Origin of the sequence: Streptomyces sp. NPDC006314 (assembly GCF_040613075.1) — a bacterium.
GTDB lineage: Bacteria > Actinomycetota > Actinomycetes > Streptomycetales > Streptomycetaceae > Streptomyces.
This window is the reverse complement of record NZ_JBEXRL010000015.1, coordinates 114,526-172,196: the sequence shown is the minus strand read 5'-3', so window position 1 is coordinate 172,196 and position 57,671 is coordinate 114,526. Positions and strand designations below refer to the sequence as shown.

Sequence of the window (57,671 nt, the reverse complement as noted above, 5' to 3'; positions counted from 1 at the left end):
GTCCGCCCGCTCGGTGGTCGGGTGCGGATCGCCGAACGCGCTCAGCCGCACCACCCGCGTGCTGTCCGGCCTCGCGGTCAGTTCCCCGTTGCCCGCGTAGTAGGCCAGTTCGTGCGAGCCGATCAGCCCGCTCTCACCGATCGTCCCGGTGATCCGGTACGGGATCCGCTCCCGCAGCAGCTTCGCCCCGTCCGAGGAGAGCAGTTCCCGCAGCGTGGGTGAGACGACCATCTCGCCGTTGGCCGGAAAGCGGTCGACGCCCGGCGGCAGCGGCGCTCGCGGGCCCTCGGGCCTGAGCAGGCGGCCCCGGATGTCCTTGGACCGCCACCTGGTGTCGGTCGCGCTGACCAGCACGGTGTTCTCGCCCTTCGGCGGCATGGCCACGCCGTAGGTGAGATCCTGACGGGCCTGCTCGCGCTGGTGCCGCACGGTCAGCACGTTCGGCAGCGAGGTCGTCAGCAGCAGCAGGGCCACGCCCAGGCCGACACCGGCCGCCGTCAGCAGCATCCGGACCCAGCCCTCGCGCCCGCCGGTGAAGGCGAACCGGACCCCCATGCCCAGATCCCGGGCCCATTGCCGCACGTTCATATGGCCCGCTCCATGTCCCGGGACTTGCCGTCGCGTACGACGATCTCCCGGTCGGAGTAGGCGGCCACCCGGGCCTCGTGCGTGACCAGCACGACGGCCGCGTTGGTGGAGCGGGCCGCGTCGGTCAGCAAGTCCATCACGCGCTCGCCGTTGAGGGAGTCCAGCGCGCCGGTCGGCTCGTCGGCGAACAGCACCCGCGGCCCGGTGACCAGCGCCCGCGCCACCGCGACGCGCTGCCCCTGGCCGCCGGAGACCTCGCCGGGCCGTTTGCCCTTGAGGTCGTCCACCTCCAGGCGCTCCATCCAGCCGAGCGCGGACCGCTCGGCCTCCTTGCGGGAGGTGCCGTTCAGCCTGAGCGGCAGGGCCACGTTCTCCACGCAGGTCAGCTCGGGGACGAGCTGGCCGAACTGGAAGACGAACCCGAACTCGCTGCGCCGCAGCGCGCTGCGCTCGGTGTCGCTCATGGTCGCCAGCTCGCGGCCGGCGTAGGTGATCGAGCCGGAGTCGGGCGGCACGATCCCGGCGAGACAGTGGAGCAGCGTCGACTTCCCGGAGCCGGAGGGGCCCATCACGGCCACGACCTCACCGGGGTGGATGGAGAACGCGGCGCCGTCGAGGGCGACCGTCGGGCCGTAGGCCTTGCGCAGGTTCTCGGCGGCGAGCAGGGAGCCGGGGGGAGGCGGGGTGCTGGTCATACGGCCACCGCCGCACGGAGCTTGTCGAGGCGCGCCGCGGTCAGTTCCAGCCAGCGCAGGTCGGCTTCCAGGTGGAACAGGGCGTGGTCGCAGATCAGCTGGTCGGCGAGATCGCCCTTGCGCTTGCGGTCGGTCAGGATCCGCATGCTGCGCAGGTGCTCGGCGCGCTGGGTGTCGAGGATGTCGGCCGCGTCCCGGTGGGTGAGGAGCGCGAGGACGACCTTGGTGTAGAGGGTCGACTGGAGGTACTCCTCCGGCTTCTCCGGGGTGGCGAGCCAGTGCTCGACGTCGGTGACGCCGGCGTCGGTGATGGCGTACCGCTTGCGCTCGGGCCCGCCGCCCGCCTCGATCCCGTCGACTTCCACGAGGCCGTGCTTCAGCAGCCGGGACATCGTGGAGTAGACCTGGCCGTAGTGCAGCGGCCGGTCGTGACCGAACTTCTCGTCGAAGGCCCGCTTGAGGTCGTAGCCGTGGCGCGGGCCGGACTCAAGGAGCCCTAGGAGGGTGTGACCGATGGACATGCGGAGCACTCTACATACGGTGTATACGCAGGATGTATACACCGAGTGTGCAAACCATGGCGGGGGGTACGGTCCCGCAGGTGGGAGCCGTTTGTCACGGTTCTGAGACAGGCGGTCGGCCCCTGCGGGGCAACGGCCCGGTCTCCTTCGGCAGGCGTCCGGCCTCGGCCAGCGCCTTGCGCAGCAGGAACTCGATCTGGGCGTTCGCCGACCGCAGCTCGTCCCCCGCCCACCGGGCGAGCGCCTCGTACACCGACGGGTCCAGCCGCAGCAGCACCTGCTTGCGCTGCTGCGGTCGGCGCTTCGGATTCTCCGAGGAGTCCGTCACTGGTAAAGGGTCCCGGTGTTGAGGACCGGCTGCGGGGCCCGGTCACCGCACAGCACCACCATCAGGTTCGACACCATCGCCGCCTTGCGCTCCTCGTCCAGCTCCACGATGTCCCGCTCGGAGATCCGGGCGAGCGCCGCCTCGACCATTCCGACGGCGCCGTCCACGATCTGCCGGCGGGCCGCGACGACCGCCCCCGCCTGCTGCCGCTGGAGCATCGCCGAGGCGATCTCGGGAGCGTACGCGAGATGGGTGAAGCGTGACTCGATGATCCGCACCCCGGCCGCCTCCACCCGTGCCTGCAGTTCGACGGCCAGCTTCTCGGTGATCTCCTCGGCGTTGCCGCGCAGCGACAGGCCGTCCTCCTCGTGCGCGTCGTACGGGTACTCGATGGCGATGTGCCGTACGGCCGTCTCGGTCTGCGTCGCGACGAACTCGGAGAAGTCGTCCACCTCGAACACCGCCTGGGCGGTGTCCTGGACCTTCCAGACCACGACCGCGGCCAGCTCGATCGGATTGCCATAGGCGTCGTTGACCTTCAGGACGGCCGTCTCGTGGTTGCGCACCCGGGTGGAGATCCGGGTCCGGGAGGTGAAGGGGTTCACCCAGCGCAGGCCGTCCTGCCGGATCGTGCCCCGGTAGCGCCCGAAGAGCTGGACGACCCGCGCCTCGCCGGGCGCCACCGTGTTCAGCCCGCGCATCGCGATGACGGCGGCGAGGAAGACGAGGACGCCGGCGGCTATGAGTCCGCCCTTGGCGCCGGCGGCGGAGACCGCCGAGGAGACGGCGAACAGTGCGGCGGCGGCACCGAGCCCGAACAGTCCGAGCAGCAGGGCGAGCCCGCCGCCGATGCTGTGCGCGGTGAACTCCCGTACCCGTGGGGCGGGCATCTCGGGCACGTCGGCGGTGGCGGCCGCCGCCTGGGCGGGCTCGTGTGCGGGCTCGTGTGCGGACATGGGTGGCCCCCCGTTCTCGGTGGCGCTCCACTCGAAGCGCCTAGCTTGCTTCTAGCTAAGTGATATCACTTTAGCGTGTCAAGCAACCTTACGGCGCTCATACCCGTCGGTTCCCTTGGGGTGGGTGCTGATTGTCACGTCCGTAAAAGAGCGGATCGGACGCCCTTTGTCATATAGACGGGTGTTAGCTTTCGGAGCTGACCCCGAGAGCGGAAGCGAGCGTAGGGACCCATGGGACGAGCGGAAGAGAGACGAGCGCGACAGCGCGGTGGCCACCGCGCGGCGCCCAAGGGCCGCCGCTCCACGCCCTCGGCCGGCACCGGGGCCGCCCCGGCCGGCGGCAAGCCCGCCAAGAGCCTCATACGCCGGATATTCACCTGGAAGAAGATCCTTGGGACCTTCTTCGGGGTGTGCCTGCTGGGCATCGCGGGCTTCATCGGCCTCTACCTGTACGTGGACATCCCCGAGGGCAACGCCGCCGCGCAGCAGCAGAGCAACGTCTACAAGTTCAGCGACGGGACGATCCTGGCCCGCAAGGGCGAGGTCAACCGGGAGATCGTCGATCTGGCCAACGTGCCCCGCAAGGTCCAGCTGACCTTCGTCGCCGCGGAGAACAAGAGCTTCTACCACGACGTCGGCGTCGACTTCAGAGGCACGGCCCGGGGCCTGCTCAACACGCTGTCCGGCAAGGGCAAGCAGGGTGGTTCGACGATCACCCAGCAGTACGTCAAGAACTACTACCTCAACCAGGACCAGACCGTCACGCGCAAGCTGAAGGAAATGGTCATCTCGCTGAAGGTGGACCGCGAGAAGTCCAAGGACGACATCCTCGCCGGCTACATCAACACCAGCTACTACGGCCGCAACGCCTACGGCATCCAGGCCGCCGCGCAGGCCTACTACCACGTCGACGCCGAGGACCTGAAGGTCGAGCAGGGCGCCTACCTCGCGGCCCTGCTCCAGGCGCCGAACCAGTACGACTGGGCGATCGCCACGCCCACCGGCAAGCGGCTGGTCAAGGAGCGCTGGAACTACGTCCTGGACAACATGGTCGAGGAGGGCTGGCTGCCCAAGGCCAAGCGGGACGCCATGACGTTCCCGATACCCAAGGAGCCCAAGGGCGCTCCCGGCCTCGGCGGGCAGAAGGGCTACCTCGTCGAGCTCGCCAACCAGCAGCTTGAGCAGCAGCTGATGGATGAGGAGGGATTGAGCCAGGGCCAGGCGGCGAGCGCGGTCATCGACAAGGGCTGGACCATCACCCTCAACATCGACCGGAAGAAGCAGGCCGCGCTGGAGCGTGCCGTCAAGACGCAGCTGACGAGCAGGCTCGACAAGAAGCGGCGCAAGGTCGACGGCGACGTCCAGGCCGGCGCCGTCTCCATCGATCCCAAGACGGGCAGGATCGTCGCGCTGTACGGCGGGCAGGACTACTACCAGCACTACTTCAGCAACGCCACGCGCGCCGACTACCAGCCCGCCTCGACGTTCAAGCCGGTCATCCTCGCCGCCGCGCTTGAGCAGAACGCCACCACGCAGGACGGCAAGCCGATCACCGCCGACACGGTCTACGACGGCACCAGCCGCCGCCAGGTCCTGGACCACGGCTCCAGGGTCGGCTTCGCCCCGCCGAACGAGGACAACCGGGACTACGACAAGATCACCGTTCAGAACGCGATGAACGCGTCCGTCAACTCCGTCTTCGCGCAGATGGGCGTGGACGTCGGCATGGACAAGGTCATGAGCACGGCGAACAAGCTCGGCATGGACACCAAGGGCATGCAGGCCGTGCCCGCGCAGACGCTGGGCTCGATGGGCGCCAGCCCGCTGGAGATGGCCGGGATGTACGCCACCCTCGCCAACCACGGCGACAGGGTCACGCCCACCATCATCAAGGCGGCGGAGAAGAAGGGCCGTACGGTGCGCTTCCCGGAGGCGGTCGGCGGCTCGGTGATCAGCCGGACGAGCGCGGACACGGTGACCTCCGTGCTCACCGGCGTGGTCGACGACGGTACGGCCCAGGAGTCGGTGGCCGGCAACCCGCTGCGCAACGGCCGGCAGGTGGCGGGCAAGACGGGTACGTCCGACTGCAACCGCTCGGCCTGGTTCACCGGTTACACGCCCGACCTGGTCACCTCCGTCGGCCTGTTCGGCGAGGCGGCCAAGGCCGGCGGCACCGGGTGTGAGGGCGAGCCGGTCAAGAAGGGTGCCCAAGTCCCGCTGAAGGGCGCGATGGGCGGCGGCCGCGTGAACGGCGGCGGACCCCCGGCGAAGATCTGGGCCGCGTACACCTTCGGTGTGACGAGCCGGGCCAAGTTCGACCTGAACACCACCCAGGGCGCGGCCGTCGAGCCGACCCCGACCCCGACGTGGTCCCCGTCGCCGTCGCAGACTCCGTCACAGACGCCGAGCAGCAAGCCGCCGACGACGTCCCAGTCGCCGTCGCAGACTCCGTCGCAGACGCCGTCCCAGACTCCCTCGCAGACGCCGTCCCAGACCCCGAGCCAGACGCCGAGCAGCGGACCGCCGACGGACCCCATCACGGAGGATCCGCTCGACCCCGACGAAGACTTCGGTCCGTAGGCGCGCACGAGAAAGGGCGCCCGGAGTCCTCCGGGCGCCCTTCGCCGTCACGCGGGCGGACCTCAGCCCCGGTTCAGCTCGAACCAGACCACCTTGCCGGTGCTCAGCCGGGTCGCGCCCCAGCGCCGGGTCAGCTTGTTGACCAGATACAGGCCGCGGCCGCCCTCGTCCGTGGCCCGTGCCTGCCTCAGGCGCGGCAGCTGCGGCACGTCGTCGCCGACCTCACAGCGCAGCACGTCCGTGCGCAGCAAACGCAGGGTCACCGGCCGGGACGCGTACCGTACGGCGTTCGTCACGACCTCACTGACCAGCAACTCCACCGAGTCCGTCAGGTCCTCCAGGTCCCAGCGGGCCAGCGCGCGCCGGGCCAGCCGGCGGGCCTGGCCGGGAGCGGAGTCCTCCGGCTCCAGCGTCCAGTACGCGACATCGCTCGGCGCGATCCCGTCGAAGCGGGCGGCGAGCAGCGCGATGTCGTCGTCCCGGTCACCCGGGCCGAGCATGTCCAGCACCTCGTCGCACAGCGCTTCCAGCGGCGGCGGATGGTCGGGGCCGGTCAGCTGCGCGGTCGCGGCGAGCCTCTCCCGCAGCTGCTCTATGCCGGTCCACACGTCCCGCAGCCGGGACTCCACCAGACCGTCCGTGTAGAGGAGCAGGGTGGCCCCGGCCGGCGCGTCCAGCTCGACCGCCTCGAAGTCGACCCCGCCGACCCCGATCGGCGCGCCCGGCGGCACCCGCAGCACCTCGGCCCGGCCGCCCAGGTGCAGCAGTACGGGCGGCGGATGGCCGGCGTTGGCGATGGTGATGCGGTGGGTGACCGGGTCGTAGACGGCGTACAGGCAGGTCGCCATGCGGTCGGTGCCCAGGCGCTGCGCCTGCTCGTCCAGGTGGTGGAGTACCTCCTGCGGCGGCAGGTCGAGCCCGGCCAGCGTCTGGGCCGTCGTACGCAGCTGGCCCATGATGGCCGCCGAGGTCATGGAGTGCCCCATGACGTCACCGACGACCAGCGCGACCCGGCTGCCGGGCAGCGGGATCGCGTCGTACCAGTCACCGCCGACCCGCGCGGTCTCCGCGGCCGGCAGATACCGGGAGGCCAGCCGCACCCCCGTCGGGCGGGGCAGGGTCTCGGGCAGCATGGTGCGCTGCAGCTCGTCGGCGATGTAGGCCTCCCGGCCGTACAGCACCGCCTTGTCGATACCGAGCGCGCTGTGCGTGGCCAGCTGCGCGGCCACCAGCAGATCGTCCGCCTCGAACGCCGGCCGCTCCGGGCGGCGCAGGAACAGGGCCGCGCCGATCACCCGGCGGCGGCCGCGCAGCGGCGCGAGGATCGCGTGCCGGTCCTCCGGTACGACCGCCTCGCCGCCCTCGCCGAGCAGCTCGGGCAGTGCGGCCCGGGCGGCGGGCGCGTCGGCGAACACCGGCCGCACCCCGCGCAGCACCTCGTTCAGCGCGCCGCCGGGCCGCACCTCGCACAGCTCGGTCGTCAGTGCGGACAGATCCGCCAGCGCGGTCGGCTCCGGCTCCGGCTCGAAGGCCGACGGCAGCAGCACCCCGTCGGTGTCCCGCTCCTCCGGTATGCGGTCGGTCCGGCGCAGCCGCAGCACCACCGGTCCGGTGGGCCGCTCGTCGCCGACCGGCAGCGGGTCGCGCAGATAGACCAGGATCGCGTCCGAGAAGGTCGGCACGGTGGCCCGGCACAGCCCCATCACGATCTCGTCCAGGTCGAGCCCGCGGGCGATGCGCCGGGTGGCCGCGCCGACGAACCGCAGCCGGTCGCCGTCGCGCCGCATCGGCATGGGCCGTCCCGGCGGCAGTCCCCGCCCGGTACGGCGCTCCGGACCGCCCGGCGCCCGCTCCTGCTCGGCACCGGGCTGCGGCGGGATGGCCTCCGGTGCCGGACGCGGGCGGTGCGCCCCGGGTTCGGCGGTGGCGGGCTGGGAGTGCTCGGGGCCGTTGACTGGGGGCTCCTTCCCCTTGCCGTCCTTTCCCTTGCCGCAGGGCGTGACCGTTGCCGGGCCGCCGGACGGCGTCCCGTCGGCCCGGGCCTGCACGGGTAAGGCCGGGCTGCCGGGCGGCTTCGGGGTATGCAGGAGCGCCCCGCGGGCCTCCGCGGGGTCCACGCCCGGCTGGGGGCGTTCGAAGGAGGTGGGCTGCTCCGTCACGCGTGTCGCATCCATCCGTCCGGGGCTACGCGCCGGGCGCGCAGTTGGTCCCGCAGAAATCCCGATACCCGCAATACGTGCCCCAGGAACGGGATTCCCGCGTGCTCAGAGGTTGTCGCCGTGCCACCGGCGGGGCCGTGGCGGCCGGCGGTGGTGTTGCCCTGGTACCCCTCGCTCACGTCCTGCCGCCCCTCGGTGACGATCGGTCAAGCCCAGCCCATGCGCCGGGAGTTGCATTTACGCGCCCTTGCGGAGGACGATCCTACGTTTCTTGCCGGGGGGCGCATCAAGGGTCTCATGAGGACACGTGCGCGGGCGTACGGTCCCAGTCATCGGGGAGTGACGGTACCGTCCAGGACGGATCCGGGCGCCAGTGCGGCCAGTCGTCCGAGAACGGCGGCCCCCAGGCCTCGATCACCGCCACCGCGTCCCGCCCGGCCGCACGCACCCGCTCGGCGGTCGCCTCGTCCATCAGCCCGTCCCGCTGGGCCTGCGCGAACTCGTCCTCGTCCCGCCAGTGCCAACTGCGGTCCGGGTGCACGGAAATGTCCAGGAAGTAGTCCACGGAGTCCACGCCGCCCGACCAGCGGGTCAGGGGCTGTTCGAGGTTGACGTACCAGTTCTTGAACCGCCAGCCCGGCTCCCAGAACAGCCACACCGACCAGGGCCGGCCGGGCTCGGCGAGCTTCAGCACACCCGTGCCGAACCACCGGTCCCGCTGGACCGTGCGCGGCTTGGTGTAGCGGGACCCCAGCGGCTCCAGGTGCACGGGTGTGCCGTCGGCCAGGACCGGGCGCACGCACTCGGTGCCGGGCGCCATCCACACCGCGAGCAGCTCCGCGTCGTCGCGTACCACGGTGACGGGCCGCGCGATGTGGACGTGCTCGCCGGCGTTCTCCCGGTAGCGCCACAGGATCCGCGTTCCGGGGGTCCAGTACGTGACAGGTCCCGCTTCCACTCGTGTCACCGCTCCGTCGTCCGCCATGGACAGATATTAGGTGCCGTAGGCATACGACGCTGCGGCGCCCGTCACGGTTGTACAGCGGTGGCCGGAAAGGTTCGCTCCTGGTTACGGACGCGTCATCCGCAGGACGTCCAGGGCCTCGTCGAGCTGCTCCAGCGTCAGGTCGCCGCGCTCGACGTACCCGCTCTCCAGGACGACCTCACGGATCGTCCTGCGCTCCGCGAGGGACTTCTTGGCGACCTTCGCGGCTTCCTCGTAACCGATGTACTTGTTGAGCGGGGTGACCACGGAGGGAGAGGACTCCGCGTACTCGCGGGTGCGTTCCCGGTCGGCGGTGATGCCGTCGATGGTCCGGTCGGCCAGCAGCCGCGAGACGTTGGCGAGCAGCCGGATGGATTCCAGCACGTTCTTGGCGATGACCGGGAGCATCACGTTCAGCTCGAAGTTCCCGGCGGCACCGGCGGTGGTGATGGTGGCGTCGTTGCCGATGACCTGTGCGGCGACCATCAGCACGGCCTCGGGGACGACCGGGTTGACCTTGCCCGGCATGATCGACGAGCCCGGCTGGAGGTCGGGCAGCCGGATCTCCGCGAGACCGGTGCGCGGCCCCGAGGACATCCAGCGCAGATCGTTGGCGATCTTCGTCAGGCCGACCGCGATGGTCCTGAGCTGCCCGCTGGTCTCCACGATCCCGTCCCGTGCGCCCTGCGCCTCGAAGTGGTCGCGGGCCTCGGTGAGCGGCAGCCCGGTGGCCCGGGCGACCTCCTCGATGACGGCGGCGGAGAACCCGGGCGGGGTGTTGATGCCGGTGCCGACCGCGGTGCCGCCGAGCGGCAGCTCGGCCAGCCGGGGCAGCGAGGCGCGCAGCCGTTCGACGCCGTAACGCACCTGGGCCGCGTACCCGCCGAACTCCTGCCCGAGCGTGACCGGCGTCGCGTCCATCAGATGCGTCCGCCCGGACTTCACCACGTCGGCGAACTCCACGGACTTGCGCTCCAGGGAGGCCGCGAGGTGCTCCAGGGCCGGGACCAGGTCATGGGTGACCGCCGCGGTGGCGGCGATGTGCATGGAGGACGGGAAGACGTCGTTGGACGACTGCGAGGCGTTGACGTGGTCGTTGGGGTGCACGTCCCGGCCGAGCCGCTCGGTGGCGAGGGTCGCGATGACCTCGTTGGCGTTCATGTTGGAGGAAGTGCCGGAGCCCGTCTGGAACACGTCCACCGGGAAGTGCTCGTCCCACTCTCCCGCGGCGACCTCACCGGCCGCCTCCTGGATCGCCTCAGCGACCTCCTCGTCGAGGACCCCGAGTTGGGCGTTCACCTTCGCCGCGGCCGCCTTGACGCGCGCCAGCGCCTCGATATGGGCCCGCTCGATCCGCTGCCCGGAGACGGGGAAGTTCTCGACGGCTCGCTGGGTCTGCGCCCGCCACTTCGCACGGGCCGGGACCCGGACCTCGCCCATGGAGTCGTGCTCGATCCGGTACTGCGGCTCTTCGGTCGTCATCGTCGTACCTCCGAAAACATGAGCACCTGTCGCGGCACACCTATTCCCAAACTGACTACCCGCCAGTACACACCGGTGGTAACACCTGCTTCGGGGAGGCGTCATGAAACGCGTCAGATCCAGGATCAGATGTACGGCCGTCGCTGTCGCGGCGGCCGCCACCGTGTTCGCGGGCCTCACGGCCCCCGCCGGCCACGCGGCCCCGGCCACCGCGGCCGCCACCCCCCTCCCGGACGGCCTGGAGCGCATCCGCGCCGCCGAGGCCACCGCCCTCTACGGCGACCCGGCCGAACGGCCCCTCGCCGACCGCAAGACCGCCCTGATCTCCCTGGGTGACAGCGAGATCTCCGGCGAGGGCGTCGGCACCTACGAACCCGGCACCAACGGCCCGGACAACTGGTGCCACCGCTCGCCCCAGGCGGCCATCCACCGCACCGGGATACCCGCGGACGTCACCTACAACGTCGCCTGTTCGGGTGCCTACACCGGCAACATCCGCATCGGCGGCAGCAAGCAGTACGCCGACGAACCCGTGCAGAGCGACAGCCTCGCAGTGAAGGCCCGCAACACCCGGATCACGATGATCGTGCTGGTCGTCGGCGCCAACGACGACCTGCAGTTCGGGCCCGTCATGACCGACTGCGTCACCCGCTGGCTCACCCTCCAGGGCGCCTGCGCGCCCGCGTACGACCCCGGCTGGCAGGCACGCGTCGACAGCCTGGTGCCGAAGGTGGAGGCCACCGTCGCCGACCTGAAGACGGTGATGCGCGACGCCGGATACGCGGACGGCGACTACACACTCGTCCTCATGGGCTACCCGAGCCCCATCGGCCCGGACATCCACGACAACCCCGGCTACCCCGGCAAGCTGCCCGGCGGCTGCACCGGCCACGACTCCGACGCGGCCTGGGGCCGCAACAGCGCCGTCCCCCGCTTCGAGCGGGGCGTGCGCCGGGCGGCCCGCGAGAGCGGCGCCTCCTACCTCGACGCCTCCCGCCTCTTCCACGGCCACGAGGTCTGCATGGAGGACACCTGGGCGCGCGGCCTGTACGTGGACGTCACCAACCCCTTCCCGCCCGACTCCAACTCGGTACGCCAGTCCTTCCATCCCAACGCCCGGGGCCACGGAGCCTTCGCGGCCTGCCTGACCCGGTTCTACGACTCCGGCTACCGCGAGGCCGGTTGCGCCGACCCGGCGAGCACCGGAACGCCCGAGCTGTACCCGGGAGCCTGGGACGACGCCTTCCGCCCGCTGGCCAACCAGGCCACGGGCACCTGCGCCGACGCCTCGGGCGGGTCGAGCGCGAACGGCACCGAGGTGATCGGCTGGGACTGCCACGGAGGCCGCAACCAGGGCTGGTGGTACGACACCGAACGGGGCTCGCTGCACGTGGAGCTGACCCACGACCGGTGCCTCGACGTGCCGGGTGGCTCGTTCACCGCCGGCACGGGCCTGATCCTGTGGAACTGCCACGGCGGCGAAAACCAGCGCTTCGTCCAGCAGTCCGGCACCCTCCGCCCGGCCGCCGCGACGAACCTGTGCCTGACGCTGGGCGCGGCCAGGGACCGGATCCGGTTGCGGAGCTGCGACGGGTCGGCGAACCAGCGCTTCGGGTGAAGACAGCCTCGGGTGACGACGGTTTCGGGTGACGAGAAGAGCCCCTGGCCATGGCCAGGGGCTCCGCACGGTACCGCTACCGGGTCAGCCGAGGCCGGGCCCGCGCACCGGGATGCTCGTGAACGTCGGCTGCGGAGCCGGGTCCTGGAAGAAGTCGTTGCCCTTGTCGTCGACGACGATGAACGCCGGGAAGTCCTCGACCTCGATCTTCCAGACGGCCTCCATGCCCAGTTCCTCGTACTCGAGGACCTCGACCTTCTTGATGCAGTCCTGGGCGAGGCGGGCGGCCGGGCCGCCGATGGAGCCGAGATAGAAGCCGCCGTGCGCGTCGCACGCGTCGGTGACCTGCTTGCTGCGGTTGCCCTTGGCGAGCATCACCTTCGAGCCGCCCGCCGCCTGGAACTGCTCCACGTAGGAGTCCATGCGGCCGGCCGTCGTCGGGCCGAAGGAGCCGGAGGCGTAGCCCTCGGGGGTCTTCGCGGGACCCGCGTAGTACACCGGGTGGTCCTTCAGGTACTGCGGCATCTCCTCGCCCGCGTCCAGCCGCTCCTTGATCTTGGCGTGCGCGATGTCGCGGGCCACGACCAGCGGGCCGGTCAGGGACAGGCGGGTCTTCACGGGGTACTTGGTCAGCTCTGCGAGGATGTCGTCCATCGGCTGGTTCAGGTCGATCCTGACGACGTCGCCGGCCTCGTCGAGGTGCTCGTCCGTGGTCTCCGGCAGGAAGCGCGCCGGGTCCTTCTCCAGCTGCTCCAGGAAGACGCCCTCGGCGGTGATCTTCGCGACGGCCTGACGGTCGGCCGAGCAGGACACGGCGATGGCGACCGGGCAGGACGCGCCGTGCCGGGGGAGGCGGACGACCCGGACGTCGTGGCAGAAGTACTTGCCGCCGAACTGCGCGCCGATGCCGATCTTCTGCGTCAGCTCGAAGACCTTCTCCTCCAGCTCCTTGTCCCGGAAGCCGTGGCCGAGCGGCGAGCCCTCGGTGGGCGCGTTGTCCAGGTAGTGCGCGGAGGCGTACTTCGCGGTCTTCAGCGCGTATTCGGCGCTCGTGCCGCCGACGACGATCGCCAGGTGGTACGGCGGGCAGGCGGCCGTACCGAGCGAACGGATCTTCTCCTCCAGGAACTTCATCATGGAGGCCTCGTTCAGGACGGCCTTCGTCTCCTGGTAAAGGAAGGACTTGTTGGCCGAGCCGCCGCCCTTCGCCATGAACAGGAACTTGTAGGCGCCGCCGTCCGTGGCGTACAGCTCGATCTGGGCCGGCAGGTTGGAGCCGGTGTTCTTCTCCTCCCACATGGTGAGCGGAGCCATCTGCGAGTAGCGCAGGTTCAGCTTGGTGTAGGCGTCGTAGATGCCGTGCGAGAGGTGCTTCTCGTCCTCGCCTCCGGTGAGGACGTTCTGCCCGCGCTTGCCCATCACGATCGCCGTGCCGGTGTCCTGGCACATCGGCAGCACACCGGCCGCCGCGATGTTCGCGTTCTTCAGCAGGTCGAGCGCGACGAACTTGTCGTTGTTCGACGCCTCGGGGTCGTCGATGATGCGGCGCAGCTGCGCCAGGTGGGCCGGGCGCAGGTAGTGCTGGATGTCGTGGATGGCCTCCTCGGCCAGCTTGCGCAGCGCCTCCGGCTCCACCTTGAGGAACGTCCGCCCGTCCGGCCCCTCGACGGTGGACACGCCCTCGGAGGTCACCAGCCGGTACGGAGTGGTGTCCTCTCCCTGGGGGAGCAGATCGGTGTACGCGAACTCAGGCATCTCAGCCCATTCCTCACTCTGACGGACGGCCGCCCGCCGACGCTGGCGGGCCTCACCAGCCTAGGACCTGCCGCCGCCGGCGAACCTGTGAGGTAAGGCTCAGTGGGAGAGGCCCGGGGTTCTCCACAACCCTAGTCGCGATCTATCGCGTTTCGGTACGCTGCTGCCGTGGACCTTCAGAAGCCCGCCCCCATCCAGGACGCCGGACCGCGCGTCTCCGAAATGCGCGCCTCGGACGCCGACCGCGACCGGGTCGCCGACATCCTCCGCGAGGCCCTCGCCGAGGGCCGGTTGACCGCCGACGAGCACGCCGAGCGCGTCGAAGGGGTGCTGCATGCCAAGACGGTGGGTGAGCTGGAGGTCTTCATCCGGGACCTGCCCGCCGCCCACCGGCAGCCGTCCGGCCCCGCCTACGCGCCCGTCCCGTCCCGCCCCACGCCCGGCGCGATCCCGGCCGAGGCCGACGCCAACGTCGTAGCGGTGTTCAGCAGCGCCATGCGCCGGGGCCGCTGGCGAGCCGGCCGCCGGCTGCACGCGTACGCGATCTTCGGCTCGGTCGAGATCGACCTCAGCGAGGCGATCTTCGAGTACCAGCAGGTCGTCATCAAAGCCGTCTCGGTCTTCGGGGACGTCCAGATCCGTGTTCCCGAGAACATCTCGCTGCGCGGCACCGGCGGCGGGGTGCTGGGCGCCTTCGAGGTGAGCCCGCTGGACTCGGTCGAGTCCGACGCCCCGGTCGTCTACGTCGACGGCTGGGCCGTCCTCGGCAGCGTGGAGGCGCGGCCCAAGCGCGGCAAGCTGGTGGCGGACATCATGGAGCGCGTCCAGGACACGGTGGACCGGAAACTGCGCAGACACCTGGACCACTGAGGGGCGCGAATCCGCGGGTGACCGTAGGGGTCAGGTCCGCTCTCGCACCGGCGAAGGGGCGTGAACGAGCCGCCGCGCGCCCGTAGTGGGAAACGCAGTGCATAGGCGCGCGCACAGCGGGTAGGCCTTGCTGCATCGTCGCTCGCTCGCGAAGCCGTCGTCAGGAGTAGACCGTGCTGCAACCGCCGCCTTCGTCCCTGCAGGTAGCTGCCGTGCCGGCCCAGCGGGTGTCAGCGCGAGACAGGGATCAAGACGCTCCCTGGCACACCGAGGCGGTGTGCCGGCGTGACGAGGCGGGTCTGTTCTTCGCTCCGTCGAAGGAGCCGACGGCCGCGCGGCTGTCCCGCGAGGAGGCGGCCAAGCGCGTCTGCGCACGCTGCCCGGTCATGGTCGAGTGCCGCGAGCACGCCCTCCTTCAGCCCGAGCCCTACGGCGTCTGGGGTGGCCTCACGGCGGCGGAACGCCGCGTTGTCCTGGCGAGGCGCCGCCGCCGGGAGATGGAACTGAAGAAGGCGGCACGGGCGACGGCGGCCAATCGCATAGCCGGCTGAGCGTGTCGGGGCGCCCTCTCCGCACCGAGGGCGCATCCCTGCCGAAGGGGCGCGGGACTGTGTCCGACACGCGGCTTCGCCGCGTGGGCGCGACCGGCCACGCGGATCCGCACGCGCCGGTGATCCCGCCGCCCCCTCCGCTTGGGCGCTGCTACTTGGCCCGGTCGAAATCGATCGCGCTGTAGGCCCGCAGCTTGCGCAGCCGGTGCTCGGAGTCGATCCGCCGCACCGTCCCCGACTTCGACCGCATCACGATCGACTCGGTCAACGCGGTCTCGGAGCGGTACCGCACCCCGCGCAGCAGCTCACCGTCGGTGATGCCGGTCGCCACGAAGAAGACGTTCTCCCCGGAGACCAGGTCGTCGGTGGTGAGCACCCGGTCCAGATCGTGCCCGGCGTCGATCGCCCGCTGCCGCTCCTCATCGTCCTTGGGCCACAGCTTGCCCTGGATCGTGCCGCCCAGGCACTTCACGGCGCAGGCCGAGATGATGCCCTCGGGAGTGCCGCCGATGCCGAGCAGCAGGTCGACGCCGGTGCCCTCGCGCAGCGCGTACACCGAGCCGGCGACGTCGCCGTCGGAGATCAGCTTGATGCGTGCGCCGGCCTCCCGGACCTCCCGGATCAGGCCCTCGTGCCGCGGCCGGTCCAGGATGACGACGGTGACGTCCTCCGGCGCGGACCGCTTGGCCTTGGCGATCCGGCGGATGTTGACCTCGACGGGCGCGTTGATGTCGACGAAGTCCGCCGCCTCCGGGCCGGTGACCAGCTTGTCCATGTAGAACACGGCGGACGGGTCGAACATGGCGCCGCGCTCGGCGGCGGCAAGGACGGCGATCGCGTTGGGCATGCCCTTGGCCGTCAGCGTGGTGCCGTCGATCGGGTCGACGGCGATGTCGACCTCGGCACCGGTGCCGTCGCCCACCCGCTCCCCGTTGAAGAGCATCGGGGCCTCGTCCTTCTCACCCTCGCCGATGACGACGACACCGTTCATCGACACGGTGGAGACGAGGGTCCGCATGGCGCGCACCGCGGCGCCGTCGGCGCCGTTCTTGTCGCCGCGCCCCACCCAGCGGCCCGCTGCCATCGCGGCGGCTTCGGTCACCCGGACGAGTTCCAGGGCGAGGTTGCGGTCGGGAGCCTCGGAGGGAACATCGAGCTCGGACGGCAGGTGATGATTTTCGGTCATCGGAGCGCACCTTTCTGATACGACGACGGCCGGATGAGGGTCTTGGTCCCCGACTCTATCGTTAGGCAGACAAAATGAGCAGGGGACCCCACGGATGAGCGCTTGGGACACCTGCGACGATAGGGGGCGTGGCAGGTTCGAACGGTAAGCAGAAGACGGCCCGGGACATGATCCTCTCCCTGGCTCTGATCGGGATCGCGGCGGCGGTCGTCTACTTTCTCACCATCCCGCACGACGATCACGCTCCCGACCTCAAGCGCGTGGACTACCGGGTCGAGCTGCTCACGGCCCGGCGCGCGGTGAGCTACCCGGTGGCCGCGCCCGAAGGCCTGCCGAGTACCTGGAAGGCGACGTCCGTGCGCTTCCAGGGCGGGGACTCCGACCGCTGGCACCTGGGCTTCCAGACCCCGGACGGCCAGTACGTGCAGGTCGAGCAGTCCACGCAGAGGCCCGCCGACTTCATCGACGAGGCCAGTCAGGGCGGGTCGGTGACGAAGCAGACCGAGAAGATCGGCGACCGTGCCTGGACCCGCTGCACCGGCGGCCGCTACGACGCCCTCGTCCTGCGGGACACGCCCGGCTCCACGACGGTGGTGGCCGGTACGGCGTCCTTCGCCGAGCTGACGAAGATGGCGGCGGCGCTGAAAATGCAGTGAGAACCGCGTACGACAGAGGCCCCCGGCGCTGCCGGGGGCCTCTTCGTCTGCGAGTGGTGGTGGGTGCGGTGCTCAGACCGTGGTGACGACGTCGTCGTACGCCAGCCGCGGCGAGCGCGGGTACCAGGCGTCCGGGCCCGGCCGGCCGATGTTCACGACCATCAGCGGGGTGTGGTCGTCGTCCAGGAACTCCTTGCGGACACCCTCGAAGTCGAAGCCGGTCATCGGGCCGGCGGCCAGACCGGCGGCGCGGACGCCCACGATGAAGTACGCGGCCTGCAGGGCCGCGTTCAGTGCCGCGGAGCCCTCACGGGCCGGGCGCTCGGCGAAGAAGACGTCCTTGGCCTGCGGAAAGGCCGGGAACAGCGCCGGCAGCTCCTCGTGGAACTCGTTGTCCGCGGAGAGGATCGCGACCAGCGGGGCGGTGGCCGTCTTGGCCCGGTTGCCCTCGGCCATGTGCCGCACCAGGCGCTCGCGGGCCTCGGCGGAGCGGACCAGGGTGATGCGCAGCGGGGTCTGGTTGAAGGCGGTGGGGCCGTACTTGACCAGGTCGTAGATCGCCTGGACCTGCTCGTCGGTCACCGGCTCGTCGGTGAAGGTGTTCGCGGTGCGGGCCTCACGGAACAGCAGGTCCTGGCTGGCGGGGTCAAGAACGAGAGACATGCGGGACTTCCTCGAGTGCGCGTCCGGTCCGGGACGCCGGACCGGCTGACGGCACGACCCTACGCCAAATGAAGTTCAACCTTCAACGAAAGTCGGGGTGTGGTGATCCGCTTCACAACCCCGGGAGTGCCGCGCCTACTCGGCGTCCTCTTCCTCGGCCTCCTCGGCCAGCGCCGCGTCCAGCCGGGCCCGCGCCCCCTCCAGCCAGCGCCGGCAGACCTTGGCCAGCTCCTCACCGCGCTCCCACAGCGCCAGGGACTCCTCCAGCGTCGTACCGCCCGCCTCCAGGCGCCGTACGACCTCGATCAACTCGTCCCGCGCCTGCTCGTACGAGAGCGCCTCGTCCACCCTGCTGGTCATTCGCCTGCCTTCACTGTGAATTCACCGTCGGCCACCCGGGCGCGCAGCACCTCGCCCCGCGCGACCTCCTCCGGGTCCCGGACCACATGCCCATCGGCCTTCTGCAGCACCGCGTAACCCCGCTTGAGCGTGGCCGCGGGGGAGAGGGCGACCACGCGCGCGTGGGTGTGCGTCAGCTCCGAGTCCGCGCGGTCCAGCAGATGCCCGAGGGTCCGCCGGCTCCGCTCGATCAGGGAGGCCACCTGATCGGCCCGTTCGTCGATCATCCGGTGCGGGTCCTCTATCGAGGGCCGGGCCAGCGCGTGCGCAAGGCCGCGCTCCTCCCGCTCCAGGAACGCGTTCATGCAGCGCCGGGCGCGATCCCGCAGCATCCGCACCCGCTCGGACTCCTCGCCCACGTCCGGCACGACCTTCTTCGCCGCGTCGGTCGGGGTGGAGGCGCGCAGGTCGGCGACATGATCCAGGAGCGGGTTGTCCGGCTCGTGCCCGATGGCGGACACGACGGGCGTACGGCACTGCGCCACCGCCCGTACGAGCTGCTCGTCCGAGAAGGGCAGCAGGTCCTCCACGCTGCCGCCACCGCGGGCGACGATGATGACGTCCACCTCGTCGATCTCGTCCAGCTCCTTCACCGCCTGCACCACCTGCGGGACGGCGTGCACGCCCTGCACGGGGACGTTGCGCACCTCGAAGCGGACGGCGGGCCAGCGGTGCCGGGCGTTCTCCAGCACGTCCCGCTCCGCGGCGGAGGCACGCCCGCACACCAGGCCGATCAGCTGCGGCAGGAACGGCAGCGGTTTCTTCCGCTCCGGCGCGAACAGTCCCTCGGCCGCGAGCGCCTTCTTCAGCCGCTCCAGGCGTGCCAGCAGCTCGCCGACGCCGACGGGCTTTATCTCGGCGGCCCTGAGCGACAGCTGGCCACGCGGGGCGTACCACTCGGGCTTCGCCAGGACGACGACGCGGGCGCCCTCGCCGACGACGTCCGCGACGGCGTCGAAGACCTGTCGGTAGCAGGTCACACTGACGGAGATGTCGTACGAGGGATCGCGCAGCGTCAGGAACACGACCCCCGCGCCGGGGCGCCGCGACAACTGCGTGATCTGTCCCTCGACCCACACCGCCCCGAGCCGGTCGATCCAGCCCCCGATCATCCGGGACACCTCGCCGACGGGGAGCGGGGTTTCGGGGGACGAGTTCACAGCCATGCGGCGAGCGTAACGGGCGCCACCGACAACGCGCCGTCGGCCTGCGGGCCACCTCTCGCCGCGGGTCCGTCATGGCTCGTCGCGCGGTTCCCCGCGGCCCTGGGGAACCGCGGTGCCGCCGGCTTCCCGGCTCCGCAGCCGAACGCCATCACGATCGTGGCCACCTTGACACCCGCGCCACCGCACCGCGGTGTCCCCGGCGTCCAGCGCGCCGAAGACCCCGGCCGGCGCCATCGGAGCGAGGAACAGCAGCCCGCAGTCCCACGAGGACCCGGAAGCCGAGGCCCCGGAAGCCGAGGCCGCGCCGCAGCCGGTGCCGCGCCCCGACCGTGGAGGCCGTCGTTCCGGTGTCGGACACAGGCACGAGTTCTCCCCGCGGGGCGACGGACACGCGATCTCTGCGCCCCCGCACGCGGCCTTACGATGGGACGCATGACCGCTTCGCCTGGCCGCCGTGTCCTGCTCGCCGCCCCCCGGGGCTACTGCGCCGGTGTGGACCGCGCCGTGATCGCCGTCGAGAAGGCCCTCGAACAGTACGGGGCCCCGATCTACGTCCGGCACGAGATCGTCCACAACAAGTACGTCGTGCAGACCCTGGAGAAGAAGGGCGCCGTCTTCGTCGAGCGGACGGAGGAGGTGCCGCCCGGCAGCATCGTCATGTTCTCGGCGCACGGCGTCGCCCCCGTGGTGCACGAGGAGGCCAAGCGGGGCCGCCTCGCCACCATCGACGCCACCTGCCCCCTGGTCACCAAGGTCCACAAGGAAGCCGTCCGCTACGCCACGGAGGACTACGACATCCTCCTGATCGGGCACGAGGGCCACGAAGAGGTCATCGGCACCTCCGGCGAGGCTCCCGACCACATCCAGCTGGTCGACGGCCCCGAGGACGTCGCCAAGGTCGAGGTCCGCGACCCGTCGAAGGTCGTGTGGCTGTCCCAGACCACCCTCTCCGTCGACGAGACGATGGAGACCGTCGACGCCCTGAAGACGAAGTTCCCGGGCCTCGTCTCGCCGCCCAGCGACGACATCTGCTACGCCACGCAGAACCGCCAGCTCGCCGTGAAGCAGATGGGTGCCGAGGCGGAACTGGTCATCGTGGTCGGCTCGCGCAACTCCTCCAACTCCAAGCGACTGGTCGAGGTCGCCAAGCTCGCCGGCGCCCGCGACGCCTACCTGGTGGACTTCGCCGACGAGATCGAGGAGGCCTGGCTGGAGGGTGTCACCACGGTCGGCGTCACCTCCGGTGCCTCCGTGCCCGAGGTGCTGGTCGAGCAGGTCCTGGAGTGGCTCGAAGAGCGCGGTTACGGAGACGTGGAGATCGTGAAGGCGGCCGAGGAGTCCATCACCTTCTCGCTGCCCAAGGAACTCCGTCGCGACCTGCGCGAAGAGGCGGCCGCCCTGGTCGCCCAGCGGGGTGGCTCGGGCGCCTCGGACACCGCCACGCGCTGACGGGCGGCCGCGCGCACCGCCGTACGGCCGTAGTGACGGTCGGTGCTCCGTCGTAACGTGGTGCCATGGAGATCTTCGGCGTGGACATCGGCGGATCCGGGATCAAGGGCGCCCCCGTGGACCTGGACAGGGGCGACCTGGCGAGGGAGCGCTGCAAGGTGCTCACCCCGCACCCGGCGACGCCCGACGGCGTGGCCGACGGGGTCAAGCAGGTGATCGACCACTTCGGCTGGACCGGCCCGGTCGGGCTGACCTTCCCAGGAGTGGTCACCGGCGGCGCCACGGTCCGTACCGCGGCGAACGTGGACAAGAGCTGGATCGACACGGACGCGCGCGCGTTGTTCAGCGGCAGGCTCGGCGGGCTGCCGGTGACCGTGGTCAACGACGCGGACGCGGCGGGCGTCGCCGAGATGCAGTTCGGCGCCGGACGGGACAGGCGGGGCACGGTCATCCTGCTCACCTTCGGCACCGGCATCGGCAGCGCCGTCTTCGTGGACGGGGTCCTGGTCCCGAACACGGAGCTGGGCCACCTGGAGCTGAGCGGTCACGACGCCGAGAGGCGTGCCTCCAGCAAGGCCAAGGAGGACCACGACCTGAGCTGGCAGCAGTGGGCGCACCGCGTCCAGAAGTACCTGGCCCATGTGGAGATGCTGTTCTCCCCGGAGCTGTTCATCATCGGCGGCGGCGTCAGCCGCAAGGCGGACAAGTTCCTGCGGTTCATCGAGGGCATCAAGGCCGAGATCGTGCCCGCGCAACTGCAGAACAACGCGGGGATCGTGGGCGCGGCGATGAGGGCCGCGCAGCAGGCCTAGCCGCTCAGACCCGTCGCCGGCGCCGCCGTACCCACCGCACCCGGCGGACGAGGACGATCACGCCGGCGGTGAGCGTCCCCCCGTACAGCCAGCCGGCCTGGAGGGCGAGCCCGGTGACCAGCCCCATCAGACGGCCGGGCAGCCCCCCGCTGCCGTCGGCGATGGGGAGCAGCCCCACGGCGAACGCGATCGGTACGACCACGGGCGCGCTCAGCAGGTCCCCGTCGCGCACCCACAGCGCGATCAGGGTGCACATCAGCAGGAACAGGACCCCGTACAGCGGCGGGGACCCGCCGAACAGGAGCTGGTCCAGACAGCCGAGCAGGAACATCACCACCGCGCCGAACAGGCCGCTGCCGAGCCCGGTCAGCCGGGGGTTCGGCAGCCGCTTGCCCGGCGGCACCGGCCGGGAGGCCCGGACCTGCCGTAAGGCCCGCTCCGAGCCCGGTCCGGGCCTGCGTTCGCCGCCGGGCCTGCGCCGGGCCTGTGACGGCAGGGAACCCTGCGGCGTGCCTCGTCGCCGTCCGTCGTTCGGGGGTCGCGTCCTGTGTTGCTCCACTGGACCAACTTAGGTCTGTTTATGTGTCGATTCGCCCATCAGACACGCCGATGAGGAGAGCTTGGCCAGGTGTCGACGCTCCCGCGGGCCCCCCGCCCCGGACGCCGTAGACTGGTGGATCGGCCAGTGTGTCTGGCCCCTGGCAGCCCCTGGCCCTCTCATTTACGGGAAGTCGCAACGTGTCGCTCACGATCGGAATCGTCGGCCTGCCGAATGTCGGCAAGTCGACCCTGTTCAACGCCCTGACCAAGAACGACGTGCTGGCGGCCAACTACCCGTTCGCCACGATCGAGCCGAACGTCGGCGTCGTCGGCGTCCCCGACGCCCGGCTCGCGAAGCTGGCCTCGATCTTCAGCTCGGAGCGCATCCTTCCGGCCACGGTCGACTTCGTCGACATCGCCGGCATCGTGCGCGGCGCCTCCGAGGGCGAGGGCCTGGGCAACAAGTTCCTCGCGAACATCCGTGAGTCCGACGCGATCTGCCAGGTCATCCGCGCCTTCAAGGACGAGAACGTCGTGCACGTCGACGGCAAGGTCTCGCCGAAGGACGACATCGAGACGATCAACACCGAGCTGATCCTCGCCGACCTGCAGACGATCGAGAAGGTCCTGCCGCGCCTCCAGAAGGAGTCCCGGATCAAGAAGGACATCGCGCCCAAGGTCAAGGCGGTCGAGGAGGCCAAGGAGATCCTGGAGAAGGGCGACACGCTCTTCGCGCACGGCATCGTCCAGGGCACCGAACGCAACGAGCTGCTGCACGACCTGCACCTGCTCACCACCAAGCCCTTCCTCTACGTCTTCAACGTCGACGAGGACGAGCTGACCGACGAGGACTTCAAGAACGAGCAGCGCGCCCTGGTCGCCCCCGCCGAGGCGATCTTCCTCAACGCCAAGCTGGAGGCCGACCTCGCCGAGCTGGACGAGGAGGAGGCCCTGGAGCTGCTGGAGTCCGTCGGGCAGCACGAGCCCGGCCTCGCCACCCTGGCCCGCGTCGGCTTCAACACCCTCGGCCTGCAGACCTACCTGACGGCCGGCCCCAAGGAGTCCCGCGCCTGGACCATCAAGAAGGGCGCCACGGCCCCCGAGGCGGCCGGTGTGATCCACACCGACTTCCAGAAGGGCTTCATCAAGGCCGAGGTCATCTCCTTCGCGGACCTGGTCGAGGCCGGCTCGGTCGCCGAGGCCCGCGCCAAGGGCAAGGCCCGCATGGAGGGCAAGGACTACGTCATGCAGGACGGGGACGTGGTGGAGTTCCGCTTCAACGTGTGAGCGGATGGATAACACCACGTCGCTGACGTGGCAAACATGCAGGTCAGAAGGGGTCGGACTCTGTCGAGTCCGACCCCTTCGTCGTCACCGTGCTGGATCGGTGCCGGATATCCTGACGTGGGCTCAGCAGTAGTCAGGTCTCGTAGACGGTGGACCGGTGTCCCACATGAACGACCCAGACCACCAGCTCTCCGTTGTCGATCGTGTAGACGACGCGGTAGTCGCCGACGCGCAGACGGCGTCGTTCGGGCTGGGACACGAGTGCGGTGGTGTTGAAGCCGAGAGGGTCGGTCTCCAGCTCGGTCAGCTTGGCCAGGATGCGCAGCGCCATGTCGCGGGGGATCTTCCGAAGCTCGGCCTGCGCCTCGGGGCGGAAGACGGTTCGGTACTCACGCACCGCGTGCCAGCGTCTCCCTCATGATGTCCTCGATCGGGATGCCGGGCGCGGGGTTGGCCATGCGCTCGTCGATGATCCGATTGATCTCGCGCTCTTCCCACTCCTGGTACTTGCGCAGCACCTCGATGGAGACGACGGCGGCGACTTCCTTGCCCCGCCGCGTGATCACCGTGGGTACGTCGTCGCGATCCGCGCGCTCCACGACCTCGGCCAGATGTGCGCGTACGTCACGGATGGACTCTATGCGCAGCGGATGTGTCATGCGCTCAAGCGTACCGAGTGTCCCATGTGTACACAACGGCGCCGTGGCGGTGGGGCAGGCCCGCTTCGCCGCCGTCGCGGGTGCCGGATGAACCCCTACCGTGCTGGATCGGTGCTGGACACGATCTTCCAGAGGGTCGTTTGCGCAGGTCAGAGCTCTGCGCCTGACGTTCCGCTTCAACGTGTGGCGGGCGCCCTATCGCCACGCCAGCAGCGAGCCAGGCCGGACACGGTGAGCTGTCCCCGCGTTCGGACCGGCGCCGCGTGCGACCAGGAGCGAGCCGAACGCCCTTGGGGTCAGTGGGAGTCGGCCGGTCGTTTCGGCGGGGGTGGGAACGCGGCGTGGGCGAGCAGCCCGTCGACGAACGCGCGGAGGCCCTGGAGATAGGTGTCTCGCGCGGCCAGCGTGGCCCATTGGTCGCCGATGGCGGCCAGGCACGGCACCTGGGAGGGGTCGAGGCCGCTGAAGGCGGTCTGGCGGCTGATGGTCCGCTCGTCGTCGGCCCGCCGCGGGACGGAGTGGGCGCGGACGAGGATCTCGCCGACGGTGTAGTACCAGATGCTGCGGAAGACCTCGACGGCCCGTGCGGGCGTGCATCCGCAGTCCCCGGCCCCGGACACGATGGCCTCGACCATCCACAGTGCCGATTCGTCGAGGAGGCCGACGAACCCGTCGACGGTCAGGATCTCCGCGGCCCACGGCCAGGCCGCGAGGGCGTCGTGCATCGCGGTGGCGGCCGCGACGATGCGGTCCCGCGGGTCGCTGGGCAGCGGGGGGCGGTCGATCTGGTCGATGTAGTGATTGAGCAGGAGGACCAGCAGGTCCTCCTTGTTCTGCAGGTGGTGGTACAGCGTCGTCGCCCCGATGCCGAGCTCGGCGGCCAGCCGGCGGATGGTCAGCTTCTCCCAGCCGTCCCGGTCGATGAGCCGACGTGCCGCCGCCAGGATCTGCGTGCGCGAGGTCACCGGTGGCCGGCCGGTGCGGCCGTTGGGCGCGGGTGGTCGGGGCATTGCCCCATCATGCCGTGCCGCCGTCACACCCCGCGAAACGGGTGCGTGCCCGGGCTTTCGAGTTCACAGAGGCGGGTTCTCAGTGCTACTTTCGGAACACGTTCCGAAAGTTGACCGGCGATCTCGCTGAGGACGGAGTCCACGATGACGAAGGGGACGGAAGAGATGGAAAGTACGGGTGCCCGGCCGGGACTCACGCTCGCCGCGGTGGCCGTCGTGCAGTTCATGGTGTCGCTGGACCTCTCGGTCGTGAACGTCGGACTCCCCGAGATCGCCGCCGGCCTCGGCTTCAGCGCGGCCGGTCTGACCTGGGTGATCCACGCCTACGCCCTCACCTTCGGCGGGCTGCTCCTGCTGGGCGGCAAGGCCGCCGACCGGTACGGCCGCAAGCGGGTCCTGCTGTTCGGGCTCGGCCTGTTCGGGGTCGCCTCCCTCGTCGGCGGCTTCGCCCAGGAACCGGGCCACCTCGTCGCCGCCCGGGCCGCGCAGGGCATCGGGGCCGCCGCCCTGGCCCCGGCCGCGCTGGCGCTGCTGACCGCGACGTTCCCCACGGGCAAGCCCCGGGTGCGGGCCTTCGGGGTCTGGAGCGCGATGAACGCCGCCGGAGGCGCCCTCGGCGTCCTGGCGGGCGGCCTGCTCACCGAGTACGCCGGCTGGCGCTGGGTGATGTTCGTGAACGTACCGATGGCCGCGGTCGCCCTGGCCCTGGCCTGGCGCGGCATCGCCGACGGCCGGCCGGCCTCGCGCACCGGCCGTCCCGATGTGGTCGGCGCCGTCCTGGCCACGGCCGGTCTGATCCTGCTGGTCTTCGGTGTCGTCCGCACCGATCAGTACGCATGGACCTCTCCGGTCACCCTGACCACCCTGGCGGTGGCCCTCGCGCTGCTGGCCGCTTTCCTCTACGTCGAGCGGACCACCTCCCGCGAACCGCTGATCCGGCTGGGCCTGTTCGCCAACCGCTCGGTCGCCGGCGCCAACGGCTACAACCTGCTCGTCGGCGCGGCCATGGCTTCGGCCTTCTACTTCACCTCCCTCTACCTCCAGCGGGTCCTCGGCACGGGGGCGGCCAAGACCGGGGTCATGTTCCTGCCGTTCGCCCTCGGCGTGGTCGCCGGCTCCGTCCTCGCCATCAAGCTCGGCTACCGGCTCGCCCCCCGCACCCTCATGGTCAGCGGCGGACTCCTCACCGCGGCCGGATTCGCCTGGTTCGGCATGATCAGCCCCGACGGCGCCTTCCTCACCGACGTCCTCGGACCCTCGATCGTCGCCAGCGTCGGCTTCGGCCTCTGCCTCGGACCGGTCGTCTCCACCGCCACCGTCGGCGTCGCGCCCCACGAGACCGGAACCGCGTCGGGCCTGCTCAACAGCTCGCGCCAGATCGGTGCCTCCCTCGGACTCGCAGCCCTCGGCACCGCGGCGGAACACCGCACCGGTCACACCGTCACACCCCAGGCCCTCAACGACGGGTACGCCCTCGGCCTGAACCTCAGTGCCACGCTCCTGGTCGCCGCCGTCGTCATCGCCCTCGTCGTCCTGCGGCGGGCCGACGCACCGGCGGAGGCGCCGGCGAGCACGCCTGCGCCGAGCCGTACCGAGACGGCTTCGAGTTGAACTGATTCAGGGCCGCACGCCATTCGCCATAATCGCGATCGAGCGACCGGATTTAACCCGTGAATTACTCATGGGCGCTCATGAGTAATTCACCTAGGCCGCGGTGTCGAATGCCGGTAATGTCATTTGCGTCACTGACAGCGAACTGGAGGTAATTCCATGATTTCGACCGTCAAGACCAACGCCATCTGCGCGGTTGTGCACAACCGGGCCGTTGTTCACAACCGCGCGGTGGTGCACAACCGGGCCGTCGTCCACAACCGCTCGGTCGCCAAGTGAAGCTGACCTGCTGAGGTCGGCCCGCCACGGCCCCGGGTCCGATCCCGGGGCCGTGGCGTTCGTACCAGGAACTTCATTCGACGGGGGCTGATATGCCGGTGGACGACGCCACGTTGGAACTCGACGGCGTGGAGATCTACGACCTCGAGCCGAACCTGTGCTTTCTCGTCACCCCGAACGGCGGGCAGTTCCATATCTCCGCCCCCACCCCCGAGTTTCGCGCGTGGGCGGCGCGCTGCGACGGGACCAGGACCCGCGCCGAATTACTGGCGGGAATGGCCCCCGAATACGCCGACGTGGTCGACGTCCTGCAGCACGACGGCTGCCTGCGCCCGGCCCGGGCGACGCAGGACGCCGAGCGAGCGGCGCGGCTGGCGCGCACGACGGTTCTCGTCACCGGCTCGCCGATGCTCACCGCCCCCGTCGTCCACGCGCTGAGCACCACCGGCTACGCGCGCGTCGAGCCGGCACCCGAGAACCTCGCCGACGCCGACGGCCGCGACACCGTGCTCGTCGCCGCCTTCGCCCACCCCGCCTACACCGAGCTCACCCGCATCGACGAGCTGTGCGCCGGGCTCGGCCTGCGCTGGCTGCCGCTGCGCCGCGAACGCGGCCGGGCGGTCCTCGGTCCGGCGATCACTCCCGGCAGCACGGCGGACTTCGCGGACGTGCTGGACCGCCGGCTCTCCGCGGCACATGACCCCCGGGTCATCGAGGCCATGAGGGCCGCGCCGGAGGCGGACAGTCCCCGGCTCCGCGGTGGCGACGCCCGCTGGATATCCGCGCAGCTCGCCACCTACCTGGAGCGCTGGGTCACGGGCGAGGCCGCCGTGGACGAGGTTGAGCTCGACCCACGCGACTTCGGTCGGATCCGCCGTACCGTGCTGCCGGTGCCCACCCGGCCCCGGCCCGTGATCCGCGGTGACGCCGAGGCGGACCTGCTGGTCGACGACCAGGTCGGGGTGGTCACCGGCGTTCAGGAGCTGGCCCCGCTGCCCGGTATGCCGGCCCGGCTGCGGGTGTGCGCGGTCGACGTCGCCGACATGCGGCGCGTCGCGGACTGGCCCAACGACCGGCAGGCGTTCGGCACATCGTGGTCCGGGTTCGACACCGCCCGTCGCAGTGCCGTCGGCGAGGCGGTCGAACGATACTGCGGCAGCCGGCTGCCGCAGGACCGGCTCAGGTACGGCAGCTACGCCCGGCTCCGCGGGGACGGGGTGCCCGCGCTCGATCCGCGCCGGCTGCATCTGTACTCGCAACGGCAGTACCGCTCCGACGGCTTCCCCTTCGCGCCGCTGACCGCGGACGCGGAGTGCGCCTGGGTGGAGGGCCGCTCGTGGACGACCGGTGAGCCGGTGTGGGTGCCCGCCTTCCTGGTCGCCCACGGGGAGCACGACCCGGTCGCCTACTCCGACCCGCTGGTGGCCGGTGTGGCCTGCGGCGTGAACGAGGAGCACGCCGTCACCTCGGGTCTCGAGGAGGTGATCGAGCGCGACACCACCATGCTGTGGTGGGCCAACGCCGCCCGCCTGCCCCGGCTGCCGCTGCCCGACCGGATCCGTGAGCTGGTCGCCGACAGCCTGGACGCCTATGACATCACCCTGATCCATCTGGACAACGAGTTCGGGGTCCCGGTGATGGCCGCGGCCGTGCTCGACCGCGCCACCCGCTGGCTGACCATCGGCTTCGCCACCCGGCCCAGCGCGGAGGACGCCGCGGAGAAGGCGCTCGCCGAGGGGTTCACCCTGCATCACACCTGCCACTACCTCGACAGCGAGAAGGCGCTGGCGGACGGCCAGGCCGAGTTGCCGCACCTGGGCAACCTCAAACCGCACCGTGCCGACCGGCGCTATCTCGACTCGTACCGCGCGGACTTCGCCGATGTCCGGGACCTGCTGTGCCAGCAGCAGATCTACCTCGACCCGCGGGCGGGGGAGCGGGTCGCGCCCTGGGTCCAGGACCTGCCCAGCCGCTCCTGGGAGGGGCTCCCCGCACTCGCGGAACGGCGTCTCGCGGCGTATCTCGAACGGGTCGAGGCCCGCGGCTTCGAGGTGATCAGCGTCGATCTGACGACCTGTGACGTGGAAGCGGCGGGGTTCACCGCCGCCCACACGCTCGTGCCCGGTCTCGTGTCGAACTTCCCCGCCGGGATGCCGATGTGGGGCGACGGCCGGATCAGCGGTGCGGGCGTCCGGCTCGGCTGGCGGTCGCAGCCGCTGACCGAGGAGGAGTTCAACGTCTTCCCGCTGCCCCACGCCTGAGGGACCCCATGGCTGTCATCGACATACTCGGCCTGCCGAACACCCGGGGACGCGGGCCGCTGATCGTCGCGCAGGTCGTCGACGCCCTGGGCACCGGGCTGTTCCTCCCGTTCGCCGTCGTGTACTTCCACGCCTCCAAGGAGATCGGGCTGACCACCGTCGGCGTCATGCTGTCGATCGCCGCGCTGCTCTCCCTGCCCGCCGGACCGCTGGCGGGCCCGATGATCGACCGGATCGGGCCGCGGCGGGTGGTGATCGTGAGCAACCTGATCCGCGTGCTGACCTTCACCGGCTACGTGTTCACCGACGTGCCCTGGCAGCTGATCGTGCTGGTCACGGTCACCCTGTGGAGCGAGAGCCTGTTCCGGCCCGCGGCCGCCGCGCTGGTGGCGCAGGTGGCCGACGACGGGCAGCGGGCGCGCTGGTACGCGATGGAGCGGTCACTGCGCAACGTCGGGATCGGCGCCGGCGGGCTGTTCGGCAGCGTGCTGGTCGGCTGGGGCGGCACCTCGGGCTACACCGCCGTGGTCGTACTCAACGCGGTGTCGTTCCTCGTCGCGGCCGGACTGGTCGCGGCCTGGCGCCGGACCGCCGTCCCGGTCCCCACCGGCTCGTCCCCGGCCCCGGCCGGGGACGAGCCGGCCCGGCCGCGCGGCGGGTACCGGGACGTCCTCGCCGACCGCGCGTTCTTCGGCGTACTGGCGACCGTCTGCGTGTTCGCGCTGTGCGACCTCGCGCTGACCGTGCTGCTGAGCGCCTACGTGATCGAGGCGCGCGGGCTGCCCGCGTGGCAGCCGGGCACGCTGTTCGCGATCAACACCGTACTGGTGGTGCTGGCGCAGACCGCGGTGGCCAGGGCGGTCGAGCGGTACCGCCGGCCCAGGGTGCTCCAGGTGGCGGCCGTCCTGTGGATGGTGTCCTTCGCGCTGTTCGCGGCGGTGCCCGGGGGACACTCCGCAGTGGCATTCGGCGGGCTCGCTCTGGGGATGGTCGTCTTCACCGTCGCGGAACTGCTCCAGGCGCCGACCAGCAGTGCGCTGACCGTGGCGATCGCCGCCGAGCATGTGCGGGGCCGCTACCTCGGGCTGGAGGAGCTCATGTGGAGTGTGGCCCGGGTGCTGGCGCCGACGGTGTTCACGTGGCTGCTGGCGAAGGGACCCGGCCTGCCGTGGCTCGCCCTCTGCCTCTGCTGTCTCGCGGCGGTCGTGGTACTGCACCGGCTGAACCGCGTGCTGCCCGCATCCGTCCTGAGGGAGAGCGTCGATGGTTGAGCGCGCGGCCGAGCTCCGCCACCTCCAGGAGTTCCGCGACGTCTACCACCGGGTCTACCGAGAGCCGCCGTACCGTGAGGACGCGGCGGCCGCGGACGAGTTCACCGAACAGCTGGCCGAACACGCGACCCTGCCCGGTTTCTCCGTGACCACCGTGCTCGACGGCGGTGTCCTCGGCGGCTTCGCCTACGGGGTGCGCCGCGCGCGGGGGTGGTGGCACCCGCGGGCCGCCGCGCCCGCGCCGCGGGGGCTGCGCCGGTCGCTGTTCTACGTCTACGAACTCGCGGTCGTACCGGAGCTGCGGGGCCGCGGGCACGGGCGCGAGTTGCTGGAAACGCTGCTGGCCGACCGCACCGAGCCCTTCGCCGTGCTCGCCGCGTCGAACAAGGCGCCGGCACGCGAACTGTACCGGCGATGGGGATGGGCGAAGGTCGGCGAACTCACGGGGCCGCCGGACGGCGTGGACCTCCTGGCCCGTCCCTTGACGCCCCTGCCGTGACCCGGCCGGGGGGCCGGCCCCCGACCCCCGTCACGCTGCGCGAACCGCCGCCGCTCGGCCATGTGGGATCTCCGGCCACGGGCCCTGACCACCACTCCTAAAGAGCGCGTCCAGAAACTAGCCAGGTTCCGCGTGCCAAGCTGCTCTGCCGCAGGCCATTGCGATCCTCACGGACATATGGAGGCGCGGCGATATGCGTGTCGAGGAGCACGTGGGCGAGTTCGGTGCCCTTGGATTCCCGCTGTACGAGGAGCCGGATGGGCCCGGCCACCGGGCCGGGAAGGGCACTCGGGCGTCGAGAGCCGGGGCGACCCATGCTTGAGGGCTGTGTGCCGTGGCCCGAGCCGTTCGCGGGCGACTACCGGGCCAGGGGGTACTGGAACGACGAGGTCCTCGGCAGCCTGCCCCTGTCCCTGCCGGGCGCGGAGGACCGGCCGGCAGTGGTCACGGGCACCCGCACCCGGACCTACGGTGAGCTGGACCGGGCGGCCGAGCGTCTCGCCGCCGGACTGCGCGGCATCGGCCTCGGCGCCGGCGATCGCGTCGTCGTGCAACTGCCCAACGACCTGGAACTGGTGGTGCTGTGCATCGCCCTCTTCCGGCTGCGGGCGCTGCCGGTGTTCGCGTACCCGGCCCACCGGACCGCGGAGATCGTCCATCTGGTGAACAGCTCGGAGGCGGTGGCGTACGTCTGCGCGGACCAGGTGCTCGACTGCGACTACCGGACCATCGCCAAGGACGTGCTGGCGGCCGCGGACAGCCTGCGGCACGTGCTGGTGGCCGGCGACCCTGGCCCCTTCGCGGCGCTTTCCGAGGTGGACGGGGACCCGGTGGACCTCCCGGCACCGGACGCCCGGGACGTGGCCTTGTTCCTGCTCTCCGGGGGCACTTCCGGGCCGCCGAAGCTCATCCCGCGCACGCACGCCGACTACACCTACCAACTGCGCCAGAGTTCACGGCTGTGCGGTTTCAGGGCCGGCACCCGCTATCTGTGCGCGCTGCCCATGGGACACAACTTCGCCCTGGCCTGCCCCGGAGTGCTGGGCACGCTGCGCCTGGGCGGCACCGCGGTGCTGGCCTCCGCACCGACCCCTGAGCTGTGCTTCCCCCTCATCGAGAGCGCCCGGGTGACGGTCACCTCCCTCGCGCCGCCCCTGGTGTCGCTGTGGCTCGACGCCGCCGGGCGGACCGAGCACGACTTGACATCACTCGAACTCCTCCAGGTCGGCGAAGCCCGGCTCAGCCCGGTGGCGGCGAGCAAGGTGCCCGGGAGACTCGGCTGCACCCTGCAACAGGTGTACGGAATGGCGGAGGGCCTGCTCAACTACACCCGCCTGGACGACCCGGAGAGCGTGGTCTTCCACACCCAGGGCCGCCCGCTGGCGCCGGCTGACGAGATACGGGTGATCCGGGACGACGGCCAGGAGGCGGGACCGGGTGAGGAAGGGGAGCTGTTCACCCGCGGCCCGTACACGGTGCGCGGCTACTACCGGGCCGAGGAGAGCAACCGCACTCAGTTCACCGGTGAGGGCTTCTTCCGCACGGGTGATGTGGTCCGGCGGACAGCCACGGGCTACTTCGAGGTGGTGGGACGAACCAACGACGTGGTCAACCGGGGCGGGGAGAAGGTGCCGGCCCGGGAGGTCGAGGAGCACCTGCTCGCCGACCCCCGCATCGCTTCCGCCGCGCTGATCGGCCTGCCGCACCCGGACCTGGGTGAACAGACCTGCGTGTGCGTGGTGCCGCAGGACCCGGAGCAGCCCCCGACGCTGAGTGAGGTGCGGGCCGGGCTCCGGGACCGCGGCATCGCGCCGTACAAACTGCCGGACCGGCTGGTGGTGCTCAGACGGATGCTGCTGACCGCAGTCGGCAAGATCGACAAAAGGGCGCTCAAGGCTCAGCTCCAGGACTGAGGACGACAGGAATTCAATTTCGCGTTCTCGCTCATCAGACGTTCACCTGTCCTGCCGGGGCGGAACGTCCCGTCAACCATGCCATAAATATCGCGAAGGCCACTTTTCGTACGCGTATGCTACGGTTACGCACCCCGATTGTTGGAGGAGTCGAGTGGGCATCGATGTAATGGTTTTCGATGATCAGCACCTGTCTCGATTTGCGCTTACCGCATTGCTGGAACAGCGCCCGGAGATCAGGGTTGCAGGATCGGTGGACAGTAAACTCGCCGCGCTGGAGTTCGCCGAGTTGCATCGACCCGACGTCGTGATCATCAGCTTCGAAGGCAGGGACAGGGAAGTGATCGAAACCGCGGAGAAGATCGCGATCCTTCCGGAGTGCCGCACCCTGCTGCTCGCCACCGTGTGCATCAGGTCGGTCGTTCGCAGGGCCTTCACCGGCGGGATCGACGGAATGGTGCGGCGAAGCGCCCCGCCTCGCCGGTTCTTCGAAGCCATCCATCTGGTGCACCAGGGCGAGCGGGCCTTCGACGCCGAACTCACGGTCGCGGCGGTGGCCAACGGGGACTGTCCGCTGACCCGGCGGCAGTTGTCCGTCCTCGAGCACCTCGACCGCGGTGACACGATGGAGGAGATCGCCGCGCGCCTGTGTCTGTCCGAGGGAACCGTGCGCAACTACATCTCGTCCATGGTGACGAAGATAGGCGCGCGCAACCGTATTGACGCGCTTCGCATTGCCCGTGATTTGCAGTGGATCTGAAAGGGTCCGAATACCGGGAGCGGACACGGGCGAAGCTCGCCGCCGTCTCCGATCGCCCCACTCCGCCCGTGTCATCCGGCATGGCCTGAAGCGCTCCCTGTCGCCCCGATCCGCCGCCGGCCGCCTCTCCGCCGTCGGCCGTGCGGGCGGCCCGGGGCATCCCCCTGGAGCGCCCCCAGCGGGTGGAACTCCCGCAGATGTTCATGCCGCAGACTCTCAGGGATCGTTTTTCCATTCCACGCCATGCAAAACGCACGGTGACGAATGTGAAGTGAATCTGTCGCGGTGTGATTGCTGGCTGATAGCGTCCATACCGCTGGTTGGAATCCAGCCAGCGTATTTGACGTCTGGGGGAGGTAGGTCGTGCCGCACCAAGCCACAGCCACGCATGTGTCCTGGGGGAAAGTGGCGGATTCCATCGAATTCATTCCCGCCGAGTATTCCAGCAGGACCCAGTCGGAATCCGTGGCGCGGGAAATGCTCGGCTGCGATGCGGCGGACATCGACAGTCTGGTCGAGGCGGGTCTGCCGTTCGAGGACCGATCCGGAGTGCGTCACTTCGACGCGAACGATCTGTACAACCTCGGCATGTACTCGAACAAGTCGACGACGCAGCCGGAGCTCGCGTTCCGCATGCTGTTCCGGTTCGCCGGCCGGCCGGTGGACGATCTCCTGCGCGCGAAGACCTGGGACTTCCGGGTCCGGATGGAATGTGCCGACTGTGCCGGCGTCGCGCCATGGCGCCTCGAGGAACCGGACGTCATCCGCTTCGGTGGATCCGTAGCCGAGGTGACGGCACCGGTGGCGAGCGCGGGTTCGGCGGAATACGCGGCGACGGTGACCACGACCGGCGCGCTCACCCCCCTGGTCTCGCCGGTGCTGCGGCAGCTCGTCGTCGACTATCTGGACGCCGGCTATCGCTGGCAGATGATCCCCGTCCCCATGCAGGCCGACTACCGGCTGGTGCACTCGCTCGGTGCCACGAGCTGTATCGCGGCGAGCCTGTTCCTCGCCGAGCGTTTCCGTGCGGCCGGGTACCGGGCCGAGGCGAAGCGAGGCTGGTTCTGCGGCGTGCTCGGTGGTGCCCTCGATCTGCCGCACGCGTGTGTCGAGGTCGAGGACGAGGACGGTGCGCTCAGGACCGTCGACATCGCCAAGGCACAGCTGGCCGCGCGACTGTCGGCAAACACCGAGGCATTCCAGGAACTGTGCCTCGGATCGATCTACAACAAGGTGATTCCTTCCACCGCGTCCGGTAATGCGGCCCTCGGCTATCACGAATGTGGTTCGCGACTGCCGATCCAGGTGCGCGCAGACATTCGTGCGGTGCGTTGAATCAGATTCTTCGGCCACTGCGTCGGGAAAGACGAGTGAAAATGGCGGTACGTGAAATCGAGCCGATCGTCCTTGAACTGGACCGGCTTGAGCATCTGGCCGAATCCGGCTACTACAACCCGTACACGATGTTCGACTGGCCCGACGCCATCGAACCCGACCAGCCGTGGATGAGCGAAAGCCTGACCACGCTGGCCGGAACACCGATGTGGGACGAGCTGACCCGCGAGCAGCAGATCGCGCTGACCAAGTTCGAGGCGATCAACTTCTTCAGCCTCAACATCCACGGCATACGCGAGCTGATGAGCGAAGTCGTGATGCGCATCCACGAGCGAACCTACGCGGATGTCTCGGAATTCCTGCACCATTTCATCGGTGAGGAGAACGAGCACATGTGGTTCTTCGCGCAGTTCTGCCTGCGCTACGGCGGCAAGCTCTATCCGGCGCAGCCGACGCTGAAGGCGGACTCGGATCAGCACCTCTCGCTGGTGGCCCGCGAGCTGATCGTGTTCGCGCGCATTCTGATCTTCGAGGAGATCGTCGACTACTACAACGCGCACATGGCGACCGATCAGAGCCTGCCGCCCATCGCCCGCGAGATCAACCGGGTGCACCACCAGGACGAGAGCAGGCATGTCGCGTTCGGCCGGATGATCTTCACCAGCCTGCTCGGCCAGGTGGCCAAGCGCGACCCGGCCGAGGTGCCGGTGGTCGCCGAGTATCTCGAGAACTACCTGCAGTACAGCATCGGCACCCTGTACAACCCGGCGGCCTACCGCGACGCGGGCATCCCGGACGCGCTGGCGCTGCGCCGGCGCGCGCTGCAGCACCCCGCCAGGGTGAAGGCGCACGACGAGGTGCTCAAGCGGACGAGGAAGTTCCTTTCCAAGGCAGGCGTCGGCAGGGAAATCATCAAATGATCGATCCGATACAGACAGTCCGGGAATTCATCCTGGGACGCAACCCGAAGCTCGGCCAGGTACCCGACGATCTGGACCTGATCGACAGCCGGGCCATCAACTCGCTGGCCTTCGTCGAATTCATCTTCCTGCTCGAGGAGCTGACCGGCGAGTCCATCGATCCGGAAGACGTGGACCTGGACGACTTCCGCACCGTCAAGGCGATCGAAGCGCGATTCTTCAAGCAGAAAGCAGCGCGATGACCACAGTGACCGACAACGGCTTGGGAGTCCTCGACGGCGGCCAGCTGCGTCTGCTGCGGGCCATCGACACCGTGTTCCGGCGCTTCGCCGACGGCTGGGACGCCCCGGAGTTCCGCTTCCCCTTCCTGATGCGGTGCTCGGACCTCGACAGGTTCGACTACTACGACAACTTCCCGCACCTGGGCCTCACCGCCACCCGGCTCGACCCGGAGCGCGTCGGCCCCCTGCTGGCCGAGGCGCCCCGGCCGGTGGACCGCATCCCGACCGACGTGATGGAGCCGAGCGGCTTCGCACTGCCGTCGGCGGCCTGTTACGCGATCTACGTCGACCTGGCCGGTACGACGCTGCCCGCCGGCGGGACCATGCGGACCACCGTCGGCACGTGCTTCCGTAATGAGAACCACTACGACGGCCTCCAGCGGCTGCTCGGCTTCTCCATGCGGGAGATCGTCTGCATCGGACCCGAGGACGAGGCGAAGAACCATCTCCTGCGTGCCAAGGACGCCGTGATCGCCCTGTGCGCCGAACTCGGCCTGGACGTCCAGCTCGAGGTGGCCACCGACCCGTTCTTCGACAAGAACGGCGGCAAGGCGAAGATGCAGCGGCTCTTCCCGGTGAAGGAGGAGTTCGTCGTCAACGGCCTGGCCATCGGCTCGGTCAACTACCACCGGAACTTCTTCGGTGAGCGGTGCTCGATCCAGGCCGGCGACGCCGCGGCACACACCAGCTGCCTGGCCTTCGGCCTCGAGCGGTGGGTGCACACTCTGACCCAGCGGTTCGGCAGCACCGCCGACGCGGTGTCCGCGGTCGAGGGCCTGGGCTGATGCGACGGACCTTGGCAGAGGTGCTCGGCGTCGACGTGGGTCTGCTGCAGTCGGGCATGGGCGGTGTCGCGGGGGCGGAGCTCGCGTGCGCGGTGTCCAACGCCGGCGCGGCGGGCTGCGCCGGCGGATACAAGCTGATCGGCGGCGCGCTGTCGGCCATGCTCGCCCGGCTGACCGCGGGCACCGATCGGCCTGTCGGGGTGAACCTGATCCCGGAGGTGGTCGGGCCGGAGGAGCTCGATCGTCAGGTGGCGCAAGTGCTCGACGAGACACCGGAACACGTGCACCTGTCCTTCTTCGGTATGCCCGCGGACGCGGTGTTCGAGCGCGTGGGTGCGACGGGCCGGCCCATGGTGGTCCAGGTCGGGTCCGTCGCGGACGGCGTGCACGCGGCCGAGCGTGGCGCTGTCGTGGTGGCCCAGGGCGTCGAGGCCGGCGGTCATCTCCTCGGTACGGCGAAGCGCGACGATCTGGTCGCCGCCCTGCGCGCACAGCTGCCCGACGCCTGCCTCGTCGCCTCGGGCGGGATCGGCTCGCCCGCCGAGGCCGGCCGGGCACTCGCCGCCGGCGCCGACGGCGTGCTGCTGGGCACCGCCTTCGTCGTCGCGCACGAATCGCGGGCTCACGCCTACTTCAAGGCGGCGGTCACCGCCGCCGACGAGAGCGACACCGTGATCACCGATGTCTACGAGATCGGGTGGCCGGGCCGACGGCACCGCGTACTGGCGACAGCCGCGACCGCCGACCCGGGGCAGGCAAAGAAGTTCATCGGCCGCACGGTGGTCGAGGGAAAGCCGTACCTGGTGCCGCGATTCAGTTCAGCGGTGCCGACCGACGCGACCACCGGCCGGATCGAGGAGATGGCGATGTACTGCGGCCGGTCCTGCAGCGCCATCTCCGACGAGATCTCCGCGGCCGATGTCGTCGCCGCATTCGCACGCGTCCTTCCGGGCGCCGCAGCCGTCAGTGACAAGAAAGGGTGAAGAGCAATGCCAGTCGATGAAGAGCCGGAGCAGCAGGACCTGTCGTACCGCGAGGACGCGCCGCGCATGCGCACCAGGGACGGCGTCGAGCTCTACTACGAGTCCGCCGGTGAGGGCACCGCCATCACCTGCCTGAACAACTTCTTCCTGACCACTCCGTTCTGGCGGGACTACACCGCGGACCTCGCACAGAACCACCGCGTCGTCACCTACGACCTGGCCAACCACGGCGCGTCCTCGCGTCTGCCGCAGGAGCCGACGTGGGAAGAGCACGCGGCGGATGTGATCGGCCTGCTCGATGGCCTGGAGATCGAGTCGACCTATCTGGTCGCCACGTCGGCCTCCACCCAGCTCGCCAGGGACGTGGCGCTGGCGTACCCGGACCGGGTCAGGGGACTGGTGCTCGCGGGCCCGGTCTTCGGCCTGCGGGGCATGCGGCGGCACCGGCAGCTGAACCGGGCGTGGCTGCTGACGCTGAAGAACGAGGGTCTCGCCGCGCTGTACAACCAGATATACCCCGAGGTGATCAGCGGGGAGATGAACGAGGAGGGCGGCACCCCTGGCTTCCTCGGCCTGCGGGAGAGCTTCATGGCGATGAACACCGCCGAGGACCTCGCCCATGGACTGACGCTCGTCCAGGAGGGGAGCACCGACCCGGCGCTGCTGTCCCGTGTCCAAGCGCCGACCCTGATCGTCCTCGGTGACGACGACATCCTGCTGAGCCCGGGACGCGGCCACGACCTGGCCGCGCTGTTCCCGAAGGGCCGCTGCGAGATCATGCCGAACGCCGGCCACGTGCCCTTCCTCGACGACCCCGAGGGCTTCCAGGCGATCATCCGCAAGTTCATCGAAGAAGCGGAATCGCATGTCTGACACGGCAGCCGAAGTCCGGCAGCGCATTCGCGGGCTGCTGGTCGACCTGTTCGGGAGCGACCGCTTCGTCAACGGTGTGCCGGACGGCGTGTCGCTCCGCGAGGCGGGGGTGTCCTCCACGGCACTGGTCAGCCTGCTGGTGGCGATGGAGGACGCGTTCGGCTTCGAGTGGGACGACGAGGTCCAGCCGGAGGTGCTGCGCTCGATCGACTCGCTGGCGGGCCACGTCGTGGCGCTGCGCAACTGAAGGACGCGCGCGGTGGCCCCTGAGCTGGAAGTTCCCGTGGGCGTCGCAGCGGAGACCTCGATGGGAATCCACCCGGTGCCGTGGCCCCACGGACCGGCTCAGCAGTTCGCGGCGGGTCGCTGCGCGGCCGCCGCGGCGCTGGCCTCGGCCGGGTCGGCCGATCGGGTCGTCCCCCGTGATCCCGACGGCCGGCCGCTCTTTCCGCGAGGGTTCCCCGGTTCGATCTCCCACACCGAGCACCTGGCGGTCGCGGTGGTGGTGCCCGGTGCCGAGGCGGTCGGTGTCGACATCGAGAACGCGACCGTGACGGAGCGGATGGCCAGGTTCGTCTTTCGTGAGCGGGAGCGGCGAACGCTGCTCGCGCCGGTCGGGCGGTACTCCGCGGGTGAGCTGTTCGTCGCCAAGGAAGCGGCCTTCAAGGCCTTGAACCGAATCGGCGCACTGGGTGATTTCGTGTTCTGGCAGACCGAACTCAGCCCGTCCGACGGCTTGTTGACCGCTTCGTATCACGGCGAATCGGTACCGGTGTGGGTTCGCTCGCAGACAGATCTCTCGCTCGCCGTGGCGATACGGCGTTGAACTCTCAATTTCGCCTCGAATGGGGAAATAACGCAATGATTCACGATGTCTTCGATGTCATCGATGAACTGTTCCGCAACCGACTGCAAGTGCTCGACCTCGACCCCGACGTTCCGCTGGTGGACTACGGCCTCGACTCCGTCCGGTCCATCGATCTGATCGTCGAGATGGAGAACAGGTTCGATGTGCGGATCTCGGACGAGCAGGCGGCGTCGATGCTGACACTGCGTGACGTGGTGGACCAGGTCACCTCGTCGCTGACGGTGCGGGCGGTACAAGGAGAGAGTGCCGCATGAACGCCGACTCTCGCTTCGCGCGTTACGCCCGGCCCGAATTCGCCAGGCTCTTCCGCGCACTGCACCTGGATGTGACCTATCGGGCCGGCCAGGGTGATCACCTGACCCAGGAACCGCCGGACGGAGGGGACCCCTCCCAAGGCGGGGGCGAGGTACTGGACCTGGTCGGCGGTGCGGGTTCGTCGCTGTTCGGGCACAACCACCCGGCGCTGGTCGAGGTGGCACGGCGGTGTCTCGACGAACAGATCCCGTTCAACGCACAGGGCAGCATCCGCCCGGGAGCGGCCGAGTTGGCGCAGCGGCTGTCGGAGGCCGTCGGCGCCACGACTGGTGCGAGCTACGTGGTCACCCTCGGCAGCACCGGCGCGGACGCGGTGGAAGCCGCGGTGAAACACGCGACGGTCGAGCACAGAAGGCGGCTCGGCGCCCTGCAGGAGGAGTTCGAACTGTCCCTGCGCCGCGTGCGGCGGGACGGCATCGCGGACGTCCCCTGCGCGAGCGGTCCCGCGGCCGGGCGCCCCTGCGCGGAGGTGCTGAGCGAGGCGCTCGACCGGATCGCCGACATGCGGCGGACGGACCCGGTCTTCGTCTCGCTGCGGAACGCCTTCCACGGCAAGACAACCGGCGCCGGCACGCTGACGCACGGCGGCAACGTGCCCGCGGATCTGCACGTACCGGGACCGCGGCACCACCGACTGTACGACTGGACGCCTCACGAAGTGGTGACCGCGCTCGACTCCGAACGCGTCCCGGTCCACTCGGTCACCGTCGACTCCACCGGAGTGCCGCACTCCGCCGTGCGCCATCTGTCGCCGGTCGCCGCCTGCTTCGCCGAACCCGTCCAGGGGGAGTCCGGCGTGCACGAGGTGCCGGCCGAGACCCTCGCCGCCCTGCGCGAGCTGGCCGACCGGCACGGAGCGGCCCTGGTGTTCGACGAGATCCAGTGCGGCATGGGGCGTACGGGCACCTTCCTCGCTTCCGAGGGCTCCGGTGTGGTCGCCGACTACTACCTGTTCTCGAAGTCCCTCGGCGGCGGGCTGGCCAAGGTCTCGGCACTGCTGGTCGCCGACCACCGCTACGTACCGGAATTCGGTCGCCACCACACGTCCACCTTCGCCGATGACGACTTCTCGTCGCGGATCGCGACGGCCGCGCTGGATCTCTCCTTCGCCTATCGCGACCGGATCGTCGAAGTGGGCACCCTCCTGCGCGACCGGCTGGCGGAGGTGGCGGCGCGGTGGCCGGGCACCATCGCCGAGGTGCGCGGACGCGGACTGCTCCTGGGCGTGGAATTCTCCTTGCCGCAGCCCGAGTCGGGTCTGCTGCGCGAGGTGTTCGACTCCGAGTCGCTCGGTTACCTCATCGCGGGCCGTCTGCTGCACACGCACCGCATCCGGGTCATCCCCACCCTGTCGGCCCCCACGACCGTGCGCGTCCAGCCGTCGGCGCTGCTGGAACCGGCCGACGTGGACCGCATCGCCGCCGCGTTCGACGACGTCGCCGGGCTGCTCTCCCGCGGTGACTACGCGACACTGCTCGAGCACCTGACCGAACCGGCGGCCGGCGTATGGCAGCCGCGGCAGCACGTGCCGCTGCCCCGCCGCGACCGGCCGGCCCGCGCCGGCGGAGGACGAGCCGACGTGCCCCGCGTCGCGTTCCTCGCCAACCTGGACGTCCCGAACAAGCTGTGGTCCATGGCGCCGGAACTGGCGGACTGGTCGGACGAGCAGTGCGCGGCGGCGCTCGACCGGATGCAGGGCGAACTGGACCCCTTCGAGGTCGTCCGGCACCGCGTCACATCCGAGGCGCGGGGAGAGGTCGAGGTCGTCATGGTGGCGGTGCCGTTCACCGCCGCCCAGGCCAATGCCGCACTGCGGGCGGGGCAGGGGCCATGGCTGCGCCGGACGGTGCTCGACGCGGTGGAGCTGGGGGTCTCGCTGGGCGCCGAGGTCATCGGGCTCGGGGGGCACACCTCGATCGTCACCAATGCCGCACGGGACGTGGTCGAGGACGACATCAGGGTGACGTCGGGCAATTCCCTGACCGCCGCCTGCGCCTACGATCTGCTCCGGCTGCAGCTGGCCGAGTCCGGCGCCGGGGAGCGTCGGGTCGGACTCGTCGGCGGTATCGGCAACATCGGCGCGGTGATGGCCGAACTCATCGCCCCGCACTGCGATTCGCTGGTACTGGTCGGCCGGCCCGGTTCGGCGCGGCGACTCGCGACGGTCGCCGACCGGCTCACCGACGCCGCGGACGTCTCCATAGCCGATGACCTCGACGCGCTGCGGGACTGCCCGATCGTGGTCAGCGCCACCAACTCCTCCGACCCGGTGATCCTGCCGCATCACCTCGCCGGCGACCGGAAGGTGCTCGTCTGTGATCTCGCGGTCCCCGGCGACGTGCATCCGGCGGTGGCGGGCCTGTCGAACGTCACGCTGGTGTCCGGTGGCCGCATTCAGCTCCCCGGCTTGCAGACGCCCCGTTTCCCCGGCATCACGCTGCCGCCGGGGATCCTGTACTCCTGCCTGGCCGAGACGATCCTGCTCGGCTTCGAGCCCACAACGCCGAGCCCGTCCTACGGCGGCCTGACCTCGGACGGCGTGCTGGCCGCCCGGGACCTGGCCATTCGGCACGGGTTCCACCCCGCCCGCATCGTCTCCGACGACATCTCGGTACGACCGTGGATCGTCGATCAGCTCAGCAGCGCTATCGAGGAGAACTTCGGATGACCGCCATTGGCCCGCGCTTCCCGAGTATGTGGCACGCCTTGCTGGCAGAGGCGGAACGTGGCTCCGACGGATCGGTGGTGACGCTGATCCCGGAACCGGACCGAGAGGAGAAGGTGCGGTACGACGTCCTCGTCGAGAACGCCGCGCGGTGTGCGGCGGCCCTCGCCGAGCACGGTGTCGCCCCCGGCGACCGGGTACTGCTCTGCCTGCCGACGGGCGCGCAGTTCATGACCGCCTTCTTCGGAACCCAACTGCTCGGAGCCACGCCGTCGGCGATCGCCGTACCGATCCGCTTCGGAGGGGCCGCGGGGTTCGAGGGCCAGCTGAAGGAACTCGTGGGGTACCTGCGGCCGGCCGCGATCGTCACCACGGTGACGGTCATCGAGGCCCTCCCCGAACTCGCCGGCACCACCTTGATCGACGGTGCCGCGCTCCACGCGCGCGCCACCGCGAGCGACGCGCCGGCGCATCCCCTCCGCCGGCCGAGTGGTGACGATCTGGCGCTGATCCAGTGCACCTCCGGTTCGACGGGCAGGCCCAAGGGCGTCATGGTCTCGCACGCCAACCTGGCGGCCAACTGCGAGCAGCTCACCGGCGCCACCGGGTGGAAGCGCGAGGACACGACCGTCAGCTGGGCGCCGCTGTACCACGACATGGGGCTGATCACCGGGATCCTGTGCCCGGTCTACGTCGGCGGGAACACGGTGCTCATGCCGCCCACCCGATTCCTGCGGGCACCGGCCGAGTGGCTGCGCCACATCAGCACCTACCGCGGTGCCGTCGCGGCCGCGCCGAACTTCGCCTACGGCTACGTCACCTCCCGGGTGCGCGACGAGGAACTCGACGGCGTGGATCTGTCGTGCTGGCGCATGGCGTTCTGCGGTGCGGAACCCATCCAGCCCGGCACCGTGCGGCGGTTCGTCGACCGCTTCACGCGATGGGGCCTGCCCGCCAACGCGTTCACACCGGGTTACGGCATGGCCGAGGCCACGCTGGTCATCACGGCCAAACGGCCGGGCGCGCCGTTCACGTTCGACTCCATCGACCGGCAGGCCGCCGTCACCGGGGCACGAGCGGTCGATGTCGACCCGCAGAGCGCGGACGCGGTGCAGGTCGTCGACTGCGGAGAGCCGGTGGCCGGCGCGGAGGTCCGCATCGTGGACGACAACGGCCACCCGCTGGGGGAGAACCAGATCGGTCACATCCAGTTCCGCAGCCCCTCGCGCACGGCCGGATACCTCGACCTTCCGGAGGAGTCCGCCGCGTCGATCGACGCGCCGGACTGGTGGAAGACCGGCGACGTCGGCTACCTGCGGGACGGCGGCCTGCGGATCACCAGCCGGGCCAAGGACCTTGTCATCATCCGGGGCGCCAACTACTTCCCCTCGGATTTCGAGCAGGCCGCGGAGACCGTGCCCGGTGTCCGCCTGGGCGCCGTGATCGCGGTCGGACATCGGCCCGAGAACGCCGACTCCGAGGAGCTCCACCTGATCGTCGAGACGGAACTCGACAGCGAGCAGCACGCAGCGCTGCGCCAGGCCGTCCGGACCGCGGTCAGTTCCCGGACAGGGGTGGCCCCTGACGGGATCCACCTGGTTCCCAGACGGAGCATTCCCAAGACGACCAGCGGAAAGCTCCAGCGGGCGAAGGCCCGGGAGTTGTTCGTGGTCCGGCCCGAACTCGCCGGGCTCGCCGACGCGTGACCGTTCCGACCGGTCGTCCTTCCGGGTCCCGGCAGCACGTCCGGGACCCGGACGACACCGTCGCCTGAAGAACCAACCACCGCACCAACCAACCCTGACGAGGCCAGCGGTCCGTCCGGGGAGTATCGGGCCGTGCATGCGGCTGGAAAGGGAAACCAGGGTCATGGTCGATTTGCCGCACGCCACCAGCGCCGCCGCGGTGCTGCGCGAGCACGCGCTCTCGACGCCGGAACGCACCGCGGTGATCTTTGTCGACGACGTGGAGCGGGCCGACGGCGCAACCCGGTGGTCATACGCCCAATTGGACGCCGAGGCCAGAAGGATCGGCGCCTGGCTGCGGGCCCGCTTCCCGGTGGGTACCCGGGTGCTGCTGCTGTACCCGACCGGATTCGACTTCGCCGCCGCCTACATCGGTTGTCTCTACGCCGGGACAGCCGCCGTGCCGGCACCGCTGCCCGGCCGGTACCGGCATGAGCAGGCGCGGGTGAGCGCCATCGCCAAGAACGCCGCGGCTTCCGCGATTCTGACCGACACGCAGAACCTGCCCGCCGTTCTGGCCTGGGCCGAGGCCGAGAAGCTCACCGGCACCCGGGTGCTGGCGACGGACGGCGGCGACCTGCCGGACCCGGGCTCCTGGACGCCGGAAGAGCTGGACCACCGGACACTCGCGATGCTCCAGTACACCTCCGGCTCGACGGGTGAGCCCAAGGGCGTGATGGTCAGCCACGGCAACCTCCTGCACAACGTGGACGGTCAGCGCCGCGCGTTCGGGCTGACCGCCCGATCCCGGCTGGGCGGATGGATCCCGCACTACCACGACATGGGGCTGCTCGGTCAGCTGCTGCCGGCGCTGATGCTCGGCGGTACCTGCGTGCTGATGCGCTCCAGCGCCTTCCTGCAACGGCCGCACCACTGGCTGAAGTTGATCGACAGGTTCGACGTCCACTGGTCCGCCGCCCCGAACTTCGCCTACGAGCTGTGCTGTGCCCGGATCACCGACGAGCAACTGGCCGGACTGGACCTGTCCCGATGGCGGGTGGCGTCCAACGGCTCGGAGCGGGTCGACATCGAGACCCTGGACGCGTTCGCGAAACGGTTCGCCCCCGCGGGACTCCGGGACGACGCGCTGTGCCCCTGCTACGGCATGGCGGAGGCGACGGTCTTCGTCTCCGGAGAGGCACACCGGAAGGCCGTGGTGACGACGGTCGACGCCGAGCGGCTGAAGGAGCACCGGTTCGTGCCGACCGAGGTCGGCGTCGATCTGGTGAGCTGCGGGACACCACGCGACTACGACGTGCTGATCGCCGACCCGCGCACCGGCGAGGAGCTGGCGCCCGGGGGCATCGGTGAGATTCTGCTGCGCGGTCCCAGCCTCGCCAAGGAGTACTGGGACAACGCCTCGGCGTCGGAGCGGGCCTTCCTGCCGGGCGGTTTTCTGCGTACGGGCGACCTCGGGGCCGTCCACGGCGGCGAGCTGTACGTGACCGGGCGGCTCGAGGAACTGCTGACCGTGCGCGGCCAGCACCTCTACCCGCAGGACATCGAGCGCGAGCTGCGGGCACGGCACGCCGAACTCGCCGGTGGCGGAGCCGTGTTCACGGTGCCGCTCGACGAAGCCGGTACCGAGGAGGTCCTCGTCGTCACGCACGAGGTCCACGGGCGCCCGTCCGAGGACCGCCTGCGGCGCCTGGCCGACGGGATCACACAGACGGTGACCCGTGAGTTCGGTGTCCCCCTCGGCGGTGTCGTGCTGTTGCGTCGTGGCGGGGTCCGGCGCACCACGAGCGGGAAGATCCAGCGCGTGGCAATGCGCCGGCTCTTCCTGAACGACGAACTGAACGCGCTGTACGCCGACTGCGAGCCTCGGTCGGCGAGCCCGGAGCCTACCGGGCTGTGACGCGTGCGGACGACCTCCGGGGCGCCGACCGGGGAATCTCGCTCGGCGCCGCCGGCTCAGTCCCCCCGGACCGCCTCGGCGTACCGCCCGGACGCGGCCCGGCTCGCGCCGCGCGGCGACCGGAGAACGGCGTCCAGCTCCCGCAGCACCCGCTCGCCGCAGGTGGCCGCAGCCGGCACGATGTCCTGCATCAGGAAGTAGCCGTGCACAAGACCCGGTCCCGGCACATGGCGGACGGGTACACCGGCGACGGCCAGCTTGTCGGCCAGTTCGACCCCCTCGTCGTGGAGCGGGTCGAACTCGGCCGTGGCGACTACCGCCGGCGGCAGGTTCCGCAGGTCCGCGTTGAGCAGGTCGACGGCGGGGTCGAAGCGCCGTCGCGCATCGGGGACGTACAGGTCGTAGTGGTACGCCATGTCGTCGACGGTCAGCAGATACCCCTCGGCGTACGGGCTGGCCGCGGCGAAGAGCAGCCGCGGGTCCACGGGCGGGTACAGCAGCAGTTGAGCGGCGAACCCGAGGTCACCGGTGTCACGCGCGTCCAGCGCGACGCCGACGGCCAGGTGGGCGCCGGCGCTGTCACCGGCGAGCACGTGTTCGCGGCCGGGGAAGGAGCGGCTCGTCCAGCGGGCCGCGGCAATGGCGTCGAGCAGCGGCGTGGGATAGGGGAACTCGGGTGCCCTCCGGTAGTCGGCCGAGACGACGACCGCGCCCAGCGACGCCGCCACGATGCGGCAGGCCTGGTCGTGACTGTCGATGTCGCCCAGCGCCCAGCCGCCACCGTGCAGATAGGTGACCACCCGGCCCTCGTCCGTTCCCGGGGTGTAGACCCGGCATCGGAACGCCGACCCGTCGGCGGTGTCGATCGTCCGGTCGACGGCGGTGACGGCAGCGCGCGGGCCGCCGTCCTGCCGGCGAGGAAGGGCCGCGTTCGAGAGATATCGCTCGCGGGCCTGCTCGACGGTCAGGGCGCGCATCGGAACCGGAGGGCCGTCGGCGCGTTGCCATTTGATCAAGTTCCGGAGTATGCGGTCCAAGGGCATGGCAGCCCCTCCTAGGAGATCGTGAAAGGCGCTCCGAACATCAAGCTCAAGAACTTCCGGCCTCGTTCGCCGGGAAATGCGACGCATAGGATTGCCGTCGGCAATTCATTGGGTCACTGTACTCGATTGGTCATGGAACTGTCCGAAGTCCCAAGGGGTGTGAAAAATGCATCCAGGGCAGTGTGATTCGCATATTGCAGCACGCTGATACGCGCGGGTAGCCTGGCGGCAGAATTCGCTGGTGTGAGTAGGTGCTCGAATTTTTTCGCACCTGGATATTCCACCCGGATCCGCCGGTCGGCGGGCGGTGCACGCGACGCAGCGCAACAGAGAAGGAAATTGTCATGATTGTTCTGGGTTGCAACGGGTTCACCCGGGGCGCAGAAGTCTTCGCCGAGGAATTCGGCGCGGTCGGCACCGAGAAGCACTACGTCCTCGGGCACGATGCGGGCGCCGCGCTCCTGGTGGACGGCAAGCTGGTCGCTGCCGTCGAGGAGGAACGGCTCAACCGGGAGAAGAAGACCTCGGACTTCCCGTTCCACGCGGTGAAGTGGTGCCTGGACCAGGCGGGCATCGAGTTCTCCGACATCGATCTCATCGCCGTTCCGTGGAACTTTACCCCCGAGATCTTCGACGCGATGATGCTCGACCTCGCGTCCACTCCGATGGATCCCGCGGAGAAGGTGGCCCGGCTGGGCCGTATCGGTGAGCTCTTCGACAAGGTCCTCGGGCGCGAGGCGATCCTCGCCGACTTCGCCGCACGCACCGGATTCACCCCTGATCCGGACAAGGTGGTGTTCGTGCAGCACCACCTCGCTCACGCGATGACCGGTTACTACATGGCGGGAATGAAGGACACCGCATTCCTCATCAGTGACGGTCGTGCCGAACTGTTCTCCTCGCTGACCGGAGAAATCCGCGACGGCCGGATCCGGGTATTCGACGAGTCGATCATCAGCGCCAACGACTCGCTCGGCAATCTGTTCGCCTCGATCACCCGGTTCCTTGGCTTCGTGCCCAACAATGACGAATACAAGGTCATGGGGCTTTCCGGATTCGCCGAGCCCCCTTCGCCGAATCCGTTCCTCGAGCACATCGTCCAGCTGCACGAGGGCGGTCGCTACACCCTCTGCCGGCCGCACGACGTCGAGAACCCCCGCTGCTTCGACGACCTGTTCGAGAAGTGCTTCGGCCCCTTCGAGGACACCGTCGAGTACAAGGCCCGTCTCGCCGCCGCGGCGCAGGAGATGCTCACGGTCGTCACGAGCCACCAGCTCCGCGCGCTGGAGGCCAGGACCGACCTGAACCACCTGCTCTTCGAGGGCGGCCTGGCGCTGAACTGCGTGAACAACACCCTGCTGCTGGAGGGTTCACGGTTCGAGGACATGGCGGTGAGCTTCGGCGCCAGCGACACCGGAGTCGTCATCGGTGCCGCCGTCCACGCCTGGGCCAACCACCCGGACAACACCGCGGAGGTGAAGTACGCGGACTCGGTCACCCCGTACCTCGGGCCGGAGTACGACGACGCGACGATCGAGCGGACCCTGCACGAGTTCGGCGACCGGGTGCGCTGGAGCCGTCTGGCCGAGGACGAAGTGATCGACCAGGTGGCGAAGCTGCTCACCGAGAAGGTCGTCATCGGCTGGTTCCAGGGCCGGCTCGAGCACGGGCCCCGGGCGCTGGGACACCGGAGCATCCTGGCGAACCCGAAGTTCCCGGACATCAAGGACGTCATCAACACCAGGGTCAAGCACCGCGAACCGTTCCGGCCCTTCGCGCCGATCGTGCTCGAGTCGGACGCGCCGAAGATCTTCGAGATGGGCCGCAAGAACCGTTCGCCGTATATGACGTTCGTGTTTCCGGTGCGCCCGGAGTACCACAACGTGATCCCGGGTGCGACGCACGTGGACGGTACCTCCAGGGTGCAGACCATCACCGATGAGGACACGCCGTTGCTGGCGTCGCTGTTGCGCCGGTTCACCGCGCTGACCGACGTGCCGTGCCTGATCAACACGTCGTTCAACGTGGCGGGTGAGCCGATCGTGTGTGCCCCGGCCGACGCGCTGAACTGCTTCCTGGGCACCGAGATCGACTACCTGGTGCTCGGCAACTACCTCGTCACGAAGACCGACGACCCGTCTGCGTGACGACCGAGGTCCGCTCGCCGGGACGCCGCCACGCGGCGTGCCGGCGTCGGGCAGGCGAAGGGAGTCCTTCTGTGCGTGCTCTCCCGGAGACGACCGATCTCGCAGCGGTCGCCCGAGATCTGGAAAGCCTGGCCCTGGAACTCCGCGACGCGGGCCGGCGGCGCATCCCGGCGGAGGTCAGCGCCGCCAGCGATGCCCTCATCTGCGCGGCCTACCTGCTGCGCGCGCGGCAGGACGTCTCGGACGGCCGCCCCGCCCGCACCGATCTCCTGCACGACGCCGTCGCCCTGGCCCGCAGCACCGTGGAGGCGACGAAATACGCATGCCGTGAGCGCATGGGGGCGCGGCGGGACGCCGACGGCCGGAGCTGAGCACATCGGGTACCAAGACAGCGAGACGACCCCGTGCGGGGTCGCGGGACGGCTCTCGTCGACGACGTCGACGAGAGCCGTCCGCGTACCGCGAGCAAGCGCCCGGGCGCACCGCGCCGGTGACGTCCGACCGCGTCCTCAGGCGGGTCCGAGAAAGTATCCAGATTCTGGCCAGTCGCAAGTGTGAGGCTGTGTCGGGCTTCCGGTCGCTCCTGAGTCGACCCGTCACCGGGGGAGGGGCGCAGAGCCGCTCGCACCAGATCGACGAACCGGAGTGAATGGATGTCACAGGAGATGGTGTCGCCCCAGGCCGCGAACACGGCAGCGCTCGCATGGGATCCGGAGACCCTGCGACAGGAGGTCTCCCGGTTGCTGGGCACGGAACTGCGCCCCGCGGACGATGATGTCAACCTCTTCGAAATCGGCCTGCAGTCCATGCAGTTGATGCGGCTCACCAATCGGCTCAACCGCGCCGGCGCCCGGGTCGACTTCCGGCGTCTGTCCGCGGATCCCCGGCTGTCGGCGTGGTACGAGCTGCTGAAGGGCGTGGCCGGATCGACGCCAGCACCGGGCGGGTCCCGCAGGCCGGCCCGGGGCGTCCGCGTCGACGAAGGGGACGGCTTCCCGCTCACCGCGGTGCAACAGGCGTACTGGATCGGGCGCGGCGACGACCAGCCCCTGGGCGGGGTCGGCTGCCATGCCTATCTGGAGATGGACGCCCGGGAGGTCGACCCCGTCCGCCTGGAGACCGCGGTGCGCGCCCTGATGAATCTGCACCCCATGCTGCGGGCCAGTTTCGGGGCCGACGCGACACAGCGCGTCCTGCCGCGGTCGCCCTGGCCCGGACTGACCGTGCACGACTTCCGTGACCGGTCCGAGGAAGCCGCCCGCAGCGCGCTGGAGGAGCTGCGCGACCGGCTCTCGCACCGCCGCCTCCAGGTGGCGGCCGGCGAGGTCCTGGACGTGCAACTGAGCCGGCTGCCCGGGTCCGCCAACCGGCTCCACCTCAACGTCGACCTGCTCGTCGCCGACGTGCACAGCATCCGGCTGCTCCTCGCGGACCTGGCGGCCCTGTACGAAGACCCGGCGTCCGTACCGGAGTTGACGTACACCTTCGGGCAGTACCTCCAGGACCGGGCCGAGAGCCGCACGACCGAGCGCGAGACGGCGCGCGCGTACTGGCAGCGACGGCTGCCGGACCTGCCCGGCGGTCCGCGGCTGCCGCTGGCCGTGGAGCCCGCCGACCTCCCGGCCACCCGCTTCGTACGGCGCACCCACGAGCTGGCGCCCGGCGAGTGGAGCGCCCTGCAGCGGCGGGCCGCCCGGGCCGGCGTCACGCCCGCCGTCCTCCTGGCCACGGCCTTCTCCGAGGTCCTCGCCCGCTGGAGCGGCGAGGAGCGGTTCCTGCTCAACCTGCCCCTCTTCGACCGCGATCTGGAGGCGCATCCCCAGATCGGGCGCATCGTCGCGGACTTCACGAGCCTCGTGCTGCTGGAGGTCGACCTGACCGGGGGGGAAGGGTTCGAGGAACGCGCCCTGGCCGTGCAGAAGCAGCTGCACGAGGACGTGGCGCACGCCGCGTACACCGGCGTGGACGTACTGCGCGACTTCGTCCGGGCCGACGTGGACGCACCGCGCAGCGCACCGGTCGTCTTCGCCTGCAACCTCGACGCCCCGCTGGTCCCCGACTCCTTCGCCGAGCGTTTCGGGGAGCTGTCCTGGATGCTCTCCCAGACCCCGCAGGTCTGGTTCGACCACCAGGTCTACGCGACCCGGGGCGGGGGACTGCTGCTCGCCTGGGACACGGTGGACGACCTGTTCCCCGCGGGCATGCCGGCCGCCATGATGGTCGCGTACACCACTCTGCTGCACGACCTCGCCGCGAACGACCACTTCACCACGCCGGACCTCGCCCTGCCCGTCGCGCAGCGCCGCCGCCGCGACGAGGTGAACTCCGCGACCCGCGCGCACAGCGGACGCCTGCTCCACACGGCCTTCTTCGAGCACGCCCGGGAGCGGGCCGCCGAGCCCGCGCTGCTGTGGCACGACAGCGGGCGGCTCACCCACGGCGAACTGGCCGAACGAGCCCTGCGCATCGCGGGAGCCCTCGCCCGGCGGGGCGTCGGACCAGGCACGTCCGTCGTGGTGACGGCGCCCAAGGGCCCGGACCAGATCGCCGCGGTCCTCGGCGTCCTCGCCGCGGGCGCCGCCTACGTACCCGTCGGTGTCGACCAGCCGGCCGCGCGACGCGCCCGCATCCTGGAGCTCAGTGGTGCCCGGCTCGTCCTGGACGGCACCGGACTCCCGCAACCGGGCCCGGCCACCGAGGTGCTCGCCATCGCCGAGGCGCTGGCCGGGGAGCCGCTCGACGCCCCCGTGCCCGCCGAGCCGGGCGACACGGCGTACGTCATCTTCACCTCGGGCTCCACCGGCACGCCCAAGGGAGTGGAGGTCAGCCACCGGGCCGCCGTCAACACCGTGGAGGACATCGGCGAGCGGTTCCGCATCGGAGCGGGGGACCGGGTGCTGGCCGTCTCCGCGCTGGACTTCGACCTTTCGGTGTGGGACGTCTTCGGACCGCTCGCCGCGGGCGGCGCCCTGGTCCTGGTGGACGAGTCCGACCGGCGGGACGCGAACCAGTGGCTGACCCTGTGCGCCCGGCACGGGGTGAGCGTCTGGAACAGCGTGCCCGCGCTGCTGGACATGCTGCTCACCGCGGCGGACGGGGCCCCGCTGCCTCCCTCCCTGCGGCTCGCCCTGCTGTCGGGCGACTGGATCGGCCTGGACCTGCCCGGACGGCTGGCCGCCTCGACGAACGGGCGATGCCGGCTCGTCGGGCTCGGCGGCGCCACCGAGGCCGCGATCTGGTCCAACGCGTACGAGATCACCGAGGTGCCCGCGCAGTGGGTGTCCGTCCCCTACGGAAAGCCGCTGCGCAACCAGAAGTTCCGGGTCGTCGACGGCCGGGGCCGCGACTGCCCCGACTGGGTGCCGGGCGAGCTGTGGATCGGTGGCGACGGTGTGGCCCTCGGGTACCGCGGGGAGCCGGACCTGACGACGGAGCGTTTTCCCGTCGTGGCCGGGGAGCGCTGGTACCGCACCGGCGACCTCGGCCGCTACTGGCCCGACGGGAACCTGGAGTTCCTGGGCCGGCTCGACCACCAGGTGAAGATCAACGGCTTCCGGGTCGAACTCGGTGAGATCGAAGCCGGCCTGCAGACCCACCCCGAGGTCTCCTCGGCCGTCGTCGTCACGGTCGGCGACCGCCGCCGCGAACTGATCGCCGCCGTCGTGGAGCGCGCCCCGGGGCACGGCTTCGACCCGCAGGACGGGACCGAGGACGCCGACCCGGCGCAGAGTCCGGACGGCCGGCCCGCGCACGACGTCGATCTGCTCGAACTGCAACTCGTCGAGACGGTGCTGGCCGAACTGATCGCCCCGGTCGTGACCCCCGCCCCCGCCCCCGCCCCCGCCGCGACCATGCCGGTGCGCGAGGAGCAACGCCCCGTCCTGGACGCCTGGCTCGACGAGCTCGCCCGGCACGGGGTCGTACGGCGCGACGGCGGCGCGGTCCGTCCGGGCGCACGATGGGCCGAGGTGCGCGCCCCCGAGCGGTTCGGGACGCTGCGGGAGCGGGCGGCCGGCACCCACCTGGAGCCGGTGGCGGCCGCGCTGGCCTGGGCGGGGCCGATGCTGGCCGCCGTCCTGACCGGCGAGGCCCACGCCTCTGTGCTCCTGGACGATCCGGTGCTGTCGCCGGAGGGCCTGGCCGACGCCATGCCGGGGACCGGGAACTGCCTCGCGGCCATCGCGGCCGACCTGCGGGCCGACGCGGCGGACGGGCCCCTCACCGTCGCCGACTGGGACGCGGCGAGCGGGCTCGGCGCCGCACGGCTGCTCGCCGATCTCGAACCCGGCACCGTCGACTACACGGTGCTCGGTTCGTCCCCGACGCTCCTGGCGACGGCCGACGTCCGGCTCGCGGGCTCCGGGCACCGGGTGCGCACCGTCCACCAGGGCGGCCTCGCCCTGCCGGCCCCGCAGCTGCACGCCTACGACGCGGTGGTGGCCGCCAACGTCCTGCACCGGATGCCGGACCCCGAGACCGCCGCCGCCACCATGGCGTTGCTGCTCCGGCCCGGAGGCCGGCTCCACCTGCTCGAACGCACCCGCCTCACCCCGCTGGCGCTGCTCGTCGCCCTGCCGCTCGAGGCGGAGGCCGGCCGGCTGCGGCCGGGCGGCCCGAGCGCGGCCTGGCTGCACTCCGGGCCGCGGTGGGCGAGGGCGTGCGCCGCCGCCGGACTGGTCGACGCGCGCGTCGTGCGCACAGAGCCCACCGGAGAGGTCCTCGTGACGGCACAACGGCCGTCCGGAGCCGGTGGACTGGACCCGGAGGAACTCCGCCGCTGGCTGGCCGACCGGGTGCCCGCCCATATGGTCCCGGGACACTTCGCGGCGCTGCCCGCGCTGCCGCTGAGCGCCAACGGCAAGGTCGACCGGCGCGCCGTGCAGAGCATGCTCGCCTCCCTGGCCGTCCAGCCGCGGGAGTCCACCGAGCCTCCCCGGGGAGCCACGGAGCAGTCCGTCGCCGGGCTGTGGACCAAGCTGCTCGGCGTCGCCTCGGTGGGCCGCGACGAGAACTTCTTCGCGCTGGGCGGCGACAGCCTCCTCGCCACCCGGCTGGTGACCGAGGTCCAGCGGGCCCTCGGCGTCGAGCTGCCCATGCGGGACGTGATGCGCGCACCGACCGTGGCCGCTCTGGGCGCGCTGATCGAGGGGCTGCTCTCCGCGGCCCGGGACATGACGCCGGGGGACCAGGCCCTGGCCGGTGACTTCGAGGAAGGTGTGCTGTGACCGTCGGTGAGCTGATCAGCGAGTTCGAGCGGGCCGGGATCCGGGTCTGGCGGGAAGGGCAGCAGCTGCGGTTCCGTGCCCCGCGGGGTGCCATGACGGACGAGCTGCTCGCGGCCCTGCGCGGCCGCAAGGAGCAGCTCCTGTCCGAACTGCCCGACCAGACCCCGCCCGACGCGGCGTGTACCGGCGGCTCGGCCGGTCCCGGGACCGGATGGACGGCCGAGCCGGAGAACCGCCACGAGCCCTTCCCGCTGACGGACATCCAGTCCGCCTATCTGCTGGGCCGGGACCAGGCCTTCGACTACGGAGGCGTCTCCTGCCACATCTACCTGGAGTTCCGGCGTCCCGCCGACCTCGACCCGCAACGGCTGCAACAGGCCTGGGACAGCCTGGTCGAGCGCCACGACATGCTGCGGTCGGTCATCGCGCAGGACGGCACCCAGCGCATCGCGCCGGCCCTCGCCGACACCCGTATCCAGGTCGCCGACCTGCGGCAGACCCCCGCCGACGCCGCGTCCGAGGCGACCGCCGCCGTCCGCGAGGAGCTGTCCCACCGGGTGCATCCCGCGGGCGACCGCCCCATGTACGAGCTGCGGCTGACGCGGCTCGCGGACCGCAGCCTGCTGCATCTGTCGATGGACTTCATGGTGCTGGACTGGATCAGCATCCAGCTGCTGCTCACCGAACTGGACCGCCGCTACGAGCAGCCCGGCTGCCCGCTGCCGCCCATCGACGCCACCTTCCGCGACTACGTCGCCGCGGAACGCCGGCTGCGCGACACCGAGCGTTACGCACGCGACCGCGCCTACTGGTGGGGCAGGGTCGACGACCTGCCCGCCGCACCGGCCCTTACCCTGGCCGACGGCCACACACCGGCCGACGCGCCGCCCCGGTTCCGCCGCCTGGCCGCCTCGCTGACCGAGGACGCCTGGCGGGCGCTGAAGACCAGGGCGGCCGCCCATGGCATCACCGCCGCCAACGCCGTGCTCGCCGCCTACGCCGAGACGATCGGCCGCTGGAGCGCCGGCGACCGGTTCAGTCTGGGCCTCACCGTCCTCAACCGGATGCCTCTCCACCCGCACGTGGACCGGCTGCTCGGCGACTTCACCTCGGTGAGCCTGCTCGCGGTGGACCAGTCGCAGCGGGCCGCCTTCGCCGACCGGGCCCGGGGCCTGGGCGAGCAGTTGTTCGAGGACCTCGACCACCGCCTGTGCGGCGGCGTCGAGGTGCTGCGCGAACTCGCCCGGCGCCGGGGACGCGAAGCCGCCCTGATGCCCGTGGTGTTCACCGGCGGCATCGGCGTCGTGGGCCGGGCCCTCGGGAGCGGAGCCGAGCGACTCCGGCCGGTGTACGGGATCAGTCAGACACCGCAGGTGTGGATCGACTGCCAGGCCACCGACCAGTTCGGAGGCCTGGAGGTCAACTGGGACATCCGTGAGGGGGTGTTCCCCGACGGCCTGGTGGACGACATGTTCGCCGGGTTCGCGCGGCTCCTGCACCGGCTGGCGGAGCAGGAAGCCCCCTGGACCGCGGCCGATCCGCTGGGCCTGCCCGAGCGGCAGCGGGCCCGCCGGGACGCCGTCAACGCCACGGCCGCCCCGGAGCCCGGCTGCCTGCTGCACGAGCCGCTGGTGGAGTACGCCAGGAAGTTCCCCGGCGAGACCGCGGTCATCGACGCCACCGGCTCGATGACCTACGGGGAGTGGCTCGGCCGGGCCGCCCGGGTGGCAGGGGAACTGCGGGCCGCGGGCTGCCGTCCCGGGGACTTCGTCGCCGTCCTCATGGACAAGGGGCGCGACCAGGTCGTCGGCGTCCTGGGCGCCCTGCTCGCGGGCGGGGCGTACGTGCCGGTGGACGTCGCGCAGCCGCAGGTGCGCCGCGACCGGATCCTCACCGGCTGCCGGGCCCGGCACGCGGTCGTGTCGGACGCCGCTCTGGCACGGACGCTGCCGGCGGAGTGCCGCCCGGTCGACGTGTCCGCCGCCGAGCCGCTCCCGCTGTCCGAGGTCCCCGACGAGCGTCTTGTGACGCCCGGCGACCTCGCCTACGTGATCCACACCTCAGGCTCGACCGGTGAGCCCAAGGGCGTGATGATCAGTCACCGGGCCGCCGCCAACACCGTGCACGACATCAACCAGCGCTTCGCGGTCGGTGCCGGGGACCGCGTCCTCGGTCTCGCCGCGCTGGGCTTCGACCTGTCCGTGTACGACCTGTTCGGGCCGACGGCGCTCGGCGCGGCCCTGGTGCTGCCCGACCCGGCCCGCCGCGGCGACCCCTCCCACTGGGCGGACCTGGCGGAACGCCACGGGGTCACGCTGTGGAACTCCGTCCCCGCCCAGTTGCAGATGCTCGCCCACTACCTCGACGCCGAACCCCGCGAGCTGAACCGGCTGCGGCTCGCGCTGCTGTCGGGTGACTGGATCCCGCTGGCGCTGCCCGCCCATGCGGGGCGGCACCTGCCCGGCGCCGAACTGGTCAGCCTGGGCGGAGCGACCGAGGCCGCGATCTGGTCGATCCACCACCGCATCCGCCGCATCGAGCCGCACTGGCGCAGCGTCCCCTACGGCACCCCGCTCGCCAACCAGGGTTTCCGGGTCCTCGACAGCGCCCTGCGGGACCGCCCTGACCTGGTCGCCGGCGAGCTGTACATCACCGGCGCCGGACTGGCGGAGGGCTACCTCAACGACCCCGAGCGCACCGCCGAGCGCTTCCCCCGGCACCCGGCGACCGGGGAGCGCCTCTACCGCACGGGCGACCTCGGACGCTATCTGCCGGACGGCGAGATCGAGTTCCTCGGCCGCGCCGACCAGCAGGTCAAGATCCGGGGGCACCGCGTCGAACTCGGGGAGATCGACGCGGTCCTCGGCGAGCACCCGGCGGTCGGCTCCAGCGCCGTCCTGGTGGAGGGCACCGAGGCGCTCGAACGCTCTCTCGTCGCCTTCGTGGAACCGGCGGTCCGCGCGGGCACGCCCGATGCCTCGGTGGCCCGTGCCGTCGCGGCCGGGGCCGACGCCGTCAATGCCGCACCACTCGGGGACAGCGCACCCGACGCCGGGCAGGTCGCCGCCTACGTGGACCACCTGGACCGGGCGTTCCTGCTCTCCATGGCCGACGCACTG

General features: G+C 70.6%; 48 protein-coding genes (2 of these 48 only partly in view). 30 read left to right on the top strand and 18 right to left on the bottom strand.

Features of this window, described 5'->3' with window-relative positions:
- The 5 genes from ABZ079_RS26070 to ABZ079_RS26050 form a co-directional block, all read right to left on the bottom strand.
- A protein-coding gene (locus tag ABZ079_RS26070; protein ID WP_356941867.1) for an FtsX-like permease family protein crosses the window boundary here: on the bottom strand, positions 1–588 show its 5' portion. Its footprint begins 1,746 nt before the window's first position; 588 of the gene's 2,334 nt are visible here — the first part of the coding sequence; the start codon lies at positions 586–588; the stop codon falls past the left edge of the window.
- Entirely contained in the window at positions 585–1,283 is a 699-nt protein-coding gene (locus tag ABZ079_RS26065) for an ABC transporter ATP-binding protein (RefSeq protein WP_356941866.1), read from the bottom strand. Before ABZ079_RS26065 ends, ABZ079_RS26070 begins: the two co-directional genes overlap by 4 nt.
- Positions 1,280–1,804, bottom strand: a complete 525-nt coding sequence (locus ABZ079_RS26060; protein WP_356941865.1) for a PadR family transcriptional regulator — start codon at positions 1,802–1,804, stop codon at positions 1,280–1,282. Before ABZ079_RS26060 ends, ABZ079_RS26065 begins: the two co-directional genes overlap by 4 nt.
- Positions 1,805–1,898: 94 nt before the next feature.
- The gene (locus tag ABZ079_RS26055) at positions 1,899–2,132 is read right to left on the bottom strand and encodes a hypothetical protein (RefSeq protein ID WP_356941864.1); all 234 of its coding nucleotides are present in this window, start codon (positions 2,130–2,132) and stop codon (positions 1,899–1,901) included.
- The gene (locus ABZ079_RS26050; protein WP_356941863.1) at positions 2,129–3,088 is read right to left on the bottom strand and encodes an SPFH domain-containing protein; all 960 of its coding nucleotides are present in this window, start codon (positions 3,086–3,088) and stop codon (positions 2,129–2,131) included. Before ABZ079_RS26050 ends, ABZ079_RS26055 begins: the two co-directional genes overlap by 4 nt.
- A 231-nt stretch (positions 3,089–3,319) precedes the next feature.
- Between ABZ079_RS26050 and ABZ079_RS26045 the strand changes: the two genes are divergently transcribed.
- Entirely contained in the window at positions 3,320–5,668 is a 2,349-nt protein-coding gene (locus tag ABZ079_RS26045) for a transglycosylase domain-containing protein (RefSeq protein ID WP_356941862.1), read from the top strand.
- Positions 5,669–5,730: 62 nt separating this feature from the next.
- On the opposite strand, the gene ABZ079_RS26040 is transcribed toward ABZ079_RS26045, so the two are convergent.
- From ABZ079_RS26040 to ABZ079_RS26030, 3 genes are all read right to left on the bottom strand, one after another.
- Positions 5,731–7,827, bottom strand: a complete 2,097-nt coding sequence (locus tag ABZ079_RS26040) for a SpoIIE family protein phosphatase (protein WP_356941861.1) — start codon at positions 7,825–7,827, stop codon at positions 5,731–5,733.
- Positions 7,828–8,122: 295 nt separating this feature from the next.
- Entirely contained in the window at positions 8,123–8,812 is a 690-nt protein-coding gene (locus ABZ079_RS26035) for a DUF402 domain-containing protein (RefSeq protein ID WP_356941860.1), read from the bottom strand.
- A gap of 84 nt (positions 8,813–8,896) precedes the next feature.
- A complete protein-coding gene (locus ABZ079_RS26030) occupies positions 8,897–10,294 on the bottom strand; it encodes a class II fumarate hydratase (RefSeq protein WP_356941859.1) in 1,398 nt (465 codons plus the stop codon).
- Positions 10,295–10,397: 103 nt separating this feature from the next.
- Here ABZ079_RS26030 and ABZ079_RS26025 point away from each other — a divergent pair, with 103 nt between their 5' ends.
- Complete coding sequence (locus tag ABZ079_RS26025) at positions 10,398–11,912, top strand: ricin-type beta-trefoil lectin domain protein (protein ID WP_356941858.1); 1,515 nt, start codon at positions 10,398–10,400, stop codon at positions 11,910–11,912.
- Positions 11,913–11,996: 84 nt separating this feature from the next.
- On the opposite strand, the gene ABZ079_RS26020 is transcribed toward ABZ079_RS26025, so the two are convergent.
- On the bottom strand, positions 11,997–13,667 hold the full coding sequence (locus tag ABZ079_RS26020; RefSeq protein WP_356941857.1) for a fumarate hydratase: 1,671 nt from the start codon (positions 13,665–13,667) through the stop codon (positions 11,997–11,999).
- Between the two features lie 222 nt (positions 13,668–13,889).
- Between ABZ079_RS26020 and ABZ079_RS26015 the strand changes: the two genes are divergently transcribed.
- Positions 13,890–14,537, top strand: coding sequence for a DUF1707 domain-containing protein (locus tag ABZ079_RS26015; RefSeq protein WP_356941878.1), 648 nt, complete (start codon positions 13,890–13,892; stop codon positions 14,535–14,537).
- 173 nt (positions 14,538–14,710) lie between these two features.
- Positions 14,711–15,088 (top strand): WhiB family transcriptional regulator, encoded by a 378-nt coding sequence (locus tag ABZ079_RS26010; RefSeq protein ID WP_356941856.1) that lies wholly within the window; start codon positions 14,711–14,713, stop codon positions 15,086–15,088.
- Between the two features lie 151 nt (positions 15,089–15,239).
- Here ABZ079_RS26010 and glpX read toward each other — a convergent pair whose 3' ends face one another.
- On the bottom strand, positions 15,240–16,274 hold the full coding sequence (glpX, locus tag ABZ079_RS26005) for a class II fructose-bisphosphatase (RefSeq protein WP_356941855.1): 1,035 nt from the start codon (positions 16,272–16,274) through the stop codon (positions 15,240–15,242).
- Between the two features lie 128 nt (positions 16,275–16,402).
- On the opposite strand from glpX, the gene ABZ079_RS26000 reads away from it, so the two are divergent.
- Positions 16,403–16,930, top strand: a complete 528-nt coding sequence (locus ABZ079_RS26000; RefSeq protein WP_356941854.1) for a DUF4245 domain-containing protein — start codon at positions 16,403–16,405, stop codon at positions 16,928–16,930.
- A gap of 72 nt (positions 16,931–17,002) precedes the next feature.
- Here ABZ079_RS26000 and ABZ079_RS25995 read toward each other — a convergent pair whose 3' ends face one another.
- From ABZ079_RS25995 to xseA, 3 genes are all read right to left on the bottom strand, one after another.
- Positions 17,003–17,593, bottom strand: coding sequence for a malonic semialdehyde reductase (locus ABZ079_RS25995; RefSeq protein ID WP_356941853.1), 591 nt, complete (start codon positions 17,591–17,593; stop codon positions 17,003–17,005).
- Positions 17,594–17,728: 135 nt separating this feature from the next.
- On the bottom strand, positions 17,729–17,953 hold the full coding sequence (locus tag ABZ079_RS25990) for an exodeoxyribonuclease VII small subunit (protein WP_356941852.1): 225 nt from the start codon (positions 17,951–17,953) through the stop codon (positions 17,729–17,731).
- Positions 17,950–19,158, bottom strand: coding sequence for an exodeoxyribonuclease VII large subunit (xseA, locus tag ABZ079_RS25985; RefSeq protein WP_356941851.1), 1,209 nt, complete (start codon positions 19,156–19,158; stop codon positions 17,950–17,952). The genes ABZ079_RS25990 and xseA overlap by 4 nt, the downstream gene beginning before the upstream one ends.
- A gap of 423 nt (positions 19,159–19,581) precedes the next feature.
- Here xseA and ABZ079_RS25980 point away from each other — a divergent pair, with 423 nt between their 5' ends.
- Both ABZ079_RS25980 and ppgK read left to right on the top strand, forming a co-directional pair.
- Positions 19,582–20,607 (top strand): 4-hydroxy-3-methylbut-2-enyl diphosphate reductase, encoded by a 1,026-nt coding sequence (locus ABZ079_RS25980; RefSeq protein ID WP_356941850.1) that lies wholly within the window; start codon positions 19,582–19,584, stop codon positions 20,605–20,607.
- A 65-nt stretch (positions 20,608–20,672) separates the two neighbouring features.
- Positions 20,673–21,419: a polyphosphate--glucose phosphotransferase gene (gene ppgK, locus ABZ079_RS25975; RefSeq protein WP_356941849.1), complete on the top strand. Its 747-nt coding sequence runs from the start codon at positions 20,673–20,675 to the stop codon at positions 21,417–21,419.
- A gap of 4 nt (positions 21,420–21,423) precedes the next feature.
- On the opposite strand, the gene ABZ079_RS25970 is transcribed toward ppgK, so the two are convergent.
- Complete coding sequence (locus ABZ079_RS25970) at positions 21,424–21,978, bottom strand: DUF6542 domain-containing protein (protein ID WP_356941848.1); 555 nt, start codon at positions 21,976–21,978, stop codon at positions 21,424–21,426.
- 179 nt (positions 21,979–22,157) lie between these two features.
- On the opposite strand from ABZ079_RS25970, the gene ychF reads away from it, so the two are divergent.
- Positions 22,158–23,246: a redox-regulated ATPase YchF gene (gene ychF, locus ABZ079_RS25965; RefSeq protein ID WP_356941847.1), complete on the top strand. Its 1,089-nt coding sequence runs from the start codon at positions 22,158–22,160 to the stop codon at positions 23,244–23,246.
- A 133-nt stretch (positions 23,247–23,379) separates the two neighbouring features.
- Here the strand turns inward: ychF and ABZ079_RS25960 are convergent, their stop codons facing one another.
- From ABZ079_RS25960 to ABZ079_RS25950, 3 genes are all read right to left on the bottom strand, one after another.
- Positions 23,380–23,643: a type II toxin-antitoxin system RelE/ParE family toxin gene (locus ABZ079_RS25960; protein ID WP_356941846.1), complete on the bottom strand. Its 264-nt coding sequence runs from the start codon at positions 23,641–23,643 to the stop codon at positions 23,380–23,382.
- Positions 23,636–23,905, bottom strand: coding sequence for a type II toxin-antitoxin system Phd/YefM family antitoxin (locus ABZ079_RS25955; protein WP_356941845.1), 270 nt, complete (start codon positions 23,903–23,905; stop codon positions 23,636–23,638). Before ABZ079_RS25955 ends, ABZ079_RS25960 begins: the two co-directional genes overlap by 8 nt.
- 296 nt (positions 23,906–24,201) lie before the next feature.
- Positions 24,202–24,915 carry a TetR/AcrR family transcriptional regulator gene (locus ABZ079_RS25950; RefSeq protein ID WP_356941844.1) on the bottom strand — a complete coding sequence of 238 codons (714 nt, stop codon included), beginning with the start codon at positions 24,913–24,915 and terminating at the stop codon, positions 24,202–24,204.
- Between the two features lie 144 nt (positions 24,916–25,059).
- Between ABZ079_RS25950 and ABZ079_RS25945 the strand changes: the two genes are divergently transcribed.
- From ABZ079_RS25945 to ABZ079_RS25860, 18 genes are all read left to right on the top strand, one after another.
- On the top strand, positions 25,060–26,526 hold the full coding sequence (locus ABZ079_RS25945; protein ID WP_356941843.1) for an MFS transporter: 1,467 nt from the start codon (positions 25,060–25,062) through the stop codon (positions 26,524–26,526).
- A gap of 377 nt (positions 26,527–26,903) precedes the next feature.
- On the top strand, positions 26,904–29,066 hold the full coding sequence (locus ABZ079_RS25940) for a YcaO-like family protein (protein ID WP_356941842.1): 2,163 nt from the start codon (positions 26,904–26,906) through the stop codon (positions 29,064–29,066).
- A gap of 8 nt (positions 29,067–29,074) precedes the next feature.
- Positions 29,075–30,337 carry an MFS transporter gene (locus ABZ079_RS25935; RefSeq protein ID WP_356941841.1) on the top strand — a complete coding sequence of 421 codons (1,263 nt, stop codon included), beginning with the start codon at positions 29,075–29,077 and terminating at the stop codon, positions 30,335–30,337.
- Complete coding sequence (locus ABZ079_RS25930) at positions 30,330–30,836, top strand: GNAT family N-acetyltransferase (protein ID WP_356941840.1); 507 nt, start codon at positions 30,330–30,332, stop codon at positions 30,834–30,836. Before ABZ079_RS25935 ends, ABZ079_RS25930 begins: the two co-directional genes overlap by 8 nt.
- 329 nt (positions 30,837–31,165) lie before the next feature.
- Positions 31,166–32,749, top strand: a complete 1,584-nt coding sequence (locus ABZ079_RS25925; RefSeq protein WP_356941839.1) for an AMP-binding protein — start codon at positions 31,166–31,168, stop codon at positions 32,747–32,749.
- A 154-nt stretch (positions 32,750–32,903) separates the two neighbouring features.
- A complete protein-coding gene (locus ABZ079_RS25920) occupies positions 32,904–33,509 on the top strand; it encodes a response regulator transcription factor (RefSeq protein ID WP_356941838.1) in 606 nt (201 codons plus the stop codon).
- A 405-nt stretch (positions 33,510–33,914) separates the two neighbouring features.
- Positions 33,915–34,844 carry a hypothetical protein gene (locus ABZ079_RS25915; RefSeq protein WP_356941837.1) on the top strand — a complete coding sequence of 310 codons (930 nt, stop codon included), beginning with the start codon at positions 33,915–33,917 and terminating at the stop codon, positions 34,842–34,844.
- A 41-nt stretch (positions 34,845–34,885) separates the two neighbouring features.
- The gene (locus ABZ079_RS25910; protein ID WP_356941836.1) at positions 34,886–35,764 is read left to right on the top strand and encodes a diiron oxygenase; all 879 of its coding nucleotides are present in this window, start codon (positions 34,886–34,888) and stop codon (positions 35,762–35,764) included.
- Positions 35,761–36,006, top strand: a complete 246-nt coding sequence (locus tag ABZ079_RS25905) for an acyl carrier protein (protein WP_356941835.1) — start codon at positions 35,761–35,763, stop codon at positions 36,004–36,006. The genes ABZ079_RS25910 and ABZ079_RS25905 overlap by 4 nt, the downstream gene beginning before the upstream one ends.
- Positions 36,003–36,830 (top strand): hypothetical protein, encoded by an 828-nt coding sequence (locus tag ABZ079_RS25900; RefSeq protein ID WP_356941834.1) that lies wholly within the window; start codon positions 36,003–36,005, stop codon positions 36,828–36,830. Before ABZ079_RS25905 ends, ABZ079_RS25900 begins: the two co-directional genes overlap by 4 nt.
- Positions 36,830–37,813, top strand: a complete 984-nt coding sequence (locus ABZ079_RS25895; protein WP_356941833.1) for a nitronate monooxygenase — start codon at positions 36,830–36,832, stop codon at positions 37,811–37,813. The genes ABZ079_RS25900 and ABZ079_RS25895 overlap by 1 nt, the downstream gene beginning before the upstream one ends.
- A 6-nt stretch (positions 37,814–37,819) precedes the next feature.
- Entirely contained in the window at positions 37,820–38,686 is an 867-nt protein-coding gene (locus ABZ079_RS25890; RefSeq protein ID WP_356941832.1) for an alpha/beta hydrolase, read from the top strand.
- Complete coding sequence (locus tag ABZ079_RS25885) at positions 38,679–38,933, top strand: hypothetical protein (RefSeq protein WP_356941831.1); 255 nt, start codon at positions 38,679–38,681, stop codon at positions 38,931–38,933. Before ABZ079_RS25890 ends, ABZ079_RS25885 begins: the two co-directional genes overlap by 8 nt.
- Before the next feature lie 12 nt (positions 38,934–38,945).
- Positions 38,946–39,512, top strand: a complete 567-nt coding sequence (locus ABZ079_RS25880) for a 4'-phosphopantetheinyl transferase superfamily protein (protein ID WP_356941830.1) — start codon at positions 38,946–38,948, stop codon at positions 39,510–39,512.
- 35 nt (positions 39,513–39,547) lie between these two features.
- Complete coding sequence (locus ABZ079_RS25875; RefSeq protein ID WP_356941829.1) at positions 39,548–39,808, top strand: acyl carrier protein; 261 nt, start codon at positions 39,548–39,550, stop codon at positions 39,806–39,808.
- Positions 39,805–42,537: an aminotransferase class III-fold pyridoxal phosphate-dependent enzyme gene (locus ABZ079_RS25870; RefSeq protein WP_356941828.1), complete on the top strand. Its 2,733-nt coding sequence runs from the start codon at positions 39,805–39,807 to the stop codon at positions 42,535–42,537. Before ABZ079_RS25875 ends, ABZ079_RS25870 begins: the two co-directional genes overlap by 4 nt.
- Positions 42,534–44,240 (top strand): fatty acyl-AMP ligase, encoded by a 1,707-nt coding sequence (locus ABZ079_RS25865; RefSeq protein WP_356941827.1) that lies wholly within the window; start codon positions 42,534–42,536, stop codon positions 44,238–44,240. Before ABZ079_RS25870 ends, ABZ079_RS25865 begins: the two co-directional genes overlap by 4 nt.
- A 163-nt stretch (positions 44,241–44,403) precedes the next feature.
- The gene (locus tag ABZ079_RS25860) at positions 44,404–46,137 is read left to right on the top strand and encodes a fatty acyl-AMP ligase (RefSeq protein ID WP_356941826.1); all 1,734 of its coding nucleotides are present in this window, start codon (positions 44,404–44,406) and stop codon (positions 46,135–46,137) included.
- 56 nt (positions 46,138–46,193) lie between these two features.
- Here the strand turns inward: ABZ079_RS25860 and ABZ079_RS25855 are convergent, their stop codons facing one another.
- Positions 46,194–47,153, bottom strand: a complete 960-nt coding sequence (locus ABZ079_RS25855) for an alpha/beta hydrolase (protein WP_356941825.1) — start codon at positions 47,151–47,153, stop codon at positions 46,194–46,196.
- Positions 47,154–47,524: 371 nt separating this feature from the next.
- On the opposite strand from ABZ079_RS25855, the gene ABZ079_RS25850 reads away from it, so the two are divergent.
- From ABZ079_RS25850 to ABZ079_RS25835, 4 genes are all read left to right on the top strand, one after another.
- A complete protein-coding gene (locus ABZ079_RS25850) occupies positions 47,525–49,327 on the top strand; it encodes a carbamoyltransferase C-terminal domain-containing protein (protein ID WP_356941824.1) in 1,803 nt (600 codons plus the stop codon).
- A gap of 71 nt (positions 49,328–49,398) precedes the next feature.
- On the top strand, positions 49,399–49,698 hold the full coding sequence (locus tag ABZ079_RS25845) for a hypothetical protein (RefSeq protein WP_356941823.1): 300 nt from the start codon (positions 49,399–49,401) through the stop codon (positions 49,696–49,698).
- Between the two features lie 282 nt (positions 49,699–49,980).
- Positions 49,981–54,552 carry an amino acid adenylation domain-containing protein gene (locus tag ABZ079_RS25840; protein WP_356941822.1) on the top strand — a complete coding sequence of 1,524 codons (4,572 nt, stop codon included), beginning with the start codon at positions 49,981–49,983 and terminating at the stop codon, positions 54,550–54,552.
- On the top strand, positions 54,549–57,671 hold the 5' portion of the coding sequence (locus tag ABZ079_RS25835) for an amino acid adenylation domain-containing protein (protein ID WP_356941821.1). It continues 2,406 nt past the right edge of the window; only the first 3,123 of its 5,529 coding nucleotides appear in the window; its start codon is at positions 54,549–54,551; the stop codon falls past the right edge of the window. The genes ABZ079_RS25840 and ABZ079_RS25835 overlap by 4 nt, the downstream gene beginning before the upstream one ends.

Bases quoted from the DNA above. Each gene is read 5' to 3' on its own strand.
- ABZ079_RS25895 (WP_356941833.1), top strand. From the start codon at position 36,830: ATGCGACGGACCTTGGCAGAGGTGCTCGGCGTCGACGTGGGTCTGCTG.
- ABZ079_RS26045 (WP_356941862.1), top strand. From the start codon at position 3,320: ATGGGACGAGCGGAAGAGAGACGAGCGCGACAGCGCGGTGGCCACCGC.
- ABZ079_RS26065 (WP_356941866.1), bottom strand. From the start codon at position 1,283: ATGACCAGCACCCCGCCTCCCCCCGGCTCCCTGCTCGCCGCCGAGAAC.
- ppgK (WP_356941849.1), top strand. From the start codon at position 20,673: ATGGAGATCTTCGGCGTGGACATCGGCGGATCCGGGATCAAGGGCGCC.
- ABZ079_RS26050 (WP_356941863.1), bottom strand. From the start codon at position 3,088: ATGTCCGCACACGAGCCCGCACACGAGCCCGCCCAGGCGGCGGCCGCC.
- ABZ079_RS25950 (WP_356941844.1), bottom strand. From the start codon at position 24,915: ATGCCCCGACCACCCGCGCCCAACGGCCGCACCGGCCGGCCACCGGTG.
- ABZ079_RS25930 (WP_356941840.1), top strand. From the start codon at position 30,330: ATGGTTGAGCGCGCGGCCGAGCTCCGCCACCTCCAGGAGTTCCGCGAC.
- ABZ079_RS25900 (WP_356941834.1), top strand. From the start codon at position 36,003: ATGACCACAGTGACCGACAACGGCTTGGGAGTCCTCGACGGCGGCCAG.
- ABZ079_RS25870 (WP_356941828.1), top strand. From the start codon at position 39,805: ATGAACGCCGACTCTCGCTTCGCGCGTTACGCCCGGCCCGAATTCGCC.
- ABZ079_RS25840 (WP_356941822.1), top strand. From the start codon at position 49,981: ATGTCACAGGAGATGGTGTCGCCCCAGGCCGCGAACACGGCAGCGCTC.
- ABZ079_RS26015 (WP_356941878.1), top strand. From the start codon at position 13,890: ATGCGCGCCTCGGACGCCGACCGCGACCGGGTCGCCGACATCCTCCGC.
- ABZ079_RS25850 (WP_356941824.1), top strand. From the start codon at position 47,525: ATGATTGTTCTGGGTTGCAACGGGTTCACCCGGGGCGCAGAAGTCTTC.
- ABZ079_RS25865 (WP_356941827.1), top strand. From the start codon at position 42,534: ATGACCGCCATTGGCCCGCGCTTCCCGAGTATGTGGCACGCCTTGCTG.
- ABZ079_RS25945 (WP_356941843.1), top strand. From the start codon at position 25,060: ATGACGAAGGGGACGGAAGAGATGGAAAGTACGGGTGCCCGGCCGGGA.
- xseA (WP_356941851.1), bottom strand. From the start codon at position 19,158: ATGGCTGTGAACTCGTCCCCCGAAACCCCGCTCCCCGTCGGCGAGGTG.
- ABZ079_RS25910 (WP_356941836.1), top strand. From the start codon at position 34,886: ATGGCGGTACGTGAAATCGAGCCGATCGTCCTTGAACTGGACCGGCTT.
- ABZ079_RS25860 (WP_356941826.1), top strand. From the start codon at position 44,404: ATGGTCGATTTGCCGCACGCCACCAGCGCCGCCGCGGTGCTGCGCGAG.
- ABZ079_RS25905 (WP_356941835.1), top strand. From the start codon at position 35,761: ATGATCGATCCGATACAGACAGTCCGGGAATTCATCCTGGGACGCAAC.
- glpX (WP_356941855.1), bottom strand. From the start codon at position 16,274: ATGACCGAAAATCATCACCTGCCGTCCGAGCTCGATGTTCCCTCCGAG.
- ABZ079_RS26025 (WP_356941858.1), top strand. From the start codon at position 10,398: ATGAAACGCGTCAGATCCAGGATCAGATGTACGGCCGTCGCTGTCGCG.
- ABZ079_RS26020 (WP_356941857.1), bottom strand. From the start codon at position 13,667: ATGCCTGAGTTCGCGTACACCGATCTGCTCCCCCAGGGAGAGGACACC.
- ABZ079_RS25885 (WP_356941831.1), top strand. From the start codon at position 38,679: ATGTCTGACACGGCAGCCGAAGTCCGGCAGCGCATTCGCGGGCTGCTG.
- ABZ079_RS25875 (WP_356941829.1), top strand. From the start codon at position 39,548: ATGATTCACGATGTCTTCGATGTCATCGATGAACTGTTCCGCAACCGA.
- ABZ079_RS26030 (WP_356941859.1), bottom strand. From the start codon at position 10,294: ATGACGACCGAAGAGCCGCAGTACCGGATCGAGCACGACTCCATGGGC.
- ABZ079_RS25935 (WP_356941841.1), top strand. From the start codon at position 29,075: ATGGCTGTCATCGACATACTCGGCCTGCCGAACACCCGGGGACGCGGG.
- ABZ079_RS25890 (WP_356941832.1), top strand. From the start codon at position 37,820: ATGCCAGTCGATGAAGAGCCGGAGCAGCAGGACCTGTCGTACCGCGAG.
- ABZ079_RS25995 (WP_356941853.1), bottom strand. From the start codon at position 17,593: ATGTCTCTCGTTCTTGACCCCGCCAGCCAGGACCTGCTGTTCCGTGAG.
- ABZ079_RS26060 (WP_356941865.1), bottom strand. From the start codon at position 1,804: ATGTCCATCGGTCACACCCTCCTAGGGCTCCTTGAGTCCGGCCCGCGC.
- ABZ079_RS25980 (WP_356941850.1), top strand. From the start codon at position 19,582: ATGGGACGCATGACCGCTTCGCCTGGCCGCCGTGTCCTGCTCGCCGCC.
- ABZ079_RS25990 (WP_356941852.1), bottom strand. From the start codon at position 17,953: ATGACCAGCAGGGTGGACGAGGCGCTCTCGTACGAGCAGGCGCGGGAC.
- ABZ079_RS25955 (WP_356941845.1), bottom strand. From the start codon at position 23,905: ATGACACATCCGCTGCGCATAGAGTCCATCCGTGACGTACGCGCACAT.
- ABZ079_RS26035 (WP_356941860.1), bottom strand. From the start codon at position 8,812: ATGGCGGACGACGGAGCGGTGACACGAGTGGAAGCGGGACCTGTCACG.